Source organism: Alteromonas sp. CH_MED4-4, from assembly GCF_037029575.1.
GTDB lineage: Bacteria > Pseudomonadota > Gammaproteobacteria > Enterobacterales > Alteromonadaceae > Alteromonas > Alteromonas macleodii.
In genome coordinates, this window is sequence record NZ_JAYMEU010000016.1 from 57,672 (window position 1) to 111,725 (window position 54,054).

43 protein-coding genes and 2 rRNA genes (1 of these 45 cut by a window edge) are annotated in these 54,054 nt (G+C 44.8%); 13 read left to right on the forward strand and 32 right to left on the reverse strand.

Annotated features, from left to right (window positions below):
* From WA381_RS12520 to WA381_RS12535, 4 genes are all read right to left on the reverse strand, one after another.
* Positions 1-737, reverse strand: the beginning of a protein-coding gene (locus WA381_RS12520; protein ID WP_156086132.1) for a putative bifunctional diguanylate cyclase/phosphodiesterase. Its footprint begins 1,336 nt before the window's first position; 737 of the gene's 2,073 nt are visible here — the first part of the coding sequence; its start codon is at positions 735-737; its stop codon lies beyond the left edge, outside the window.
* Between the two features lie 181 nt (positions 738-918).
* Entirely contained in the window at positions 919-1,359 is a 441-nt protein-coding gene (locus WA381_RS12525) for a tellurite resistance TerB family protein (protein ID WP_156086131.1), read from the reverse strand.
* Positions 1,360-1,610: 251 nt separating this feature from the next.
* Positions 1,611-3,287, reverse strand: coding sequence for a fused response regulator/phosphatase (locus WA381_RS12530; RefSeq protein ID WP_156086130.1), 1,677 nt, complete (start codon positions 3,285-3,287; stop codon positions 1,611-1,613).
* A gap of 43 nt (positions 3,288-3,330) precedes the next feature.
* Positions 3,331-3,636, reverse strand: coding sequence for an STAS domain-containing protein (locus WA381_RS12535; protein WP_014948848.1), 306 nt, complete (start codon positions 3,634-3,636; stop codon positions 3,331-3,333).
* A gap of 171 nt (positions 3,637-3,807) precedes the next feature.
* Here WA381_RS12535 and yciH point away from each other — a divergent pair, with 171 nt between their 5' ends.
* The 3 genes from yciH to pheA all read left to right on the forward strand — a co-directional run bounded on the left by yciH (position 3,808) and on the right by pheA (position 6,540).
* The gene (gene yciH / locus WA381_RS12540) at positions 3,808-4,140 is read left to right on the forward strand and encodes a stress response translation initiation inhibitor YciH (protein ID WP_014948847.1); all 333 of its coding nucleotides are present in this window, start codon (positions 3,808-3,810) and stop codon (positions 4,138-4,140) included.
* A gap of 63 nt (positions 4,141-4,203) precedes the next feature.
* Complete coding sequence (locus WA381_RS12545) at positions 4,204-5,004, forward strand: response regulator (protein ID WP_014948846.1); 801 nt, start codon at positions 4,204-4,206, stop codon at positions 5,002-5,004.
* Positions 5,005-5,286: 282 nt separating this feature from the next.
* Complete coding sequence (gene pheA, locus WA381_RS12550; RefSeq protein ID WP_197044398.1) at positions 5,287-6,540, forward strand: prephenate dehydratase; 1,254 nt, start codon at positions 5,287-5,289, stop codon at positions 6,538-6,540.
* A 42-nt stretch (positions 6,541-6,582) separates the two neighbouring features.
* On the opposite strand, the gene WA381_RS12555 is transcribed toward pheA, so the two are convergent.
* The 7 genes from WA381_RS12555 to WA381_RS12585 form a co-directional block, all read right to left on the reverse strand.
* Positions 6,583-8,346, reverse strand: a complete 1,764-nt coding sequence (locus tag WA381_RS12555; protein WP_231506439.1) for a GGDEF domain-containing protein — start codon at positions 8,344-8,346, stop codon at positions 6,583-6,585.
* A gap of 15 nt (positions 8,347-8,361) precedes the next feature.
* A complete protein-coding gene (locus WA381_RS12560; protein ID WP_061485230.1) occupies positions 8,362-8,574 on the reverse strand; it encodes a hypothetical protein in 213 nt (70 codons plus the stop codon).
* 165 nt (positions 8,575-8,739) lie between these two features.
* Positions 8,740-9,252 carry a GNAT family N-acetyltransferase gene (locus WA381_RS12565; RefSeq protein WP_061485228.1) on the reverse strand — a complete coding sequence of 171 codons (513 nt, stop codon included), beginning with the start codon at positions 9,250-9,252 and terminating at the stop codon, positions 8,740-8,742.
* Positions 9,240-10,022 carry an SAM-dependent methyltransferase gene (locus tag WA381_RS12570; protein ID WP_156086129.1) on the reverse strand — a complete coding sequence of 261 codons (783 nt, stop codon included), beginning with the start codon at positions 10,020-10,022 and terminating at the stop codon, positions 9,240-9,242. Before WA381_RS12570 ends, WA381_RS12565 begins: the two co-directional genes overlap by 13 nt.
* Before the next feature lie 29 nt (positions 10,023-10,051).
* Positions 10,052-11,341, reverse strand: a complete 1,290-nt coding sequence (locus WA381_RS12575; RefSeq protein WP_061485224.1) for a pepsin-like aspartic protease — start codon at positions 11,339-11,341, stop codon at positions 10,052-10,054.
* Positions 11,342-11,386: 45 nt separating this feature from the next.
* Entirely contained in the window at positions 11,387-12,541 is a 1,155-nt protein-coding gene (tyrA, locus tag WA381_RS12580; RefSeq protein ID WP_061094610.1) for a bifunctional chorismate mutase/prephenate dehydrogenase, read from the reverse strand.
* A gap of 75 nt (positions 12,542-12,616) precedes the next feature.
* Positions 12,617-13,705, reverse strand: a complete 1,089-nt coding sequence (locus WA381_RS12585; RefSeq protein WP_061485222.1) for a 3-deoxy-7-phosphoheptulonate synthase — start codon at positions 13,703-13,705, stop codon at positions 12,617-12,619.
* Between the two features lie 429 nt (positions 13,706-14,134).
* Here WA381_RS12585 and WA381_RS12590 point away from each other — a divergent pair, with 429 nt between their 5' ends.
* Complete coding sequence (locus WA381_RS12590; protein WP_061485220.1) at positions 14,135-14,851, forward strand: enoyl-CoA hydratase/isomerase family protein; 717 nt, start codon at positions 14,135-14,137, stop codon at positions 14,849-14,851.
* Between the two features lie 97 nt (positions 14,852-14,948).
* On the opposite strand, the gene WA381_RS12595 is transcribed toward WA381_RS12590, so the two are convergent.
* The 7 genes from WA381_RS12595 to rpsP all read right to left on the reverse strand — a co-directional run bounded on the left by WA381_RS12595 (position 14,949) and on the right by rpsP (position 19,737).
* On the reverse strand, positions 14,949-15,578 hold the full coding sequence (locus WA381_RS12595; protein WP_156086128.1) for a trimeric intracellular cation channel family protein: 630 nt from the start codon (positions 15,576-15,578) through the stop codon (positions 14,949-14,951).
* Positions 15,579-15,728: 150 nt separating this feature from the next.
* The gene (gene ltrA, locus WA381_RS12600; RefSeq protein WP_061485059.1) at positions 15,729-17,000 is read right to left on the reverse strand and encodes a group II intron reverse transcriptase/maturase; all 1,272 of its coding nucleotides are present in this window, start codon (positions 16,998-17,000) and stop codon (positions 15,729-15,731) included.
* 240 nt (positions 17,001-17,240) lie between these two features.
* Complete coding sequence (locus WA381_RS12605; protein WP_168463716.1) at positions 17,241-17,393, reverse strand: hypothetical protein; 153 nt, start codon at positions 17,391-17,393, stop codon at positions 17,241-17,243.
* A 407-nt stretch (positions 17,394-17,800) separates the two neighbouring features.
* Positions 17,801-18,160 (reverse strand): 50S ribosomal protein L19, encoded by a 360-nt coding sequence (gene rplS / locus WA381_RS12610; RefSeq protein WP_024015986.1) that lies wholly within the window; start codon positions 18,158-18,160, stop codon positions 17,801-17,803.
* 18 nt (positions 18,161-18,178) lie between these two features.
* Complete coding sequence (trmD, locus tag WA381_RS12615) at positions 18,179-18,940, reverse strand: tRNA (guanosine(37)-N1)-methyltransferase TrmD (protein WP_014948834.1); 762 nt, start codon at positions 18,938-18,940, stop codon at positions 18,179-18,181.
* Complete coding sequence (gene rimM, locus WA381_RS12620) at positions 18,941-19,462, reverse strand: ribosome maturation factor RimM (RefSeq protein WP_156086127.1); 522 nt, start codon at positions 19,460-19,462, stop codon at positions 18,941-18,943.
* Between the two features lie 23 nt (positions 19,463-19,485).
* Positions 19,486-19,737 carry a 30S ribosomal protein S16 gene (gene rpsP, locus WA381_RS12625; protein ID WP_014948832.1) on the reverse strand — a complete coding sequence of 84 codons (252 nt, stop codon included), beginning with the start codon at positions 19,735-19,737 and terminating at the stop codon, positions 19,486-19,488.
* A 388-nt stretch (positions 19,738-20,125) separates the two neighbouring features.
* Here rpsP and WA381_RS12630 point away from each other — a divergent pair, with 388 nt between their 5' ends.
* Positions 20,126-20,620 carry a hypothetical protein gene (locus tag WA381_RS12630; RefSeq protein WP_156086126.1) on the forward strand — a complete coding sequence of 165 codons (495 nt, stop codon included), beginning with the start codon at positions 20,126-20,128 and terminating at the stop codon, positions 20,618-20,620.
* Between the two features lie 25 nt (positions 20,621-20,645).
* On the opposite strand, the gene WA381_RS12635 is transcribed toward WA381_RS12630, so the two are convergent.
* Positions 20,646-21,320: a DsbA family protein gene (locus WA381_RS12635; RefSeq protein ID WP_156086125.1), complete on the reverse strand. Its 675-nt coding sequence runs from the start codon at positions 21,318-21,320 to the stop codon at positions 20,646-20,648.
* Between the two features lie 191 nt (positions 21,321-21,511).
* Here WA381_RS12635 and WA381_RS12640 point away from each other — a divergent pair, with 191 nt between their 5' ends.
* From WA381_RS12640 to WA381_RS12650, 3 genes are all read left to right on the forward strand, one after another.
* Entirely contained in the window at positions 21,512-23,326 is a 1,815-nt protein-coding gene (locus WA381_RS12640) for an ABC transporter transmembrane domain-containing protein (RefSeq protein ID WP_156086124.1), read from the forward strand.
* A 132-nt stretch (positions 23,327-23,458) separates the two neighbouring features.
* On the forward strand, positions 23,459-24,517 hold the full coding sequence (locus WA381_RS12645; RefSeq protein WP_156086123.1) for an efflux RND transporter periplasmic adaptor subunit: 1,059 nt from the start codon (positions 23,459-23,461) through the stop codon (positions 24,515-24,517).
* Positions 24,510-27,626, forward strand: coding sequence for an efflux RND transporter permease subunit (locus WA381_RS12650; protein WP_156086122.1), 3,117 nt, complete (start codon positions 24,510-24,512; stop codon positions 27,624-27,626). Before WA381_RS12645 ends, WA381_RS12650 begins: the two co-directional genes overlap by 8 nt.
* A 206-nt stretch (positions 27,627-27,832) precedes the next feature.
* Here the strand turns inward: WA381_RS12650 and WA381_RS12655 are convergent, their stop codons facing one another.
* The 7 genes from WA381_RS12655 to ffh all read right to left on the reverse strand — a co-directional run bounded on the left by WA381_RS12655 (position 27,833) and on the right by ffh (position 39,598).
* Positions 27,833-29,089 (reverse strand): alpha/beta hydrolase, encoded by a 1,257-nt coding sequence (locus WA381_RS12655; RefSeq protein WP_061485207.1) that lies wholly within the window; start codon positions 29,087-29,089, stop codon positions 27,833-27,835.
* A gap of 34 nt (positions 29,090-29,123) precedes the next feature.
* Positions 29,124-29,516 (reverse strand): TerB family tellurite resistance protein, encoded by a 393-nt coding sequence (locus tag WA381_RS12660; RefSeq protein WP_156078094.1) that lies wholly within the window; start codon positions 29,514-29,516, stop codon positions 29,124-29,126.
* Between the two features lie 469 nt (positions 29,517-29,985).
* Positions 29,986-31,203 (reverse strand): phosphoenolpyruvate carboxylase, encoded by a 1,218-nt coding sequence (locus WA381_RS12665; RefSeq protein ID WP_156086121.1) that lies wholly within the window; start codon positions 31,201-31,203, stop codon positions 29,986-29,988.
* Complete coding sequence (locus tag WA381_RS12670) at positions 31,200-31,835, reverse strand: condensin complex protein MksE (RefSeq protein ID WP_014978725.1); 636 nt, start codon at positions 31,833-31,835, stop codon at positions 31,200-31,202. Before WA381_RS12670 ends, WA381_RS12665 begins: the two co-directional genes overlap by 4 nt.
* Positions 31,832-35,554 carry an ATP-binding protein gene (locus tag WA381_RS12675; protein WP_156086120.1) on the reverse strand — a complete coding sequence of 1,241 codons (3,723 nt, stop codon included), beginning with the start codon at positions 35,552-35,554 and terminating at the stop codon, positions 31,832-31,834. The genes WA381_RS12670 and WA381_RS12675 overlap by 4 nt, the downstream gene beginning before the upstream one ends.
* 351 nt (positions 35,555-35,905) lie before the next feature.
* On the reverse strand, positions 35,906-37,972 hold the full coding sequence (locus tag WA381_RS12680) for a YncE family protein (protein ID WP_156086119.1): 2,067 nt from the start codon (positions 37,970-37,972) through the stop codon (positions 35,906-35,908).
* 186 nt (positions 37,973-38,158) lie between these two features.
* Complete coding sequence (gene ffh / locus WA381_RS12685) at positions 38,159-39,598, reverse strand: signal recognition particle protein (protein WP_014948819.1); 1,440 nt, start codon at positions 39,596-39,598, stop codon at positions 38,159-38,161.
* A 298-nt stretch (positions 39,599-39,896) separates the two neighbouring features.
* Here ffh and WA381_RS12690 point away from each other — a divergent pair, with 298 nt between their 5' ends.
* Entirely contained in the window at positions 39,897-40,688 is a 792-nt protein-coding gene (locus WA381_RS12690; RefSeq protein WP_014948818.1) for a cytochrome C assembly family protein, read from the forward strand.
* Between the two features lie 175 nt (positions 40,689-40,863).
* Positions 40,864-42,159, forward strand: coding sequence for an HlyC/CorC family transporter (locus WA381_RS12695; protein WP_014948817.1), 1,296 nt, complete (start codon positions 40,864-40,866; stop codon positions 42,157-42,159).
* A 37-nt stretch (positions 42,160-42,196) separates the two neighbouring features.
* Here WA381_RS12695 and WA381_RS12700 read toward each other — a convergent pair whose 3' ends face one another.
* The gene (locus WA381_RS12700) at positions 42,197-42,391 is read right to left on the reverse strand and encodes a hypothetical protein (protein ID WP_014978722.1); all 195 of its coding nucleotides are present in this window, start codon (positions 42,389-42,391) and stop codon (positions 42,197-42,199) included.
* 121 nt (positions 42,392-42,512) lie between these two features.
* Positions 42,513-43,028, reverse strand: coding sequence for a phosphohistidine phosphatase SixA (gene sixA, locus WA381_RS12705; RefSeq protein WP_014976012.1), 516 nt, complete (start codon positions 43,026-43,028; stop codon positions 42,513-42,515).
* A 171-nt stretch (positions 43,029-43,199) separates the two neighbouring features.
* On the opposite strand from sixA, the gene WA381_RS12710 reads away from it, so the two are divergent.
* From WA381_RS12710 to WA381_RS12720, 3 genes are all read left to right on the forward strand, one after another.
* A complete protein-coding gene (locus tag WA381_RS12710; RefSeq protein WP_156086118.1) occupies positions 43,200-45,947 on the forward strand; it encodes an insulinase family protein in 2,748 nt (915 codons plus the stop codon).
* Positions 45,948-46,172: 225 nt separating this feature from the next.
* The gene (locus tag WA381_RS12715) at positions 46,173-50,726 is read left to right on the forward strand and encodes an EAL domain-containing protein (protein ID WP_156086117.1); all 4,554 of its coding nucleotides are present in this window, start codon (positions 46,173-46,175) and stop codon (positions 50,724-50,726) included.
* A 300-nt stretch (positions 50,727-51,026) separates the two neighbouring features.
* On the forward strand, positions 51,027-51,194 hold the full coding sequence (locus WA381_RS12720) for a hypothetical protein (RefSeq protein ID WP_168532690.1): 168 nt from the start codon (positions 51,027-51,029) through the stop codon (positions 51,192-51,194).
* A 100-nt stretch (positions 51,195-51,294) separates the two neighbouring features.
* Here WA381_RS12720 and WA381_RS12725 read toward each other — a convergent pair whose 3' ends face one another.
* The 4 genes from WA381_RS12725 to WA381_RS12740 all read right to left on the reverse strand — a co-directional run.
* Positions 51,295-51,492: a hypothetical protein gene (locus WA381_RS12725; protein ID WP_136780893.1), complete on the reverse strand. Its 198-nt coding sequence runs from the start codon at positions 51,490-51,492 to the stop codon at positions 51,295-51,297.
* A gap of 238 nt (positions 51,493-51,730) precedes the next feature.
* Positions 51,731-53,119 carry a group II intron reverse transcriptase/maturase gene (ltrA, locus tag WA381_RS12730; RefSeq protein WP_156085810.1) on the reverse strand — a complete coding sequence of 463 codons (1,389 nt, stop codon included), beginning with the start codon at positions 53,117-53,119 and terminating at the stop codon, positions 51,731-51,733.
* Positions 53,120-53,627: 508 nt separating this feature from the next.
* Positions 53,628-53,743: ribosomal RNA gene (gene rrf / locus WA381_RS12735) — 5S ribosomal RNA — on the reverse strand.
* 124 nt (positions 53,744-53,867) lie between these two features.
* Positions 53,868-54,054, reverse strand: a 23S ribosomal RNA gene (locus WA381_RS12740); the annotation flags it as partial.

Below are 54,054 nucleotides of genomic sequence, written 5' to 3' on the forward strand. Positions count from 1 at the left end.
TGCTTTTGCTCAAAGTTGATAAGTAACTCAACTTCAATGGTATCCAATAAACTATTAATGTTATTCGATAACTGTCCAATTTCATTAGATGTATTAAGTGAACTGCGCAGCGCATAGTCTTTTGACTCAAATACTTCCTGAGTAAACTGCCTCAGCGACCCAATAGGAGAAATCAAACGGTATAAAATAAAGACACAAGTGCCAGTGCAAAGCAGCAAAACCGCGATAACGATAGGCACTTGCTTAATGATCTGGCGGGCTGAACTTGCCGCCATGGTGTCTTCAATGTCCACATAAAGCACAACATGTCCAAGTGGGTATAGGCTACTGCCTACAATTTGATGGGCAGTGATAACATTGTCGTATTGCGTAACACCGAATGGAATTTCTGCAGGATCAAGAGGAACAGATTGATTGGAAAGCTGGTTTAAGGAATCAGGTTGAATAGTGGATATGACTTGATAGTCGTTGTCATATAGCGTGGCGGAAATAAGATTATCGTGTTCTTTTATCGGTTGAAAAAGAGAGGAAAATAATGCGTTATCACCGGGACTTCGCTCCATGACAACCGATAACTGCAGCGACAAAGCGTTACTTAACGTCGCGGTATTGCCTTTAACCACATCCACCACAGAAGCGTTGTGTTCTAATTTATTAACAATTACCACAGAGAGCGCCAGCACCGACATCGTCAATGCAATGACAAGCCCAATTGGGATTTTCAACGTTCTAAACACTCAACTACCCTTACTTCAGTACTGCAAGCTGTTGTAAGCAAGTGATGCCATAGGCTCTGAAACAGCACTGTCACCGCTAAGCTTTTATTATTATTTGTTCACAATAGTAAGGTACAGGTCGCTAAATTTGAATCCATTTTTTTAGCTAATACAAAAAAGACTAACTGAGTGATGATGAACACTATGTTCTTTCAACTACTTCAAGTTTAGTTTTAATGTATTGGCTATGGGGAACGTACAATAAATCAGCTATTTGACGAATAGTACTCTCTTCAAGAGGCGCTAAAGATTCATCCGCGTATGCAATAGCCCAGAGGCTCTTTATCACATCTCTTTTCTCATCAGCGCTGCAGTGTTTATTTAGTACTTGAGTAAAACGCACTAAGTCAATTGAATCGTCAGCCGTCTCTTGCCCCCTTTCAAGCAACAACGACATCGCTTCCTCATCTATATTTACATGCTTTCTGAGCTGTTTCTCGTATTCACTTCTCTCGCTATCCGTTACCTCATTATCAGCATTAACAATTTCACTAAGTAATGCAGCAGTCGCCAATTCAACGGTATACGTTGGCTCTGTACGCTTATGCGTGTCTTCGAAAAATTTGAGAAATGATTTCAGCATGGGGCCCTACTTCTTGTGTCACCGCAGAAACGCCCGCGGTTAATGAAATTTGAGTATCGATAAAACTTTTACTCGGTAAAAGCTAAATTCGATTAATTGCTGGATTAGATGGACAGATTTACAGCGATGACCAAGTGAGCAAGTCTATGTAAACTGTACTCAGCGACTAAAGCTGTAAAGTGAGAGTTTAAAAGCCCTCAGAGAAACACGAATATGAACATTTTGCTCGTAAAGATATTTTCTAAAGGCGCCTAAATTTTAGTATCAAGTAAGCAAATCACTTTACTCCCGCCATTTTCGAACCACACTCGTTCGCACAGCGCGTGAAGCAAAGGAAGCCCACGCCCAAAGCTTTCGTCATGAACAGAATGACGCCGGCCTACCGTACTTGCCTTATTCCACTCGAAGCCTTCACCACTATCTTCAACCGCTATCAGCACCTTACCTTTAAGGGGTAAAGACTCTATCCGAATGTTAATTCGCCCGTGACTAAGCGCCTTTAGTGAAGCCTCGCGATTTTCGTAATATTGATGAAACCCTGTACTATCAGCTTTGAGTTTTGAGTCGAGTTTCAAGATCCCATGCTCTAGCGCATTATTAAACAGTTCCGACAACACAGTATAAATTATCGAACGCACCGCTTGAATGCCCTCGCATTGCCCCGCAAGCTGTAGCACGCGTTGAAGAATGTCAGGCTGTTTCAAATGTTGTGCGTCAAGCGCAACTTCATGCACCGATGGCAATCCAAAATCCATCTTTGGTGATACGGGCGTTTTAATGGGTTGAGAAGTAAACACGACTAGTGTGACATCATCGTGAAATGAAGAGGCTGCGCAATGCTCTTTCGCCTTAAGAAAAAGTGAATTGGATTCTATTTTCCCATGCGTCTGCATTTGCTCTTTTACTATTCTTACTAAGCCTTCCTCAAGAAGCATTTCTCCCTCTTGATTAGTACTCTCAATTAGCCCGTCGCTACAAATTACAAGCTGTTCATTGCATCCTAATTGAATGGTATCGCAATCGGTGTTGAGTTCATGCTCATCTAGGATCCCTAATGCCATGTGACGTGAGGGAATGCAGCGCAGTGCTAAATCAGTTTTCGCAGGAACAATGACAGCCGGCATTCCACCTTGCCATAAGTTTATTCTATTGCCCCCCGCGTTAATTTCGCCCACCACTGCGGCCATAAACATGTCACTTGGTAGAAACTTAATTAAAATTCGATTTAATTCTGAAATAATCTCAGAAATAGATACCCCTTGCTGGCTGAGTTCCTGAAAGGCTCGGGTTACAGGCAACGCACCAATTGCTGACGCCAAACCATGGCCTGTAAAATCTCCCACCACAAAATAAATACCACCACTAGGGCTTGATTCACATAGAAAGAGATCGCCATTAAAGGTTTCAGCTGGCTTTAGGAAGCAGTCGAAATGCGCCATTACCTCGGGCCGATTGACAATAGCGTGGCTAAAAATATGTTCAACGATGGCGTGCTCTCTCGCCACTCTTTGATTGAATAAACGAAGTGCTTTATTTTGCTGTTCTATGTGTTCACTCAAAGCACGTATTTTTAAGTGGGCTCGAATTTTGGCAATTAGAATGTGTCGGTCGAAGGGCTTTGTGGCAAAGTCGTTCCCGCCAACTTCCAGGCACCTCACTAAGCTTTCTTTATCTTCTAAAGCGGTGATAAAAAGAATAGGTAGATACGGCCCTTTCGCAAGCTTGCGTATTTTGGGTGCAACGTCAAAACCACTGAGCCCAGGCATCACAACATCCAACAAAACCAAGTCGGGTTTTTCGTGCGTAAATTTTTTGATAGCTTCAACACCATCCACCGCTTCGATACAGTCTTTATAGCCTGCGTTATAAAGCATGTTAGTAAGCAATGTACGGTTGATAGCCTCGTCGTCAACAATGAGGATCTTCACGTATGTCTCTTCGATAAAATGTTAATTTAGCGACTTGCTTTTCTTACTTAATGTCGAACTTTTTATCGAATCGAGATATTTTCAGGATTTTAGCAACCTGAGGACGGGCATTTTCGATACTGTAGGTTAATTCTCTTTCAGCGAGTGTCTTTTGCATGTTTAACAACATACCTAAGGCAGAGCTATCCATGTATTCAGTACGCGATAAATCTACGGTGATGTGAGAGACATCGGCGCCCAGTTCGCCATAGGCGTTTCTGAAGTCTTCTACCTTACTAAAGTCAAACTTAGTGCCTACATCTACCACTAGTACTTTCCCTTGATTTTGATAGCTCGACGTTATTTCCATATTCGCTCCTTAAAAATGTAAGCAGAAATGCTTCATCACATGCTTTTAACTTTGCTATTCTTATACTAGTTGAACTTTTACACATCGCCACGAAAGTCATCTTAAACTTTCGTATGGTAATGCTTTTTTTATCGCCATTTAGATGGAAAGACGCAATTTATTGAGGTATGTATGCAAGACTGGCAAGACGCCCTTTTGGTCTATAGTACTGAAAGCGGCAAAATAAAGCCTGAGCCAAAAGAGCAAGCGCGTTCGGTGTCTTCTGACGGCGTTGTTCGTATTCACAGGGAAACTAAAGGTCGCAAAGGAAAAGGGGTGTCTCTGATTAAGGGATTAGACCTCGCGTCTGATGAGCTGAAAAAACTAGGCTCTGAGCTAAAGAAAAAATGTGGTTGCGGCGGCGCAGTGAAAGACGGTGTCATTGAAGTACAAACTGATGACAGGGAAAAGCTCCGCACACTACTGACCGATAAAGGGTATAAAGTTAAGCTTGCTGGGGGCTAATGTAACGCTAGCCAGCTAGCGAGCTCTCACTTTTTCATAAACATATAACAAAAAGAGTCTGAAATGGAAAAGCTGTCAATTTCTGATCTACACATTATTTTAGTTGAGCCTTCTGACACACAAAGAAAGATCATCACCACTTTGTTGTTAAAAGAGCACGTAAAGGAAATTGACCCCGTCAGTACCCTTTCCGAAGCTCGTTCAGCGGTAAAAGCGCACGGTGCTGACCTAATCGTAAGCGCGATGTACTACGAAGATGGAACCGCACTAGAACTACTTAAATTCATCAAAGAAGACGACGCATTTAAAACAATCCCCTTCATGTTGGTTTCCAGTGAAAATCGTTTAAGCAAACTAGAAGAGTTTAAGCAGGCGGGTGTTGCGGCAATTCTTCCTAAACCATTTGAACCACTTCACTTGTCTCGTGCGTTAAACGCAAGCTTAGACCTAATTAACCACGATGAACTAGAATTAGAACTATTTGACGTACACGACGTTCGCGTACTACTTGTTGATGACAGTAAATTAGCGCGTAATCATATTCGACGCGTACTAGAAGGCATGGGACTTCAACGCATAAAAGAAGCTGAGAATGGCGCAATGGCGCTAACTTATATAAAAGATGAACCTTTTGACCTCGTGGTTACCGACTACAATATGCCCGAAATGGATGGCAGGGAACTATCGGAATTTATCCGCTTTAATCCAGAAACCACACATATACCGATTATCATGGTAACGTCAGAGTCAGCTGACAGTGCACATATGGCTAATATTCAGCAAACAGGTGTGAACGCGCTATGCGATAAGCCTTTTGAGCCCAACGAAGTAAGACAAATGCTTTCAGCACTATTAGGTAACTAAGCGTTAAAATATAAACGACGTTCTCAAATTACCCAGCGGCCGGTGCTTATTTTCGGCACCTGCCAACGCTTCATGCCCTAACCGTTTGGCTTTTTATAAAGCCAAAAGCGCATTTTAATCACTTTTTCAAGCCCTCCACATTAAAAACAACTATTCAATTTGTAAAAATGGGTTGACACACATAGGCGTTCAACATACATTCAAACCTATGAAACAGAATACTATGCACGTAGCACTTTTCTTTTTTGCGTTTACATCCTTTAACTAGGGAGGCGCGGCTACATGCATGAAAACCTCCCAACCGGGAGGTTTTTTTTTAGCAGAATTTTCTTATACGATACGCACGGGAATGATATGTCAGACAATGCATTAGATACTGTTAGAGAGCGGATTACCGCTTTAGACAGTGAATTACTTACTTTACTCTCAGAACGCAGAAAGTTAACCAACGAAGTGGCTGAGACGAAAATAAAGCATCACATTCCTGTGAGAGATCAAAAGCGAGAAGAACAGCTATTGGTGCGCCTAATAAAAGAAGGCCAAAACATCGGCTTAGACCCTCATTATGTGACACAAATTTTCCACGTTATTATTGAAGACTCTGTTTTAAACCAGCAGGCTATGCTTGCTGAACGCGCTAACCCTGGCAGTACATTGCCCTTAAACCGAGTGGCATTCTTGGGCGACAAGGGCTCTTACTCTTATCTAGCAACTCAAAAGTACTTCTCTCGTCGCCCAGGCGAATTGCTGGAAATTGGCTGTCAGAGCTTTGCAGAAATTATTCACAAAGTTGAAAGTACAGAAGCCGATTACGCGGTATTGCCTATTGAGAACACGACGTCTGGCAGTATCAATGAAGTGTATGACCAACTACAGCATACCCAACTTAGTATTATTGGTGAACTCACCCACCCTATCCGCCATACATTGTTAGTGGGAGCCAACACCAGTATCGATAAAATCAAAACGCTTTACGCTCACCCTCAAGTGTTCACTCAGTGTAGCCATTTCTTAGCAGAACTAGGGAACGTAGAAGTGAAAACCATGGACAGCACCTCGTCTGCCATGTTGACAGTTAGTGAGCTTAAACGCGATGACGTAGCCGCAATAGGCAGCGAAGCGGGTGGTAACTTGTACGGCCTAATGGCAATAAAGAGTAACTTAGCAAACCAAAAAGAAAACCATAGCCGTTTTATCGTTGTTGCGCGCAACCCAGTAGTGGTTCCACTTCAAGTTCCTGCTAAAACAACACTTGTTATGTCTACCATCCAAAAGCCAGGTGCACTTGTAGAGGCCTTGTTGGTGCTACGAGAGAACAGCATCAATATGACGAAGCTTGAATCGCGTCCTATTCCAGGTAATCCATGGGAAGAGATGTTCTACATTGATGTAGAAGGCAACGTAGAAGATGGCCCTGTACAAAATGCCCTTGATGCATTGCGTGGTATTACCCGCTACATCAAAGTATTGGGCTGCTATCCAAGCGAAGAAATTAGCCCGACCAAAGTGGCCGCGGCGAGTGCACTGGCTGATTAAGCCAGCACACGCCCCATTGTTTACTTTCTTTCGTTGTAATGTTTAGGCAGGCTGAAAGGCTTGCCCAACATTACCAACGTCACTTTCACCATTAACCTGGAAGACAGAAACTCTGTTGCGGCCATGCTTTTTACTGCCATACAAAGCTTCATCGGCATTGGCATACAGCGCCTCGAATTGATACTTTGATGACGCAGTGCTGGAGATACCAAAGCTTGCTGAAATATCGAAGGTAAAACCGCTTTCAGCTGTATCAATTTGACGGATACTATTGCGCATACTTTCCGCTATTTCTTTTGCTTTTTTCTCATTACACCCTGGTAATAGTAGGCCGAACTCCTCACCACCTAAGCGCCCGAAAACATCTTCTTTTCTGCAGTGTTTCCTCACCGCGTTAACTACTGCTTTTAATACCCAATCGCCTGTTGGATGGCCGTAGCTATCGTTAACTGACTTAAAGTGATCAAGGTCGAAAATTACAAAAGATAATACGTCCTGCTGCTCTGACATTCGATCAAGCGCTTTCGATGCCAACTCAGTAAAATAGTGACGGTTCGCCACTTTTGTTAACGAGTCAGTTTGCGCCTTTTCCCTAAGTGCTGCATGTAACTTACGATTTATTATTGCCCACATAAGGACAAGTATCGTGGTGGAAGCAAGCAATGTTATCAACAGCCTGTGATTTTGCTTTTCTTCTCGGGAAAGTGCTGCTTGTGCTTTCAGTAGGCTATTCTCTTTGTCCAGTAGCTGAATTTCGATATTCTTCTCGAGGTTATCGAACTTAGCCTGTTGAATCGCCATTTGCTTAACGTTGTACTCATCAAGGTACGCTTTATCAGCCTCAGCGTATTGAATGAATGCATCTAATGCTTGTGCATTATCCCCTTTCTCTATTGCCGACTGGTACAGTATATAATATGCCGTTTTTCTGGGTTTTGAATATCCCATGCCTTTTGCAAGCTCCGCGCCTTTAAGCGCACTCTCCTGTGCGTTATGAAAGAGCTTATTGGCAAAATAGGCTTGTGCTAGCGCTGTATAGTACTCTGACGTTAATCGTGGATAGTTAGTACTTTCAACATCTGCTTGGATAGCAAGTAAGGCGTCTAACGCCCCTGCGATACTGTCTGGCGATGCTAACATCAGTTGAGCAAGCCATAATTTTGCTAGATTCAGAGCGATTGGCTCTTTACTCGCATTACATACCTCAATGGTTGTATTTAGCGTTTCTCGGTCAAGTCGTCCTAAATTATGCAGCGACTCACTACGCAGATTGTGAGCCAGACACGCATTGCGGGAAGAAAGCTCTTGTCCAATTACGCGAGCACTGTACTGCAAACTCTGCTCAAACTCCTCCAACTGATTATAAAAAAGCGCAATCGTCAAAATTGAAAGGTGCTTATCTTTATCTTTCGCTAACGAAAGTAGAGGAACAATATCAGGAATTTGCTGAAGTGCTTTGGGAAAATCCCGAACTAACGCGTAGTTGTTGAGAATTGAATTTTTGGCTCGTAGTTGTAACGATTTATCTGAAGCACTTTGAAAAACACTTTCATAAAGCGGAACTGCCTCTATGAGTTTTCCTGAATACGATAAACTATAAGCATTGAGATAGTTAAAGTATTGGACTTGGGCCGGTGAGAAGGAGGCTGATTTATTACTGAGAGCAGACAATGACGTACGAAACGCCTCCACGTCTTGACTGCGAAGTGCATCAGCGCGCACTAACTGCTGATCAATTTCGTCAGCAGAAAGCGGAAATATGAAAAAGGGGCAAAGTAACGCCCCTATTAATAGTCTAGCCAGCATTTTCAACTATCACGGTTAGTGGATTGAAGCTTGGTTCTTTTCGCCACTGTCTGGTGCATCTCCTGGCGCTTCTTGCTCTTCGTCTTCTGGCATCAAAAGACACCACATTTTTTCTTTGTCTTTTGAAAGTTCATCAGCGTGATCAGCTTTGAACTGAGCAATAATGTCTGAGTTGCGTTGTTTAGATGCATCTTGTGCAATTGCTAGTAATTCTTTTAGCGCCTTCATGAGTGTGTATTCAGCTTATAATTTTTAGTTAATACTAGATTATCAACAAATTGATGGGATGTTAATCAATTACGTATAGTCTTTTTGACATATAATACCAGTGCGAGTGGACACACGCGTCGCGTTTAAGGGCAACTTATGGTTAATCGTTCGGTTGACGATAACTCAGTTACAAAGGCGTTCAAAAGTATAGGTTGTTAGTTCGCTTTTGCTTCCCATTGATAAACTGTCGTTTTTCTTAACAAAGCCCAATTGAGTAACTAATCGCCGTGTTGCCAAATGGCGTATTTGGAACTGAGCAACGATGCGGTCGAGATTTACATGTGAAATACCGTAGTCAACCAAGGCTCCCATCGCTTCCCGAGCAGCCCCTTTGCCATTCATCTTTCGAGCTAACATTATGCCAATCTCTGCGCTATTCTTGTGAGTATGTTTACGTAACATCTGAATACCGCAAAATGCTTTTGTGTAATTGCAAGTTATTACCCAGACTTTCTGCGTTGGCCAAGGCTGACGGTTTGCTTCAATGAATCCACTAGTCACTCGCTCACTTTCGGCTTTAGTCAGGGGCGTGCCAATTAACCGCATTACTTTCTCATCTTGATACAGCGCTGCCGCCTCTGCAGCCCACTTATCATCAAGCAGTTCGCAAGTAAAACGATGCGTTACGAATTGCATAAATTACTATTTGTGGAGTAGTCAGTATCATCAAGCTTTAGTGTTTTTACCGGTGGAATAACCAGCGTTGTATGTTGATTAATTTCGTGTTCATGCAAGTCGGCAATAGCAATACTTTCTGCTCTGAAATCTTCAATAGGTAACGTTGCTGCTTCGTACAAAATAGCAGTGTCCTCGGCGTTATAAATTGACAGTAATTTATCTGTGAGCTTTTTTCGCTGAAGCGGCGTTGAAGTATATACAGCGCTTGAAAAGTCGCCGACAACACCCACTTGCCATAAAATTAAGTATGCAGCGGTATCTATTTCCCGTTTGAATTTAAGGAATTGGTTGGCTTCATAATGCTGGCAACCAACTGCCCCAGGGTCGACGCCCAAATCAGCATACAGGCACGATTCCGCGGAAATACCAGGTAGCATGTATGCTTCGAAGCCTTTTTGTTTGGCTCTGTTTACTGCGTCTAGCGGCGCTTTTGCAAATACACTGGGGTGACCGTAAAACGCCCCAACAACTTTTTGACCTTGTTCCACCTTATTTAGCATCGCATTAGTCATCTGAGCATACGTTTCGTGACGGTCTTTTCCATCTTCATAGAATGATTGAAGATTGACGGTATTATTGTTTAAAGACGTGATCCACGCTTCCATATAGTGTTCGGCTACGCATACAAATACGACGTCGGCCTGTTCTATATGACTTTGACATATTGGCGACATGTGCGCGCCAACCATCATGCCAGTTCCCACGCAAACCAAACTACCCCGCTGCATTAAAATTCCCTTATTGTTCTTATTTGATGTCAGTTATTATTTTTAAAAATCTGCTTTAGTGTTTCAACTATTTGGCCAGCAGTGACTTTGTGTGCGAAGGACACCACGCCATATTCACCTCTTGCTCTGTCAAAAATTGTATAGTATTGAGAAATCAGCGGAAGCCCCAGAATAGTTTGATTTGGCCAGTGTTTTAAGGGAAAGATTTTAAAGGACGCAAAGTTATATGACGGTGCGTGTATCTGCCAATATGCTTCAGGAGGAAGCTTTAGTGCTATGTCTTCCCCGTCTTCCCCCTCAAGTATAAACGTTAGCGTTGGCCATTTTGTAAGATCTAATTCCGTTAATGGAATACCTTGCTCTTGTAACGAAAAAGCCGTGAATGGCGCGAGCAACACATCGGCATTTCCAACGCACGCGTGAATCTGACCCATCACATCATCATACAGCGACTCTGGTAAGCCTATGACAGTAGCACCTGTATCGACAATAGCATTTGAACACCAGCGAGCTTGATCGGAAGCTTTCAACACAGGCGCATTAGTGGCCACACCCTCGCACTCTATAGCTTTCAACGTGACGTTATAAAACTTGTCGTGAAGCACTTTCGCATTCAACAAAGGAGGCGAATATAAGTCTTTGTGAAATAGGGGTTCACCAACCACAAATAGCCCATGATTTGTTCGATGAGCTAGCGCAGCGGTAAGGCAGTTGCCGTCGACGTTATAAATGCTTGAACGATGCAACCAGAACGCAAACTTATTCGCTGTTATATGTTGTTGCTCAAGATATGAAAAATAGCTGGGCAACGTTGTGGCAATCGGCTTATCTACGTTTAGTTCAGCTTGTTCAGTTTCTACAGAATCCGAGAGTAAAGCACTATAAAAGTCATGCTCACTTAGTTTTTCTTTGGTTTCATCACAGTAGCGATAAGCGTGATTTAGTGGTTGATACGCCAACCCCATAATTCCGTCAGCTTTCTTGAAGCAAGGTTGTTCGGGCGAATTTGGCTCTTTTGCAATCGCGACGAAAGTTTGAGGTAGCGTCACACTATGACCAAAAATGCCAAGGTGCACTGTCGTTTTGACCACAGGGCCGTGCCAACTGCCTTCTGCATATTTTATGGATTGAGAGTAGTAGGTAAACTCAACATAATTATCTTTTTCTACATGATAGTGCGCGTGGCCCAAAGCAAGCGTAGCGCTTCCCGTATCTAGAATCAGATGAACTGCTTGCTGATGCGCGCCTACATGTGCTCTCACACTATAGCCGCCATCAGCGAAAATATTGGTAATTGGCAAACGAAGAGAGCGAGTCACGTTGGCTACCTTAAATTAGCTTTGGCTCTTAACAGTCTGTTAGAACTACTTATCTCTTAAAAGCTGACCATCGTCCGCTTTTAACAGCATCTGTTTGCTGTCTACCAAGCACTTCTTCGCATAGTCTCCGAACCACGCGCCGACTTTCATAAACTGTTCGACAAACCCTTTTTTATCGCCATTCTCAAGTAATGACAATGCAATCCCAAAACGTTCATAAAAGCGGCGTAGAAGCGCGAAATTGTCGGGGTTATTAAAGATAATATCTGCGTATAGCTGTGGTGACTGAGCGAACAGTCGACCTACCATCGCGAGTTCTAAGCGATAAATAGGTGAGCTAAACATGGTGAGTGATTCAAGATTGGGATCTTCACCTTTTAGGTGCTGCCCGTACACAAACGTGTTGAAGTGACGCATTACCTGAATGTAAGCCATGGCTTGGTCATGTTCTTGTGCGCTGGAGTCGTGAATGGTAGCACCCCAAATTCGCATTTGCTCAATGAGCCAACTGTATTTCTCACTGCCACGTCCGTCGCACACTACCACTACCTGTTTAATCATGCCAGGCGCGTCAGGACCAAACATGGGGTGCAGTCCAACAACCGGACCATTGTGTGCGGCAAGCATCGCCTCAAGTGGCTTAGCTTTAATACTGGTTATATCTGCAAGCACGCAATCCTCTGGCAGCATAGTAAGCTTGCTAATCACGGCTTCGGTTAGATTAATAGGCACTGCAACAACAACCAGTGAAGCACAGCTTAATAACGATGTTGCTATACCACTTTCCCAGTCGTCTTTTTCCACAACTGAAACGTTGTAATTACTTCGTTCGAACAAGCTCACAAACACACGGCCAAGTGCCCCTGCTCCACCAATTACAACAACGTTGTCGACATCAGGTTTCACACAGCGATATTTGTTGTTTTGCGTGTGATAAGACTCTCGCATTACTCGACGTAATAAGTCTTCGGTGAGATCGGGCGAAACCCCAAGTGCTTCTGCCTGAGCACGGCGGGAGGCGATCAACGCTTTTTCACGCTCTGGTACATAAACGGGCATACCAGCTTCAGCCTTAATCTGACCGACCTGGGTTGTAATTTGATTGCGTTTTGCGAGTAATTCGACAAGCTGGGTATCCAGCTCGTCGATACCTTCACGCAGCGTATCTAACTTTTTTAAGTGCTGCGATAAATCGGCCATTCTGTCTTATCCTTGAATCAAATGGCACGGGGCTTAGTGGCAAATTTTTCTTGCCACTTTAGGCGTTGCTTGGATTTATGCCACCGTGCGCTTATTTTGGCGTAAGGGTAACACAGTTATTAATTTATCTCTGGTTTGAGATATTAAGTTCTCTGTTGTTTCCCAATCAATACATCCGTCTGTAATTGAAACACCATACTCAAGTTCTTCTGGCTTTTTACCTTCAGCTTTTTGATTACCCGATTTCAAGTGACTTTCCAACATAACGCCAATGATAGACTGATTGCCTTCTAGAATTTGATTGACCACGTTCTGTGCAACCAATGGCTGACGGCGATAATCTTTTGAAGAGTTTGCATGGCTGCAATCTACTACTAAGCCCGCTGTTAAACCAGCATCCTGCAACTCAATCTCGCACTCTGATACGCAAACCGAGTCGTAGTTAGGCTGCTTTCCACCGCGCAAAATAATGTGGCCATCTGGATTACCGCTGGTCCCGATAATACTTACCTGGCCTTGCTTATTGATTCCCATAAAGCGGTGACCCGATGCGGCCGATTTAAGGGCGTTTATGGCAATATCTAGGCTTCCATCTGTACCATTTTTGAATCCTACAGGCATAGACAGGCCGCTGGCCATTTCACGGTGGGTTTGCGATTCAGAGGTACGCGCACCGATAGCAGCCCAGCTAAATAGCTCTGCAAGATATTGCGGACTAATTGGATCTAGTGCTTCTGTTGCAACAGGCAGCTCTAATTCTGCAAGCCAAATTAACAACTCTCTTGCCTTACGAAGACCGGTTTCAATATCAAATGTACCGTCGATATGCGGGTCGTTAATTAAACCTTTCCAACCTGTTGTGGTACGCGGCTTTTCGAAGTACACACGCATAACGATAAATAGCGTGTCTTTGCATGATTCATGAAGCTCTTTAAGCTTAAGTGCGTACTCTTTCGCGGCTTCAACGTCGTGTATAGAACATGGTCCACACACTACAAGCAATCTATGGTCGCGACGATGAATGATATCTGAAACAATCTTTCTAGACTCAGAGATAGCCGCTAACGCTTTGTCTGACACAGGCAATTCAGCACTAAGCGCTTCAGGGGTTATAAGTACATCTTCGGTACTTACGTGAACATTATTTACGGTGTCCTTGATCATGGGAGCTCTCTTACTCTCTTAACTACAAATAAAAAACGGAACATTAAACGCCAAAAGAGTGTGCAATCTGCGTGTAAACTTTATTGTACAACTAGCTTTTTCTATATTTCTTTAACGTCATTGACTTTTTAGCAACTCAAGCGTAATCGCGCAAGTAATAACGAATAATACTTTAATCTAGGGTAGATTCGAAGCGAATGAGCATGACTGAATGGCAATAGTGCATAGAGATAGCACAATTTTTAACCGACAGTGAGGCTTGTTCCGAATTACCTCATTAGTCAAACGCTTTGTAGTGACATCCCGTCCTTACGTTTTCAAATGATCCACGAATTTAATGACGTAATTGACCAACATAAATAAGCTAAATTTCTCATTTATTGTCAGGATTTTGTATCATTGCGACAATGGAATAATAATGAGAATACAATGCAAAATTTAGCCCTAACCTACACTGGCGACGTCGCCATGCTAACCATGCAAAATGGAGAGAACCGCCACAATCCTCTCTTCGCAAAGGAGATGCTTTCAGCGTTAAATACCATTAAAAGTAATGAAAGCTGTAAAGCACTAGTGATCACATCAAATGATGAGAAATGCTTTAGTCTAGGTATAGACACAGACTGGCTAATGCCAGCAATGAAAGCAGCTCGCACTGAGGAAATAAAGCAATTTATGTACGGTATGGATGACGTGTTTAAAGCGCTGCTTCTGTTCCCTCTTCCCGTTATTGCTGCAATCAACGGACACGCCTTCGGAAACGGAGCAATTTTGGCGTGCGCTTGTGACTTCAGATTTATGCGCGCAGACAAAGGCTTCTTCTGTTTCCCTGAAGTAGATTTATCAATCCCCTTTCTGCCCGGTATGATTGAGTTTGTTAAAAAAGCGATGCCGTATTACAGATTTAATGAAATGAAGCTTTCCGGAAGGCGAGTGTCTGGTAAAGAATTAGAGCAAGATCACGTGGTAGAGAAGGCGTACGATACACAAGAAAGCTTGATGGAAGGTGCGCTGAACTACGCTAAGACCTTTGATAAAAAGCGTGGTATTTTTGGCGAACACAAAAAGCGTCTACATAAACATATCATCCACACTATCGATAACGAGAATAAACCGTTAATAGAATCGCTTTCACTCATGGCATAACAATAATAGGTGCTATGGTGGAGCGTCACTTAAGACGCTTCACCGACATCTGCTAATAAGACTCTTCACGGGCATATCGATGTTGGACTCTACACTGTTAGTTAGGCCTTGGTGTTCTCTTCCTAAAAAGATCGACTTTAACCCCCCAATGCAACGATGCAATTCTTAGTAAAACTGTTACAGAGATAGAACCTAAAATGCACCAAATGTAAGGGATATCTAGGGCAAACAAGGCGGCGTAAGTGAGACCACCTGCAAAACATGCACTCGCATAAACATCTCCGCGCATAACGTAAGGTACTTCTCTGCAAACCACATCGCGCATCAAGCCCCCAAAGATACCGGTTGTCATGCCCATCGTTAAGGCGACAATCATTCCGGTTCCACTAATAAGTGCTTTCTCGATGCCTATGACATTAAAAATAGCAAGCCCTATGGTGTCGATAAGTATAAAGTAAAAATTGGAAGGTGAAGGCATGTAGCGAATGAATAAGACTGTCGCGAATATAGCTGAATAGGTTGCTAGTAGATACTCTGAGGTTTCTACCCAGAAAATAGGTTTTCCTAATAGGAGGTCTCTTAAAGTACCTCCGCCAAGGGCTGTCATCACGCCGACAACGACGATGCCAAACCCATTGATACTTTTGTCATGCCCCAGTAATGCGCCCGATACAGCAAAAAATGCGACGCCAACAACGCCTAACACGATAAAGTATTCTGTACTCATCCATCTCTCTATTAAGAAACCTTAATGTTTGTATTAAAAAACAGGTTGAATGGATCGAATTTCAGGCACATCGAGTAGGGTGAGGCGTCACCGCCTCATCCCTCTCACAGAACCGTACATACGGGCCTCGTATACGGCTCATGTACATAGTTATTTAGCGTAATTGCTAAACACATATCCCGTTGCAACATTCTCCAAGTTCATTAGCCCAAGTTCATCGAACCAACTGTTTGGCATCGCGTAGCTTGCTAAAGGACTGCGTGCACTGCTCCAGCTCGTCATGTTGATGTGAGCGAACTTGCCTTTATAACCATGCTGTCGTAGCCAGCGATGAAGGCGGCTCGCCTTCTTCCATAACTTAAGTTGGATGCTGCGCAAGCGCCGTCTTAGCCAGCTCGCGAGTTGCTTAAATACCCTGCTCGCATTGGCTATCTTGAAGTAATAACTGAACCCTCTTAGCAGTGGGTTTAGTGCATTGATAACTGATTGCAGTGGCATTCCGCCATTGCGTTTCGTCATCTGCTTGAGCTTCGCCTTAAACGCGGTGAGTTTCTTGGGCTGGATGCGGGTATGTTTCGTCCCGATTTCAACGCCGAGGAACTTCACACCAACATCACTGTGGGTGATGTGTGTTTTCTCCGTGTTTACGCTTAGCTTTAGCTTTTCTTCTAAGATGTGTGTGGCTTGCGCTTTGGCATTTTCTGCCGCTGCACGACTGCTACACAGGATAAGGATGTCATCAGCATAGCGCACTATGCGGTGCCCACGTTGTTTCATTTCCTCATCGAACGCATCCAGATAGATGTTCGCTATGAGCGGGCTTATTACCCCGCCTTGCGGACTGCCTGTTTCTGTCTGCTGCCAATGTCCATCTACCATCACCCCACTTTGTAAGAACTGAGCAATGAGACTCAGCACGCTACCATCACGAACCCGTCTTTTAATACTCTTAATGATAAGCGTATGGTCCAGCTTATCGAAGCACTTCGACAGGTCCATGTCCACCACGTGTCGCCGTCCGTATCGACGGATGAACATCGTGGCTTTATTGATGGCATCGTGACAGCTCCGCTTCGGTCTATAACCAAAGCTTGATGGATGGAACTGCTCTTCGAAGATGGGGGTAAGGAGGTCATTCAAGCATTGTTGAACCACTCTATCCCTGACTGTTGGGATACCCAATAGACGCTCACCGCCCCCGTCTTTCGGGATAATGACCCGCCTTACCGGTTGCGGTTGGTAGCGTTTGGTTTTGAGTTCAAGAAGAAGCTGCGATAGTTCATTATCCAGATTTGAGGCAAACGCGCTCAGGCTCTGCCCATCTATTCCGGCCGCACCTTTCGCTTTGAATACCTTTTTAAACCCTTTGAACAGCCTCGCTTTATTAAGCAGGTGACCGTACAAACTATAATAAACCCGCATACTTCCTCTCGAAGATAGTGTGCTGTGTGGGGGCCGATACTTTCTCTTCGCGTTGGTCTATTTCACATGGTGGTAGAGCGTGCTAGCCCAATGGCAATCTACTCAACGTTCCCACATTACTCCCATGTACCGTTTCGTAGCCAGTCCGTCGCTTCCGCGACAAACCAAGTACGAAGACGTCGATTGCGAGTCGATTCGTGTACCACTGAAAAAAAAAAACATCTGCTCATCACAGACTGACTATGTACTTCCGCCCTTCGCCATCCCTATCAGCTTTTGGCTAATAGTGACGCCATCAAACACAATGCTGATGGTCAGCTCGGTTTTACCCTCCACACCATTACTGGCTTTCACAGGCCGAACTTTACTCACTACTACGGCTTCATCTGCCACCTCACACCGATTAACATCTTGAGTCCCCCCTTGAACGTTAACCACTTACTCTAAGTAAGTTTAGGTGCCAGGCTTCCCCAGTTACTGCACTGACGCCCTGTTAGAAATCCCACCCTCAAGCACAAAACAGGACTGACCGAGTATCGGGCTTCACGCTATTTTGCACGCTTACCCCCCTGTCTTGCCGAATCAGGTTCACTTGCGTTGTGTACCTCTAACTTCCTATGGCTTCCTTCGGACCCTGCCGTTGGCCAACCACGCCCTTGCCATTCGGATTATCTTCCCCTCAGTCAGGGTGATTCAGGTTTCTTTCAACCTGACGGGTTTGCCAGCTTCGCTGGGCAAACAAAAAAGCCCGCTTAAAGCGGGCTTTTTCGAAGTTAACAATAACGCAAGGATTAGTAATCTTAGTTAAGCTTCTCTTTGATACGTGCAGATTTACCTGAACGCTCACGTAGATAGTAAAGCTTAGCACGACGAACCGCACCGCGACGTTTCACTTCAATTGAAGAAACTGCCGGGCTGTGTGTTTGGAACACACGCTCAACGCCTTCGCCGCTAGAAATTTTACGCACGGTAAAAGACGAGTGCAGACCACGGTTACGTTTAGCGATAACAACACCTTCATAAGCCTGAAGACGCTCTTTGTCACCTTCGGTAACGCGAACTTTAACAACTACTGTGTCACCTGGACCAAACGCAGGAACATCAGTCTTTAGCTGTGCTTCTTCGATTTTTTTGATGATATCTTGACTGACTTTGCTCATCATATCCTCTCGTCCTAGTTAACTGTCATCTTGCTGCAGTTGCGCTTGGAATAATTCAAGCAAACGCTGCTGCTCCTCAGTCAGAGCTAGGTGATTTAACAATTCAGGGCGACGCTGCCAGGTTCTACCTAATGATTGCATCAATCGCCACTGCCTAATTTTTTCATGGTCCCCACTTAACAACACATCAGGTACCTTTTGACCATCGAGTATTTCGGGCCGCGTATAGTGCGGACAATCCAAAAGACCGTCAGTGAAAGAATCTTCAACTGCTGAGGCTTTATGCCCCAACACGCCAGGAACTAATCGAGCAACCGCGTCCATAAGAACCATTGCTGGCAGTTCACCGCCGCTTAGCACGTAATCACCAATAGAGACTTCTTCATCTACATGGCTTTCGATTACTCGCTCGTCGATGCCTTCATATCGACCGCAAATTAAAATTGTGCGGTCAATGTTTGCAAGTCGCTGTACGCCTGCTTGGTCAAGGGGTTTCCCTTGTGGTGATAAGTAGATCACCTTACTTTTTTCGCCACCAACTTTTTTGGCAGCTTGTATTGCGTCGGTTAGCGGTTTTACCATCATCAGCATACCGGGTCCGCCTCCGTAGGGGCGATCGTCTACTGTACGATGGCGATCATGTGTAAAGTCACGGGGGTTGAAGGTGTCAACCGATAACGTTCCAGACTTAACTGCTCGACCTATAACACCCTGTTGGGTAAAAGGGGCAAACATATCTGGAAACAGGCTAACAACGCCGAACCACTTTTCCGGTGTCACTTAAAACTCCGGGTCCCAGTCAACTTTAATGACCTTCGCTTCCTTATCCACCTCTTGTACGACTTCGTCGAACACAAAAGGTAATAGTCTTTCTTTTTGACCAAAAGCATCGCCTACATTCGCTTTAACGTGAATCACGTCGTTAGCACCTGTATTAAACACTTCTTTCACCACACCCAAGTCGTAACCTTGCGTTGTTACTACTTTCATGCCGGTGAGCTCACGCCAATAAACCCCTTCGTCGCCTAAATCAGGCAGCTGTGAAGCATTTATGTTGATATCCAAGTTTTTGATGCGCTCAGCATCATCTCGACTATCAACGCCCACAATTTTTGCAACGAGGCTTTTACCGTGCGGTCGCCACTGGTCAATTTGGTATTCTTTTTCATCGCCAAGAAACCATGGCGCGTAATCAAAAATACCTTCTGGCGTTTCTGTATAGCTGTTGATTTTGACCCAACCTTTAACACCGTACGGTGCGCCAATTTTGCCAACAATCACTTTGTCAGACGCTAGACTCATCTATACCACCAGTTAATAACAGCTTACGCTGCAGATTTTTTCGCTTCTTTTACCAAGCTAGAAACGCGATCTGATAAGCTCGCGCCTACACCAACCCAGTATTCAACACGCTCTAGATCTACGCGAAGACGTTCCGCTTGACCTTGTGCAGTTGGGTTGAAGAAACCGATGTTTTCAATGAAACGACCGTTTCTTGCACGACGGCTATCAGCCACCACTAGTTGATAAAATGGACGCTTTTTCGCGCCACCACGCTGTAAACGAATAGTAACCATAAATGCCTCAAACTCGTTGTAGCGTTACCGTTAACTTAAGCCTTCAACCAACGTCTAAAAATTAGACACCAATTAGAAGGCCGCCGAATTATACGGATATCACCACTCAATGCAAGTAAAAACCTGATTTATCCTTTGTTTAGTTCAATATCGCTCCCGTAAGTAGGTGATGGCCTAAGAACGCAAATACACATGCATGATCTTTCGTAAGTTTCTTTAAAATAACATCTGGTGGTGTATTGTTAACGTAGCACTAGAATTTAGTGTGGATAAAAAACTTAAGCCATATGCAGTTTAAAGGATGGCAGTTAACTGGATTTTAGTTTTTCTCTGGCGCATTTGTTAATCAAAGGCTTCAGTAAATGGATCACGAAGAAGGATTATTCGAATGAAATTATCATCACTCATACTCGCTACATCAATTGCTCCACTTTTCACGTGTTCATCCGCTACAGATATGGTCACACAACAAGCAGAAGTCCAACCCAATGAAGCTCGTATAGACTTTTTCGCTAACCGCGGAGAAGCCTTTGACAATAAGCGAGAGTACGTAAAGTTGATGTGTTTTAACCAACGCCCTAACGGTGCGTTAGTTCTTCGGGATGTTGAGCCGGGAGAGCATGTTCTATTTGTTCAAGCCAGTGTCGTAAACACTGACCTGCCTGATGGTACCACTCGCGAGGCGATAGTTAGGCTAGATGTAAACTTAGAAGGCGGCAAGCGTTACTCGCTCAACCAATCTCGTGACCATCACGATATGAAAGTATGGCTCCAAGAAACGGATTCTGGCGTCCCTGTTTCAGACATCGTTACAACCCGTGTTGAATACCCAAAATCGGTGGGAGATTTACGCCTTGAACAATGCAAGGAAGGTACAGTTTAAAAGTACTTGCTTCTTTCAATAACGATTATAGATGACGCAGGGTTACTCTTGCGTCGTTATAGTCGTAGGGAACGTTTTGCCACTGTGGCTTTTTAAGCGCTTGTGATTTTGTCTCTTCTGCCTCGGCAAATTTGTTTGATTTGAGTATTAAGCTGGGAAAGCCTTGGGCGCCTATACTACGCGCCATTTGCATTTCTTCGTTTAATTTCTCAATTGTACTTTCACTATTGAGTGCTATTTCAAAGCGCTCGACATCAAGCCCTATTTCTTCAGCAAATGCTATCAAGGTATCAAAATCCGACGGGTTTTTCGCATTCAGGTAATACCCTTCTTGAATTGCCTTGATCATTGCCTTCTCTAATGCTTTTGCTTCATCGCTATCTCTAGCCTGCGCTTTTGCTGCAAGAACTGCTCGACACGAAGGATAGGTCGAACGACGAGGCTGACACTTTGTCCAAAAATCATAGTTGAATTGTGTTCCAGGCACACGATCTTGAATAGTTTGCCAATAGCCTGCAATAGTAAGTTTCATTTGTTCCGGCATAGGTAAATCACTATCCGGTGCGAGCCCGCCAAGCAAGTAGACAACCTCAATGTCGTTGGGTAACTCACGCTGTATTTGCTCCCAAGTAGGAACGAATGCCCAACACCAACTGCACATTGGATCATGAACATAATACAAAGTACGTGTTTCACTCATCGTTATTTTCCCGTTTTAACTATTTTGCTTTGCTTCTGCGACGTTAACTTTCATCCCAGCGTAAATACTGCCGCTGTAATCGCATTGCCTACGTCCAATGTACATGCTTTGCCGTATAATCCAAATAATGAATTTTAATAAGCGTAGCGAAATCAACGCTATGAATTAGTTATGCGCATGAAGAGGTAATTTTGACAACACCACTCGCTAGTGTATCAACCAAACAAGTCTTACAGTGGATTGGCTCACATTTACTTCGCTACAAAGCGCGCGTTGTAGGTGCAGTTATAGCACTTTTCACGGCCGCAGTTGCATGGCTTTTACTTGGGCAAGGCATTAAGTACGCTATCGACAGCGGCTTCATAGAAAACGCAGCGGATACGTTAAACAAAGCCACAGTATTAGTGCTAGCCATTACTATCGTGGCCTGTTTAGCAACATATGCGCGCTTTTACTTAATGACTTGGCTTGGCGAGCGGGTTAGTGCTGATATCAGAAACCAGGTATATGCGCACTTGCTGTCTCTTCCGCCTTCATTTTTTGCAGAACTTAGAACTGGCGAGGTCATTTCTCGATTTACCAGCGACACTACAATTATCCAGACTGTAGTGGGAATGAGTTTGTCGATGACCCTTCGCTCGGTCGTGACTTTCGTTGGTGCACTGGCACTTATGACGTTTTCTAGTCCCCTTCTTACCTTCTGTGTAATTGTTGCAGTACCCGCTGTGCTGGTTCCTATCAAAGTACTGGCGCCTCAAGTGCGCCGTTATGCCAAAGAAAGCCAGGACAAAGTGGCAGACTTGGGTGCACGCATTGATGAAAGTCTCCATGAAATTATGACCGTACAGGCCTATACCGCTGAAAATGCCGAACGACTGCATTTCTCTAAAAAGGTAGAGCTTGCCATGGACGTAGCTAAAAAGCGTATTCACTATCGCTCACTACTTATTGGCTGCATCATGTGTATCAGTATGACGGCCATCATCTTTATTGCTTGGGTAGGGGCAAGGCAAGTATTAGACGGCACTATGACCGTAGGTGAACTCTCCGCTTTCCTTTTCTATGCCGTAATGGCTGGCGGCAGTGTCGCCACGATTAGTGAAGTCATTGGAGAAGTACAGCGCGGTGTGGGGGCAAGCGAACGTTTATACGAACTATTTACCACTGAGTCAGCTATCAAACCTTTATCAGATGAGGCGAAGAAAATTACCGAGCCTGAGCACGCAGAAGAATCTAACCTTAAAGAGGCTGAAAATAAGGTTTCAATTTCAAAGGCTGTCCCTAGAATTCAGTTGGACAAGGTCAGCTTTGCATATCCAGATAGTAAACCTTTGTTTGATAAATTGAATATTGATATACAAGCAGGTGAACGTCTTGCTTTAGTTGGTGCAAGTGGTGCAGGTAAAACCACCCTCTTTCAATTGCTAATGCGTTTTTACGACCCAAGTAGCGGGCAAATTCTGTTTAACGGGATGCCTATTAATAAAATGCCCGTTGATGTTTTGAGGAGACATATTGCGATAGTCACTCAAGAGCCTGTGGTTTTTGCTGATACCGTGTTGGAGAACATTCGCTACGGCAGCCCTAACGCAAGTGATGACGATGTAATAAATGCGGCGAAACAGGCGTTCGCTCACGAATTTATCGATAACCTTGATGAGCGCTATAACACACAGTTAGGCGAACGAGGCGTGAAGCTTTCAGGCGGTCAGAAACAGCGGATTGCCATTGCTCGCGCTATTTTGGCCGACCGCCCAATCTTACTTCTCGATGAAGCGACGAGTGCGCTTGATGCGATGAGTGAGCGTATGGTTCAGCAAGCGATAGATAGGTTAATGGTGGGCAAAACCAGCATTGTGATTGCTCACCGGCTTGCAACGGTTCAACACGCCGACCGAATTTTGGTCATGGATAAAGGTCAAGTCGTAGGAAGCGGCGACCATGCATCGTTAATGAAAAGCGACACCCTGTACAGGGAATACGCTGAACTGCAATTGCTTAGCTGAACCGCCTGTGGTGCTATACGGTACAAATAACGAAGTCGACTAATCGACTGCAAAACATACGTTTTGATAATACAAAAATAAAAGGACCAGCAGCTTTTTCTGCACAGGTTCCAATAACGCTACGGGTTTATAATGAAAAATTCATTCTATGTTGCAATGAAGACATGGACGTGTCTTTGCGCTCTTCTTTTAATGATGATGTCAACTGCTAACGCGCAGTTTATGGGAGACAGACAAGCAAAGCTCGTCGTAACCAAGCCCATCAATTTTATGAGCGAAACGCGAAAGGTAGAAGCCGTTGGCAGTGCCGAAGCCGTTCGTTCTATTGTGCTTTATCCTGCCGTCTCTGATGAAGTCATGGAAATTAACTTTGTCCCAGGTCAGTCAGTGGAAAAAGGCAAGGTGCTTGTTCGCCTTGATGATAGACGTCAGCAAACGGCATTAAAACGCGCCAAGCTTACCTTGGAAGATGCCCAGCGTACTGTAGAACGATTAGCATCAAGCTATAAACAAGGCGCTGTACCTGTGAGCGAGTTAGATTTGGCTCGCACCCAACGCGACCTTGCGGAAGTTGCCTTAGAAGAGGCTCAAGCAGATTTAGAAGACAGACACATTGTTGCTCCTTTTGATGGCATTGTAGGCATTACTGATGTTGAGGTAGGCGACCGTATTAACGAGCAGACTGTGATCACTACACTGGATAACAGAAGCAAACTCTTTATTAACTTCAGAGCGCCTGAAGCAGCATTGCCCGTTTTACTGAATGCGCCAAACGTAACGCTTGAGCCATGGAGTGACAGAGAGAAACTAGTAAGAGCCGAGATAGCTCAGGTTGATTCTCGTATCAATGAGGCTGATAGAACGCTTCGCGCTAGAGCATTACTCGACAACTCTTCTGATCAATTTCGCCCTGGCATGAGCTTTCGGGTTAATTTAAGCATTGAAGGCGATCGCTTTGCTGCCATTCCAGAAGCCGCACTTTTGTGGGGAGCTACTGGCGCTTACATATGGCTTGCCGAAGACGGTAAGGCTAAACGTGTTGACGTGAGTGTTCATCAGCGTCTTAGAGGAACTATCCTTGTTTCGGGCGACATTGAAGAAGGTGACACACTAATTTCTGAAGGTGTACAACGCTTACGTACCGGACAAGAGATTACTACCGAACTGGCCGGAGGGCCTCAAGGTGAGTGATCCAAACCTATCTTCGTCAGTTAGCGACTTACCATCGCTATCTATTCGACGCCCGGTTCTTATTGTTGTACTAAATCTACTTATTGCTATCGCTGGGTTTGCTGCATTGAGCGGTCTTGAAGTGCGCGAACTGCCCGATGTAGATACACCTCAGGTAACCGTTACAGCAGAATTTCCCGGCGCATCTCCTGAAACAGTAGATGCCGAAGTAACTGGTCGCCTTGAAGGTGCGGTTGCGCGTGTGAGTGGCGTCAAAGACATCTATGCGCAAAGTGAAGAAAACTCGGCCCGTGTTCGGGTTGAGTTTCGCCCCGGCGTTAACTTGGAAGACGCGGCTAACGAAGTACGTGAGTCGGTCAGTCGAATTCAGCGACAGCTTCCGGAAGATGTCGAACAAGTATCGATCATTCGGGCCGACAGCGACGCTCAGGCGGTCGTAAGCCTTGCTATTTCAAGTAATACCTTGGACATGGAGACGCTCACCGAACGTGTCGACACCGATGTAGCACCATTGTTTTTAAGCATTCCTGGCGTTGCCGACGTTATGTTAGATGGAGAAAGAGAGCGTGTGCTGCGCGTTTCTGTGGATCCTCTACGATTAACCAGTTTTGGCCTATCGATGAGTGACATTGCTAATGCACTATCGCTTGCGCCTTTTGATGTACCCGCTGGCAGTATTCAATCTGCCGAACAAGCGTTAATCGTGCGAGCTGATGCAACTTCGGTATCGGCAGAAGATGTGGGTAACATTGTTGTAAGCGGTGACATTCGCATTAATGATGTTGCCAGTGTGTACTTCGGCCCTGCCGACACCACCAGCGTAGTTCGTTTGGATGGAACGCCAGTCATAGGCGTTGGCGTAATACGTCAAGCAAGCTCTAATACGATCGAGATTTCAGATGAAGTGCTGGCCATGGTCGCAGACCTCGACAAGCGTTTTACTGATATGCATATCGTAGTAACGTCCGATGATGCAGAGTTTATCCGCGACTCGGTTAAAGAAGTGGTCGTCTCACTCAGCTTGACCGTGGCGTTAGTCGTGGTCACACTCTTAGTGTTTATTGGTTCATGGCGTGCCACCATCGTCCCTGCCCTGTCGATACCCGTTTCGCTAGCGGGTGCACTGGCTATTATTTGGGGCATGGGCTTTTCCATTAATATTCTTACCCTCCTCGCTCTTGTATTGGCCACGGGTATGATAGTAGACGACGCTATTGTGGTTTCTGAAAATATACAGCGTCGCAGAAGTATGGGTCTAGGTGCCCGTGCGGCAGCCGTGGTGGGCACACGAGAAGTATTCTTCGCAGTAGTAGCAACAACCGCAGTACTCGCCTCAGTATTTATTCCCATCGCATTCCTTCCTTCTACTGCAGGGCTTTTATTCAGGGAGTTTGGAGGCGTATTAGCTGGCGCTGTTATAATCTCATCTTTCGTTGCCCTTTCCTTGGTTCCTGCACTTACCGCCCGACTTAAGGTGAAAGAAGCGAAAGAAAGCGATTTGTTTAGCAAGACCTTTGGCCGTTTTGGCAACGCTTGTTTGCGCCTGTATCAGGCGTCATTATTAAAAGCGCTCAAATATGGCTGGGTAGTTGGTGTGTTGAGCTTAGCAGCAGGCGGTGGCGCTTATATTTTATCGCAAAATATCGATAATGAATTACTGCCAAGCGAAGACAGAGGCACAATTCGTATTTTTGCACGAGGTCCAGACGGTGCTGGCCTAAACTTTATGGACAGACAAGCTGAAAAGATGGAAGAACTGCTGCTTCCCTATGTGGATAACGGCACCATAGATTCCATTTACACGGTAGTCGGTTCGTGGGATCCCAACATCGTCTTTATCACAGCGCCTTTGAAGCATTGGGATGACCGAGACAAATCTCTGCAAGAAGTAGTAAATGAAATACGCCCTAAGCTTCAGCAAATTCCTGGTGCACCAGGTAGTGCCTTCGGCGGCAATAGTTTGAACCTTCGCGGTCAAAGCGGCGGGCTTGAAATAGCTTTAACTGGCGACACTTATGAAAACATTTTCGAAGCTTCACAAGCGTTCTCTCGTCAGATTGAAGATGCACTACCTGAACTAGGTAGACCGAGAATAAGCTACGACCCTACCCAACCTCAGATGAGAGTAAATATTGACAGACGCCGTGCTGAAGAACTGGGCGTGCCGCTTACCGATATAGCAAGTACCCTGCGCGCCGCTGTGAACGGCGATGATATCGCAGATTTGAATGTGGGCGACCAATCTATCCCTATCATGCTGCAAACTAATAATCGCAGTACATTAGATCCATCTGAGCTTACTAGCTTGTATGTGAAAAGTACCGACGGAAACTTGGTGCCTCTTTCTAGCGTAGCTTTCATCAGTGAAGAAGGTGTTGCCGCTGAATTAGAGCGTCAGGCACAGCGCCGCGCAATTAAGCTGGAAATGGAATTGCCCGAAGACGTAGCGCTTAGTAATGTAGTGGAAAATATTCGCAATCTAGCGGCAGAATCATTACCGAACGGTATCGGACTTGTGTTTCTTGGCGAAGCACAAACTTACGAAGAAACGTCTAAGCAAGTAGCGCTTACCTATGTGTTGGCTTTTGTTATTGTACTGCTTGTATTGGCTGCACAATTTGAAAGTGTGAACAGTGCGGTTGTGGTTATGCTTACCGTTCCTTTTGGTATTGCAGCCGCGGTCTATGCCCTGTTTTTAACCGGCACCAGCATTAATATTTACTCGCAAATTGGCTTGGTAATGTTGATAGGTCTTCTCGCCAAAAACGCGATTCTTTTGATTGAATTTGCCGACCAGCTTCGCGATAAAGGCTATGATATTTACGATGCTATTGTCGAGGCTGGTAGAGTGCGATTACGCCCTATTATGATGACGCTGGTTTCAACAATACTAGGTGGCCTGCCGCTCATTCTGTCCACAGGCGCTGGCGCAGAAGCTCGTAATGCTATTGGCTGGGTCGTATTTGGTGGATTGGGTATTGCCGTAGTATTTACCCTTTACCTGACACCGGTTTTGTATCTTGCACTTGCCCGATTTACCAAGCCACGTGCAGACGAAAGCGCTAAGCTTGAGAAGGAAATGGAAGAAGCCAACGCACAGCATTCCTAGGATTTACCCGCTTAAGTAGGCGCTATGCCTATTTAAGCGGCACCTAAACGGCGACTGTGCGCTAGGTTTGCTTTGAGAATTAAGAGAGACGCCCAAGCTACGTGTGTTGTAACAACAAGTGTTACTACCCGCGTTAAGGCTTGGGCGTTTTTTTATTAAAAAACGGCTGATGCTAGAGCTTTCAAATGGATTAAGAACCTACTGCCCTAGTAGGTTCTACAGAACGCTTTGACTTTGGCTTTACCAGTAAAGGCGAGTAGTTGATCGACCATTCTATCAAAGTAAGGGTTGTAGGTTAGCCTTGCATACACTTTATCTTTCTTATTAGTTGCTAACTCTTCATCAGCGTTATCGGGCTCAAATCCCCACGGCCCATACCACACTTCTTCGCCCGCTTTGCAGCGCGCTTCAGCGTCACTACCTTGACCGTTATCACATATGCGAAAGTCACTCGAAGTACCATATAGCGGGTTCTTATCTGAAAAAAGTGTACTCATATGGGAGGCTGCGCTAATTCGCTGCTCCGGAACCTTCATGGTTTGCATGACGAGTGTATTTTCAGGTACATCGGGTTCACCCTCACCCTGCCACAATAAACACTTGTGTGGATGAGTAAAATTATCTCTAAACTGTTCAGATACTTTTTTTGTGTCAACCACACTGTCTTTTTCTGCCACCACCATAAGCACAGGTAAATTCAACGCACGCTTTTCTTTTTCCGATTTAGAGAATAAATCTTGAAGCACATTTACGCTTTCTTGATAGGCAGCGAACCCTGGCATTGCAGTGGAGTTATAGCGGCTTGGGTTATCTTCTTCTTCAACATTAGGCCAGGGAAATAATGAGTCAATATAAGGCGCTAAACGGGACACAAAGAAGCGTGATTTAAAGGCTGGTGAAAAATGCATTAGCCCTTTTATATCAAGCTCTTCAGCCATCGAAAAACTTGCTATTGTGGTCAAATTAGCGCCCGTCGAAAAGCCACCAATGTAGAGGTTGTCTACTTCTTCGGAAAATAGTCGTATGTGATGATTAGTTTCTGTCTGCCACTGCTGATAGCTAACATTTAGCATGTCTCCGGGTTTTGAGCCGTGTCCCGGCAACAAGATGGTTCTAACGTGAATGCCCTCACTGCACATGGCGTTGGCAACATCACGAAAAAAGTAAGGTGAATCGCCCAATCCATGAACTAACAAGACGCCAATATTGCGGTATTGTGTGCCGCATTCAAATGGCATATTCATGGACATTTCTTGTGCTTTGTCGTCAGAAATAAATGCCCTATGTTCAAGCAAGTAACGTTCAACTTCATTTAGGTAATTATCGAAAGGCTGCACACCAACCGGGAAGGCCTGTGCACTGGCGCTGAACTGAGAACTGTGCGACGAATGGCAGCCGCTCAATAAGAACAGCGAGAGAGAAGCAGCACATGCGTGTGCTGCTTTAACGGTAAAATTTGGCATTGTTAACGTTTAGGTCTGTGGCAATAAAAAGCGATTATTGCAGTGTATCTTTACCCGAAACTAAAGCTTTGGCGAGTAATTTATGGGTAAGTAATGATAGAAGTTCGGTTTCTTCCTCGCTTCGCTCGCCATCAACGCCCGTGATCGCCATTGCAACCTCTAACGTTTTCTCGGCATCAAACGATAGGTCGTGCTTCAAACTGCGTAAAAACGTTATGGCATCACCGGTGTCAATGGCCTTTCGCGTTTGGTATATCGTGTCGTTTAGAAATGCTTCGCGACAGATTGGGCTTTGCCAGTCTAAAGACTCAACCATTGCATTCAGGTAGTCTTGTTCCGACAGTGTGACCATTCCGTCGACTTGATAAAGTAATACTGAAAGCTTGATAAGGGCTTGGTTAAAACTTTGTTCTTCTGATAATTGCATAACACTCTTCCTCTTCGTACTGTACGCGGCAGTACCACAACATGCTCTGCGTCCTAGCAGTAGCGATAATTTTTTTGTGTCTACACCGAGCTATTTAACACCCAAAGCATCAATAACGCGTCGTTGTTGAACTACGATAGGACCTATAAACCTTTAACTTGGTTCCAAGGTTTAACAGGGCTAACAATGTAGACCGCTGAATTGACGATAGTGTTACGCCGCGATGAAGCTTTTAGTTCACAATGTTAAATAAGTGTAAACACCTATTGCATTATAGGTGTTTTTTGACAGGTTCCAAGTGTCACACATCGCAAAAATTGGCGTGAAAAAGAAAAGAACGAAGTTAATCAACATTGTTAACTTACGTTTAAATTTGCACCGTTGACGTTGTATGAAAGCCTGGCACACCCTTGATAAACGTGGGCCAGACTTTACCTTGAAAGTCGATGGGTAAAATTAAGAGATGACGTTAACGCAAGCCCAACGTGATGTCGTTGATGTAGAAATTGCCCGTATAGACTTTATCGTTATTACCGTGGGATTCTAATGCAAAAAACTGCTTATCTTCATCGTTTAGGGCTTGATACCCCCCGATCACCTGATAAATCCACACTTCAGGGTCAAAGTCTAACGCCTGTTCTTCAAAGTAATCCAGCGCCGTTTTAGGCTGACCAGAATCGATGACTTCACAGAAATACGCTTCTACCGCTTGCTGCAATGGATCTTTTTCAAGCGACAAAGTTGATTGCTCAGTCACATCAATATCGACTGGCTTCGTGTCTTCGTGCTTAGTCTGACGTTTGTGTACGTGGGTTAACGACGCCACAATATTTTGATAATCGGCTTCATGCTCAACGTTGTTCACGTCTGGTGCTGCGTTAGCAATAATCGTGTCCGATTGATTAAACAACACAGGTACGTTAGTCAGTTTGGCGTAGTTGCCAGGCGCAAAATCAGGCTGCTGCTCCATGTGTAGCAAGAAGCCTTTAAGCAAGCGTGTACGGCCTTGGAACTCTCTAAACCGGCCTAACAAGTCTAATAAGCGTGCTTGTACTACTGATAACTCCTGTGCGGCCTTGGCAAAGCGCTGCTGTAGCGACACCACCAGCAAGTGACGAAGTTCACGGTTAGAACCCGCCAGTTCACTTAACTCATCGAAGCGGAAACACTCAAGCTGGGCAAGTAAATCGGTTACCTGTCCTTGCGCTAGCTCATTTTCGCGAATTTTAGCTTCAACCGAAGACACGTAGCCAAACTCATTGTTAATACGGCCAAACATGACACGTACGCTATTACTCAATGATTCTGAAAGTTGATAGACATGCTCGGTTAAATCGCCCATGTGGGCTGCCGCTTCATTGTACTTGTTGTAATGAAGGGCTTCTTTATAGTGCTCGGTTAGGGTTTTAAGGCTTGCCAGCGACGCACCAATATTAGCGTTGATAGTTCGGTTGCGTTCGTCTTGTAAGCTCCCCTCTAAAAGGGTTCTCACCGCGCTTTTCAAACGCAGTTCGCTTTGCGCTTCCGGACGCCACAATACGCCTAGTTGAACAAGCTGGTCTAATACCTTAGGGCTGTGATCGCGCTCTTTTACCGAACCATTAATGTACGCCTGCATGATAAGGTCGCTGTGACGACCCAATGCGTTTAATAGTTTAGTCCCTGCCTGAATTAACACCTGGCTCATATCAAGCTACCTTGCGAAATAGCGGCCTCCGCCTGCTCAGATAAACTCAGCGCTTCAGTTTCATCAATGAAACGTAGCATTTCGTAAAGGTGTTCAATTTTGCCAGTGCCCAGATAAATCTGTTTATCTGGGTTTGGCTTAATCAGATAACCCATTTCGGTTAAGCGTTTAAACACCTGCTTTAGCTGACCATCCAAATTCACACTGGTAGAACCAAACATGCGATAGCGCGATATTTTCTCTAACTGCTCAGCATAGGCGGGGGTGTCTTCAATGGTAGTTTGCAGCTCGTTTAATCGAATCGCGCTACCCATGGTAATGGGCATATCAGATTCATTGGCTTGCTGAACTAGCAGCAACCACTCTACCAGAGGCACTAGGTTAGATGCTGTATCTTGGAACTGCTGTGTAAGCACTTTGCGCTCGTTCTCACCAATAGTGAGGAAGCTGGCAAAGAATACGTCACCCTCAGCGGTGGTCGATAATGTACGATTTAATAACGCTAAATGAGGTTCTAACTGCGCAGCGTTGTCTCTTGATTTAAGAAAACGCCATGCCTCTTCATCGGTCACCTGACAAATAAACGCGCCTTGTAGAAGTGCACTTAGTACACGGCCTTGTTCTGTCATCATGCTGATGCCTCCTCACCTGCTACTTCACCGTTCTTTTCTGCTTCTTTTTTCTGTTTAATGCGCGCCCCTATAGAACTTGCTTTTGGCTGAACCACCTGCAGTTGGCGGGTTACCTTATCTATCAAGTAGCGGTTTTCAAACAACGTCAATACTTCTGACTCTGGGTTAGGGAATGCGCCGACTACACTAATGTTATTGTTTTGACACGCTTCAAAGATTTTCTTCACGTTGTTTTGGTGAAGTGTACCTAGTTCATCGATAGGCCAATGCACTGTGGCGTCGGCATCGCCCCGCAGCAGACGGGTGAAAGCAAGTAAGAATTTACACAGAATTAGGTAGGCCATACCGTGGCTTGATGACTCGTTAAGCTGGCGGTCGGTACGAATAACAAGATCACTTTTACCTTCACGTAGGTGTAGCTCGATATCAAGTAGCTTGCTAATGCCGCCCGTAAGCGCTGCACGGCCAAGAATATCAAGGACCCTGCGCATACTTTGCCCGTATTCTTCCTCTGGTAATTCGTTTGCCCCCTCTTCCATCCAGTGCTCGTAAAGCTTTCTAAATTGCTCAAGTTCAGGCCAGAATTCAAGCTCACTAATACGTGAGCGAATTTTAACAGCCGAGTCTGATACACCATCAAGAGAAAGGTCGCCGTCGACCTCTTGGGTAATACGGCGGCTTTGCGACACAATGCGTTTGTCGATATCGGCAAGTACAAAGTAGTATTGCGAAAGATCGGCACCAAAGATACGGCCTTGCTCACGCAGGCCTTGTAGCTTCTGCGGAACAATCACGTTTAAAAGCTGTGCTAAATGCGACACCATACGGCGGTGATCAAAGCTCTTCACGCCGTGGGCATTCAGCGTTGCACACTCTTCACGGGCGCGCTCCCACGTATCAGATAGCCCTGTACCCGCTTGCGCGGCAATAAGCTGGTCGAATCTTTCTACATAGGCGCGAATATCGCTTAATAAATTTTCGCGCTCTTGAAGCTGGCTCTGTACTTCTGAAATACGCTGACCAATGCTTACATCGTCGTGCTTAACCTCAGCCGTTTCATCACCTGCCTGAAGGGTAAGCTTGGCAAGAGATTTACTTAAGGTTTTAACCTGTTCCAAGTGCTCACTGGCAGTTTTAAGCGTAGTTTCGAGCTGCCCGTGCTGCTCTTGAAGCTGTTCGCGGTTAGCTTTATAGGTTGCTTGTTTGCTGGCTAAATTACGCTCAGATTCGCCCAATAACTTACGCGACTTAGACAAGCCTTCCTGCCATACCACTTTTTGCTTGGTAAACACGTTAGTGTACCAACGCTCGTAGTCGGCTACTTTATGACGGTGGGTTTCAGTGCGCGTAATGTCTTCTTTAAGCTTATTGATTTGCTTTTTAAGCTGACCTATTTCATCAACATCCACACCGCGATTGCTCAATTCGCTTTCTAGCCAATCCTGCATATCTTTGCGGTCTTGGGCAGCATTGTCTTTCGCCTTACGCATGTCGCTATCAAGCTGAGATATACGTGCCTCACTGTCAGCAATAAGCTGCTGCCAATGGAATTTGTGTTCGGTTTCCGCTTCGCGCTGCTGATCTTTGATTTCGTCACGACTAAGCTCAAACTGCGCCTTCGCTTGCTTTTGCGACTGTTGATTCGCTTCAAGCTTAGTTTTGGCTTTTTGCTTACGTGCAGAAAGCGCCTGCTGATATTCGCTAAGTACCGTATCGCGGTCTTGCTGTGCACGTTTACGGCTTGCTTCGGCACTTTTAACGGCGTTGTCTTTTTGGGTAACCACAAGCTCGGCGTTGCGCACATCTTCGTTCGCTTTCGCCAAGCGCTGTTCGCATTCGTTTTGCGCAGCAAGGGCAGCGGCTTGACGAATTTCAGCTTCTTGCAGTTGCTGCTTAAGGGCTTGTTCGGTAAAGGCATAGTCTGGGGTATCAAGTTCAGTAAGTGCTAACTTAACGCCCATAAAGGTATGGCCGTCGCCTTGTGCATCCTTTGCCATAGCAGGCGCTAAATCAGTGCGCTCTAGTAGCTCAGGGCGAATAACTTTACCTAAGGATAACTCCCAGTCATCGACATTGGCGCGCAAGAACTCAAGTAGCGAGCCTTCGCCTGGGTAAAGAAGCGCATTTATTTTGTTAACCGCTTTTTCTTCTTGTTGAAAGGCGTTGCGTGCTTTATCTAACGCATTTGAACATTCTTTGCGAAACTCAACTGATTTACTGTGCGCCTGCTGCGCTTGTCGCAGCTCACCGCGCGCTGCATCTTCATTGATAGATGCTTCTTTGATGGCCGCATCAAGAATATCTAGCTGAGATTGTTCAAACTCGTTGTAGCCTGCGTTACTTAATGAAGCTTTTAGTTCAGCTTCAGCAACTTTTAGCACATTCAAACTATTTTGGTAGTCGTTCTGAAGCGCGCTTAGCTGGCTATTGTAGTCGCTCTGAATGCGACTTAATGCTTCACGTTCGCTCTGCTGCTGCTCAGCTTTATTTTCTGCGGCTTCTTGGCGTGCGGCTGACATTTCTTCCAGGGTAATTGACAGCTTTTCACCTAGCTCAGCCAAGCGCTTATTGTAGGCCGACTCAATATCTTGGTGTTTTTCAGTAAGCAGTACATAGCGACTATCGGCCATGGCCTTTTCATTTTGCCACTGCGCTAGATTTGCCACGTCTTCTTTAAGCTGCTCAATATTTTCGTCTTGCCACTTATCGAATTCACGCTCTACCGTATCAAGTTCACTGGTGAACTTCTCAACATCAGCGCGAGCAGATGAAATTACCTGGTTTAGGTGATCACGGGTATCACCCCACTCGCTGTCCGTTTGTTTGCGCTGGAAGCTATTCTCATCCAGTTCATTCTTTGTTGTTTCAACGCGCGCAGCCAAGTAGGTCTTATCAAGCTCGAAGCTATGCTTGAGGTTAGCAAGCACTTGCTCTGTTGTGGTTAGCGCCATGTCAGCTTGTTCGAGTTTAGAAAATTCAGGGCGAATTTTGTCGAATTGTTTAATTAAGTGACATTCTTTAATCCAGTCATCGACGCGGTGGCGGCTTAGGCCTGAAGTAGGTGGCGTAACACCATCCTCTTCTAAAATGGCGGCAATCATGGCCTTGATAGTTTCCATCTTGCCTTCTTTAGAGTGAACCGCTTTAGCCAACTTCTCAATGTGGCGCATGTGTTTCGACGGTTCGCAAAGGCTAAAGATTTTGGCGTAGCCTAATAGCTCACGGGCATTGTTACTCTGGTTAAGCACCCCGTTGTCGTTTTGAATGATGGCACGGAAGTCTTTCGTATTAAGTAAGCTCGTAACCAATATGTTGTTACGCTTCATGGCGCGTGCAAGCTCGGCGCCGCTTACACTAGCGTGTTTGCCGTTCTTTTGCTCTATCAAATAATCACTGATTTCAAATGGCTTGCCGATTAAACGATAATTGACGCCGGTTCCGTTTGAGCTTAACACTGCTTGGCACAGGTCACCTTCAGCACGCGTGTATTCATAAATAATAAAGCTAGATAAACGAGGCAAATACCAGCGTTCAAAGCTGTCACGGGTTGCCGGTACCACGCGACTTGGGTACTCGCCGTAAAAAACGGGAATAAGTCGTTGAAGCGTGGTTTTACCCGACGCATTGGTACCACAAATATTGGTGTGTCCATCAAGCTTTAGCTCGACCACGCCTGGTAAATGCGTGTCGATAAGAATAATACGTTTTAAGCCTGCCATAGTGTTCCTGTATCAATAACTCTGCCGCGTGAACGCTCACACAGCACAAAACTGTACCTGCTTTGATAGGGTAAAAGTTGCATACCTGAAAGAAAGCGAGCACATGCGCACGATGTAGCCCGTCAGTGTATTATGAATTCACGAATTTGCACAGATGCGCGGTGATTTGTTGGTTATAAAGCATGCTATTGTTTAAAAGTTAGTTGGCAAAGCTTTTGAATATCCCAATAACGCCAAATAAATATAAAGCGGCACGTACTGATTAGGTACGTGCCGCTTTAGCGAAAGCATTGAGCTTTCATAGAACAGCGATGAAATGAACGGTTTCTACAAGGCTGTTCATCAGTTGTTTTACTTCACTGACAATACATTTACCGACTCTGGTGCGGGATACATCATGCTAAAGCTGGGCGTAATATCACCCGAGGCTGCATTTAGAATATTGTCAAAACGCAGGATCATGCCATTTGATTTTTCAGCAACATATACATGACCATTGCTGAGCATCAAGTCTACCGGATTACCCAACATTGAGTTCGGTCCTGCAATATTGACGGATACATCCGTTATGCCATCGGCACTGCCTGCGCCAGGAATCACGTACAATTTACCGTCAGCAGCATCCGCTGCGCTGCCTACATCAGAAATGACCAAACTATCGCTTTGGCTATCATAGTCTATGCCATGGATGTTGGTTGGCGCGGCAAATGCTGTCCCACCACTTGCAGGGACAATCAGCCTGTCTTCACCCGTAATTACGGTTTCACCGCTTTCCATTTTGCGCATCACTTCTTCAAACACGGCAACCGAACCGTTAGTTAACGCCAGATACGCGCTATCAGTTGATGGGTCGTAATCCACATCCCAAGGGCGCGCCCCGTTGGCAGCTTCAAGTGTTAATAGAGGCGCAACATTGCCTGATGCACAAGGCGAAAATACGCGAACGGCAGGAGTAGCTTCGTTAACATCTGCCACAAATACCACACCTGCTTCTGAGGCAATGTCTAACCCTTTAGGTGCAATCAAGCCTGTATCGCTACCCGCAATCATGTGGTCGAAACTATCGCTATACATCATACCGTCTCGCATGGCTTTGAGGCGATTAATCACGAGTAAACCACCCGTTGAGGTTTCAACATCATCGAAGGTAATGACGCCATCACCGCTAGCCGTGAAAGCGGCACTCTCAATGCTCATACCAGCGTCAAAAGTGCTTAGCTCACTGGAAAGTACAGCGCTGTATTGCGCTACTTGCCCCGTGGTTGCACCTTCGCTTGCAGGGTTACTTGATACCGAAAGGCCCATAATAGGCATGGTAGTTATGCCATCGTCCGATGCGTCTTTCATCTCGTTCAGCTGAGTTAACTCGGCCAACGACTCTGGTTTTACTGAAGGCGTTGATAGTGTTGGTGCAACGTCGCCACTAGCACCGTTGAATATGTTTGAGAACACCAAAATGGCGTCATTGAATTTTTCCGCCACGCGAAGATCAGAACCGGTTAAAACAATGTCTACTGGATTACCAAGCTGGGTCGATGCGCCGCCAATCACTCTACTTGGTACAACAGCCCCGTCAGCCGTAGAGACATTTTCTAAAACAAAAATTTGACCATCATCAGCAATTGCAGCATCGCCAACGTCTGACAATACCATACGATTAGACATAGGCTCGTAAGCGATACCGTGCAGATTAATCGATATTTGATTTCCGTCTGCATCTGAAGGCACCACTGAACGCATAACTGTGGGCGCAAAATCAGAACCAGCGACATTATCGTAAACCGCGAGTGTCCCATCGGTCAGTGCAACAAACAATCTATCGCTTTGTTCGTCATAGGCCACATCCCATGGTTTTGCTGAGGTCATTATTTCTGCAATCGGTGCAACATTGCCTGCTGCTTGGCCACCGAATACGCTAACCTTTTGACCGTTAAAGTCAGCCACCATAACTAAACCTGCATTTTCAGCAAAGGCAATACCTTTCGGATTAACAAGGCCCGTAGTTGCGCCCGTTATCTCATGCCCAGTACTCATCATGTAGTCGGCTTGAGCTTCAAAATTACAAAGCGTTCTTAATAACGGTAAATCACTGTCGCCAGCTTGTACCAAGCTTCCGCTTTGCGTGAATACAATCCCCTCATTGGCTCCTGTGGTTACCGTGGATAAGACGTTCGCGTTTTGGTCAATCGAGGTAACCGTATTGCGGTTGTCATCGCCATTGTTTGCGACCAAGAAAGTCGCTGACGCAAAGCCTGGGGTTCCATCCTGACCGGGTGCACCATCTTGGCCAGGCGCGCCATCAGTCCCATCGACACCATTTGTTCCGTCGTCACCGTCGCAGGCACTTAGCGCGAGAACCATTGCCGTCGCCAACAGTGACAGTTTTAATTTTTGCTGTGATGTTTTATTGAATTCCATCTTCATCTCCGTACTTGTTGATTCGTGAAGAGACGTCACTTAAACGCGATGCGATAAGTACTGCTCACGTCCTGTTCAACAAGCCAAACGATTGATGAGTGAAACTGGATGCAAAAAAAATAAAAAAACCTCAATGCATTGCTGCGATTGAGGTTTTTAAGCATTGTTAAGTAATGCGATAGTCTTTTAACGTGGTGGGAAGCCACCGCCTCCGCCAAACCCGCCAGGACCGCCGAATCCACCCGGGCCGCCTGGACCACCAGGGCCTCCAAAACCGCCACCCGGAGGCATCATGCCTTTCATCTGGCGCATCATCTTCTTCATGCCGCCGCCAGACATCTTTTTCATCATTTTCTGCATTTGCGTAAACTGTTTAAGCAAACGGTTTACGTCTTGAATTTGCGTACCTGAGCCTGCCGCAATACGGCGCTTACGCGACCCTTTAATCATATCTGGACGTGCGCGTTCAGCCGGAGTCATTGAATTAATGATGGCTTCCATTTGGTTGAACTGCTTGTCGTTTGCCTGATCTTTAATTTTGTCAGACATACCGCCCATGCCAGGAAGCTTATCAAGCATTCCCATCATGCCGCCCATGTTCTTCATTTGCTCAAGCTGATCTTTAAAGTCTTGCAGGTCGAAGCCTTTTCCTTTCTGTACCTTCTTGGCCAGCTTTTCCGCTTTCGACTTATCGACTTTACGCTCAACCTCTTCGATAAGGCTAAGTACGTCGCCCATGCCCAAGATACGAGACGCAATACGCTCAGGGTGGAAAGGCTCAAGTGCATCAACCTTTTCGCCCATACCGATAAACTTGATAGGTTTACCCGTGATGTGACGAACCGACAGTGCAGCACCACCTCGTGCATCACCATCTGCTTTGGTCAGTATTACACCGGTTAGCGGTAGCGCGTCGTTAAACGCCTTTGCCGTATTGGCAGCATCCTGACCGGTCATGGCATCAACCACGAACAGAGTTTCAATTGGCTTAACGGCAGCGTGAAGCTCTTTAATTTCGTCCATCATGTCGTTGTCGACATGCAAACGACCTGCTGTATCCACTAGTAGTACATCGAAGAAATTCTTCTTCGCTTCAACAATGGCATCGTTAACGATATCAATGGGCTTTTGTAAAATCGTTGACGGGTGAAAAGCTACATTCACTTCACCGGCAAGGGTTTCAAGCTGCTTGATAGCGGCCGGACGATAAACGTCGGCACTCACTACCATCACTTTCTTTTTCTCGCGCTCAGTTAGGTATTTCGCAAGTTTACCTACAGACGTAGTTTTACCCGCACCTTGTAAGCCCGCCATAAGCACAACAGCCGGAGGTTGAGTTGCGAGGTTAAGCTTTTCGTTCGCCTCCCCCATCACCGACTCTAGTTCAGACTGAACGATTTTAATAAATACTTGGCCAGGCTTGAGGCTTTTGGTTACTTCGGTACCAACTGCACGCTCTTTTACCTGTGCAACAAACGCTTTTACTACGGGTAGCGCAACGTCGGCTTCAAGTAGCGCCATACGCACTTCGCGTAGCGTTTCTTTAATATTGTCTTCAGTAAGACGCCCTTTACCACTGACATTTCGTAATGTCTGGCCTAAGCGTTCTGATAAATTCTCAAACATAGTATGAAACTTCTTTTTATTTCAGACGTAATGCCCGCATTGTAACGTAAAAGCGAACGGTAACGTACCCACAATTGCGGTTAAATTTTTAAACTTTTGCGTCAAGGGTTGTCGAAATTTGATGTACGAATTTCGAAGTCGATATGGAGTAAAAATTGTCCTTCCATGATCCTATACCCACACTAAAAGTGGGTGTGAAACAAACAAAATCAAGGAGATGGTTGAATTTACTTGCAAGTTGCAGTATCAATACCGACTCAGTCGGTGAAGACGTCACCTACCTATTACAGGACGCATCATGAACACCCTTTTCGCCATTTCTGCTGCTTTACTCTACGCATTAGCTGCGGCAGTACTTATTGGCAAATTCGTACACCAAGACGGCCCGAATAAGCGATTGGGGCTATCCATCGCTAGTGTTGGGGCAATTGCACATATCGCTTTTCTCACCAACGTTATTATTGTCGCGCCTGGGCAAGACATGAGTGTAACCAACGTACTTTCATTAGTGTCGTGGATAATCACAGTATCCATGCTTATATTTGCCCGCGCCATTCCTAATCTTATTTTACTTCCTGTTGTTTTCGGCTTTGCAAGTCTTACGGTACTCGCCTCACAGTTTATTCCCGTGTCGTACATCATGCACATAGAGCTGCAGCCGGGCTTAGTTATCCATATTAGTTTGTCATTGTTTGCTTACTGCACTTTGGTCATTGCATTCTTATACGCACTGCAAATGTCCTACATTACCTACCGGTTAAAGCAAAAAGGTGCTGCGCTACTACATTCATCACTACCGCCTTTAATGCTTGTAGAAAACATTTTGTTCAAGCTGTTGCTTGCGGGAACTTGTTTACTAACCGTCTCACTAATTAGCGGGTTTGTTTTCTTAGAAGATATGTTTAACAAAACTTACGCGCATAAAACGGTGCTATCAGCGGCCGCTCTCGTTGTTTTTCTCATTCTTTTAATAGGCCAGAAACTTCGAGGTTGGCGCGGGCGACAAGTTATTGTGATGACAGTCTTGGGTGTGACGCTACTGTCCCTTGCCTATTTTGGTAGCAAATTAGTTCGCGAATTTCTTCTTTAAAACTCCCTGTATTTATTGCTGAGCTCGCTGCCGAGCTTGCTTTTTAGGCGGCTCGGCGGCGCTTGTCACTTTTTGGTGTTATCTAGTTAATTAGGGGCATATCAACAATTTTCCCTTGAAACTCGCACCTCAAATCAATACATTTGAAGCCTAAGTTAAGACAGGAACCCATTAATTGGACGACATATCAACGAGTACGCTGTTTATCGCGCTCGGCGTACTCATATTACTATCTGCGTATTTCTCTAGTTCAGAAACTGGCATGATGTCGATTAATCGTTATCGACTCAAGCATTTGCAAGGAGAAGGCAACCGCTCAGCTATACGTGTTGCTAAACTTCTAGAACGACCTGATCGCCTTATCGGCCTTATTCTCATCGGAAACAACTTAGTTAATATTGCAGCATCCTCGCTTGCAACCATACTTTGTATTCGTTTATTCGGTGACTATTGGGGGCTGTTTGCTGCTACCTTTGGCTTAACGCTGGTCCTACTTATTTTTGCAGAAGTAACGCCGAAAACACTAGCTGCGCTGTATCCAGAAAAAGTGGCATTTCCGAGCTCCATTATTCTGCTTCCACTGCTTACCTTGCTGTACCCTTTTGTGGCAGCAATTAACGGTATCACAAACGGCATTCTAGCTTTGCTAAGAATTAGTCCTGCAAGTGGAAGTGACGACTCGTTAAGTCGAGAAGAGTTAAGAACCGTGGTTTTTGAAGCTGGTGCCATGATCCCTAAGCGACACCAAGATATGTTGGTGAGTATTTTGGACTTAGAAAGCGTAACGGCCGAAGATATCATGGTGCCACGTGCTGAAATTTTTGCTATCGACATTAACGACGATTGGAAGAAAATTCAAAAAGCGTTAACCCATGCTCAACATACCCGTGTTTTATTATACCGAGACAGTGTCGACGATGCGGTCGGCTTTGTGCATGTGCGTGACGCCCTGCGCCTTCTATCTAAAGACCAGTTCACTAAATCAAGCTTGCTTCGCGCAGTTCGTGAGATTTACTACACGCCTGAATCTACCCCGCTGCACACGCTGATGTATAAGTTTCAAGCCGAAAAAGAGCGCATTGCTCTGGTTGTTGATGAGTATGGCGACATTATGGGTCTAGTCACTCTTGAAGATATTCTTGAAGAGATTATCGGTGACTTTACCACCAGTATGGTTCCAGACCACAGTAAGGAAGCACACGTACAACAGGATGGTTCAGTATTGGTTGATGGTAGTGCCAACGTCCGGGAATTGAACAGAGAAATGGATTGGAACCTGCCTACGGAAGGCCCTAAAACCCTTAATGGTTTATTACTTGAGTATCTTGAAGATATTCCTGAGAACAAAGTAAGCGTGCGTTTGGCGGGTTATCCGTTAGAAATTGTAGACATTTCAGAAAGCATGATAAAAACCGTCAGAATCATGCCGGAATACTATGTTGCACCTAAAGAGTCGAATAACGACCACTAAACGTTTTGGTGGTTAACCTGCCTTTCGGCCTTATCAGCTAACCTTTTGATTCGTCAGCTAGACGCTGTGCTCTATTTGCCAGCGCTCTAGCTTTCGCAGCAGCGACCTTATCTGACAATTCAGATAATTTGGCAATAATATCCTGCGTCTCCTTATCTTCACGTAAATCAGCCTCCGCCATATGCGATTGCAATGAACGTTTAAGGAGCTCAGGAATAGATTTGCTGTCCATTTCCCAACCCTTCAATAGAATAAACTTTGACACTCTCAAAGAGTCTATCGACCATGTGGGAATATACTTAACGATTAATTGTTCAATTTCCGAAATTAATCGCTAAGAAGGAGCAAGGCGTTTACAGTCCTTGATAATGCGTTACCAGCGTGCCTTTGTGCTCTTTTAAAGAATACTTGATAACAGCAATTGAGGCCGTAGAAAACAAACTTGTGGTGTAAGACTGGCACAGTTCATCAACGAGATAGCTAACTAGCGGCATGTGACTAACAACAAGAAGTTTTTTGATTGGTTTTTTGGAATTGACCGCGGCGTGAAGAAGTCCATCAATATAATCACTCACCAGTCTTGGCGAGCCTTCCGGAACAATATCTTCATTATTTTCAACTTTGTTCGCAATGATATCAAGCGATACCATATCATGGGTCTGTTTGGCTCGACGATAAGGGCTCACAAGCGCTAAGTCCACAATGCCTTTCTGGCAATACTGGTCTTTTAACCATAAAGCTGCTGTTTTGGCTTGCTCTCTACCTAATGGTGTAAGTTGCCTGCTTTTATCATCGAGTCTGGGCGCTTCTGCTTCACCGTGACGCATAATGAAAAGATAAATGTCGTCGTTGCTACTTTGACCTGACATAACATTGCGCATAGTATTAATGAAAGTATGCTAACGATATCAGAGAGCTGATACTACGCCTAGCGCTAAACGGCGAATAGTGAGAATTTTCGTACATTATTTAACGTTTTGTGAAGTTTCTCTTTATAGACGCTCCAGCAGTAAGGTGCTCTTGACCAAAAACGAGACAATGTGAACAACACCATAAATTTAGAAAACGCACATCACGTTACTTTACCTAATGGGTTGCGTGCCATGTTATGTCACACGCCAGAAGCGAGTGAATCTTTTGTTTCAATGGCGGTAAGAGCCGGACACTTTTATGACCCAAACGATTGCCAAGGGTTAGCCCATCTTCTTGAACACATGCTTTTTATGGGTAGCCGTCATTTGCCCAAACCCAATGCTATAAATGGATTCATTGAGCAACACGGCGGCACAATCAACGCGTGGACAGGTACCGAGTACACAAATTACCATTTTAATTGCAGCGGTGACGCTATTGCGCAAACATTGCCTGCATTTGCAGATATGCTTAGGCAACCCTTATTTGAAGAAGACGCGCTAACCAACGAAATAAAGAACATTCATGCTGAATTTGAGTTTAAGAAAAAAGACGACCTTCGCCGCCTTTATCAAATTCATAAAGAGACATGTAATCCAGAACATCCTTTTGCAAAATTTTCTGTAGGCAATTGCGATACCTTTTCTCAACACGAATGTACAGAGCTTAAACGGCGCCTAAAGGCACTGCACCAATCGTATTACTGTGCGCTTAATATGCGCTTGTGCATAGCCAGTCCTATGCCAATACGTCAACTCGAGGCGTTAGTGAATCAGTGTTTTGGGACATTGCCAAGTGGACAGTTAGCCTCTGACGACTGGCCTTCGCTTTACACAGAAAATGAACTGGGCATTCAAATCAACATTCATCCGCTGCAATCTGCTAGACGTATGATAGTGACATTTGCCCTCCCCGCTTTACAGAACGACTACAAAACCAAACCGCTGAACTACATCAGCCATTTGATTGGTGACGAAGGTGAAGGAAGCCTACTTGCCTATTTAAAAGAAAAAGATTGGGCGTTAAACCTGATAGCGGGCTCTGGCATAGAAGGCGATAAATTTAAAGATTTTAATGTGAGCTTTCAGCTTACCCAGGAAGGCCTTAAACACAAAGCGCAGGTGTTAGAGGCACTATTTAGCTACATCGAATTAATTAGAGAAGCATCGACTGAAGAATGGCGCTTTCACGAAAAGTCGCAGCTAAATGCGCTGGCCTTAGAGTACGAAGAAAATGTGAAGCCGCTTGGGATCATAACTGAGTATGCACAGCATCAATTTATATTCGAACCTGACGAATTAAATAGACTTCGCTCTACTATTGGTAGTTATGACAGAAGCATAATTGAGCATGCACTATCTTTTTTCACGCCCAAGAACCTTCGTTTAAAGGTCATATCAAAAGATGTTAAAACCACTCAGATTTGCGCATTTTATGAGGCTGAATATAGCGTTGAAGTCATCGACGATGCGCTAATACATTCACTTGAAAGCGCAAAGAAAATTCCAGAATTGTGTCTTCCCCCACCCAACCCTTATTTGGCGAGCGAATACACGCTTATCCTCCCTGAAACGGGGTTTAATGTTCCAAATAGGTTGGTAGATAATGGTGGCTATCGATTTTGGTTCGCTCAGGACCAACAATTCCATAGCCCCAAAGGCGATATTTATATCTCTTTCGACGCCGCTCAGTTTTCAGACTCTTTGACCTCTGTTGCGGCCAAGCGAATTTGGCTCGGCGCACTTAACGATCATCTCCAAGCTAAATACTACCGAGCTGAAATAGCAGGACTTCACTATCGGATTTATGGGCATCAAGCTGGATTTACCCTACACACCCGTGGTTTTACGAATCAGCAGACATTGTTAGCAAGTCAACTTCTTGACGCCGTTCTCGGTTTTATTCCTGACGAAAGAGCCTTTGAACATCACAAAGCACTTCAAATTCAAAACCTTCATAATTCACTGTTAAATAAGCCGACTAACCGTTTATTCTCTCGTTTAAGTGTTCTTATTCAACGCAACACGCAAGCGCCAGTTGAATTATTAGACGTGATAGAAAACATCTCTTATAACGAGATGCTAGGCTGTCGCAGTGCAGCTTTTGAGCATTATTTTGTAGAGGCATTTATGCATGGCAACTGGACAAGCGATGAAGCAAAGGCGTTTTCGACATCGCTTCATAGCCATTGTAAAAATGCAGGAGGAGGTCCCCTTTCTCGTGCCGTATCTAAGCTGCCTGTGGGCGGAACTCTTTATCACGAAGTGTTGTGTAATCACGATGACTCAGCGGTCGTACTTTATTTACAAGCGCCTTCTCCGAGCCTCACCGACACCGCATTGTGTATGGTTCTTGAACAGATGCTGGCAGCACCGTTCTTCAATTCGTTAAGAACAGAACAGCAATTGGGATACATAGTCGGTACAGGCTATGTACCACATAATCAACACCCCGGAATGGCATTTTACATACAAAGCCCGCAATGCAGTCCAAAGCAGTTGCTAGATGCAATGACCGCCTTTTTATTCCAGCAACTCAATGAAATAGAGTTCTATCGTTTTTATTGGCCGACTATCCAACAAAACCTTATTAAGCAGTTAGAAGAGAGAGACCTTACACTTTCGATGAAGTCACAGCGTTTATGGGTAAGTTTGGGTACGCAAGATTTAGAGTTTAATAGAAATGCAAAGCTTGCTGAAAGAATCAAAGGCTTGAGTTTCGAAGAGATTCAAGACTTCGCGCATCAACTCGCTAAACGAGAGCGCTGCGGGGAATTGGTGCTTTTCTCTCGAGGAAAATTTGAGAGTATTCCCACGCAAGAAAAACGAACGATTAACAGTATTTCTGAATTCAAAAAAGAAATTCCTTACTACTAAAGCTGCATTGTAGGCACGTGCCACGGTCGTTAAGATTTTAACCAATCTGCCGATACCCAGTGGTATTCGCAGACAAGGTTGGTTAATAAGTAAACCATCATTCTTGTTATTACTAAAAAGTCCTTGTAGAGGCTTAGTTAATTCGGCATATTTATTATTCTGGCTGTTAGGGATGCCGCCAGTAAAATAAAAAAATAATAAATGGCGTATGCCAAAGGTGTGTAGGTGCGCTCAACCCTAATTTATTCAATTTCTCTTCTTTTGTTGGCTTTGTCAGGAATTCTTTTTTCTTCTGCAAAGGCGATAGAGGTTTCTGATCTTCATTTTACAGAGCTAAATAAGCAGCAAGGACTCTCTGACACTGCGGTATTGGACATTGTAGAAGATAACAATGGTTACATTTGGCTCGCGACCTCCAATGGTTTAAATCGCTACTCTGGTTATGAGGTGAAGCAATACCACCCTTCAGATGTTGACCACAATTCACTTCCGTCCGGTTATACTCAAAATCTATTCTTAGATTCTCATGGCGAGTTATGGGTAGGAACACAAGCAGGTCTTGCCAAGTATCAACCTGAAAGCGACAACTTCAAAGTTTTCAATAGAGAAAATAGTGTAATTAAAGTTGATTTTATTACTGGCATCGGTGAATCGTACGATGGTGACATTCTATTCGCTGATCTGAAGTTTCTTTACAAGTTATCGAAAGAGAGTCATCAAATTGAGGTTGTAAAACAGATACACAAAGACCAGAGTTTTATAAAGGTCATTTATGATGAAGCGAACCGCACCTGGTTAGGTTCAAATGAGTTTGGGCTTTCGCTTATAGACAAGGCTGACGAGTCACTTTATTCCGCAACAAAAGTAAATCCATGGGGAATCAACTTGGATGTTCGTTCTCTTCACGACATCAAAGTAATCAACGGTAACTATTGGCTTGCAACCAATGAGGGCATCTATGTCATAGCTGCTTCGGGTAAAATACTTCAACATTTTAAAGACGCATTCACTTCTAAGTCTGATGAAGCGCTTAATACCCTAACAATCTATGAGAAAGATGACGACATCTGGATTGGCACTCAAGCAGGCCTATTCATATTTAGTGATGCAGCAACGTCAGAGATAAATAGCAGCTTTCAACCGAGGGTCATCTACCTTGATCACGACAATCAAGAGCTGACAGGCTTGCCTACAGCAACAATCATGAACCTAGTAACAGATAGAGTCGGTGGTATCTGGGTTACGACAATAAAGAGCGGGGCATTTAGGTATCACCCAGACTACGCTACAACTAGGTATAAATCTGTTTTTAATTCTTCGAACTTATCCGAGGATGACTACTCCTCAATATGGGGCTTTGCAGAAGACTCCGCCAACGACATATATGTTGTTTCTCAACAAAGAGGACTTGGCGTTATTAATAGCTCTAGCGGAGAAGTAAAGTTCTCAGAAACCTTCTCTGATTTTGCGAACTCAATAACTTACTGGGATGTTGAAATAGATACCAAAGGTACATTCTGGGTTGCATCCTCTAATGGCATCTATGTTTTGAGGCAGGTGGAAGGAAAGCTTCAATTAATAGATCATGTGTTCGAAGGGTTATTTATCGATTTTCTCTATACCAAAGGGGACGAAGTTTGGATCTGGGAGGATACACAGGGACCGGTAAAACTATCTCTTGGTTATGATTCGTCTAAAGCATCTGTTGAGCCAATAAAAATAGAGATAGACTCATCTCGTTTAGTTCCGATTTATAAAGATAATGATAATCGACTTTGGCTGAGAAGCGAGTCAGGTGTAAGTATATACTCGCTGAAGAACAGGGAGTTGATCAAAAACTTAGATCAGAGCAATGGTTTCGATTCACTCGTTTACGGCGTTTACGAAACACCAGACTCATACTGGTTAACTACTCGCTCGAAAGGAATTTTGCAGGTCGACAAGCATTCTCTTGAATTTGTCAAAAGGCAAGTTCGTACAGAAAACTCTGGGCTAATAATATCATCCGTAGGTATCGATAACAGTATTTGGTATGCAGATACTACGGGAGTTCACCAAATCAAACTTCCCGAACTTGAAGAAGTAAGTTCGGTTCCAAATTCAGAGCTTAACTACAATTCTTTAGGCGAGAGCTCAGCTTTCGCATCCTCAGAAAAAACTATCTATTTTGGTGGGATGACTGGTTACAACATAATAACGAGTAAGAAAACTAGCTCAAAAGATGATTTGACGAAAACACTTATCCCAGAGCTTTCTGAATTAAAAGTTTTTGGGGTATCTAACAATAGGTCAAATGTAATTCAGAGGGAAAGCAGTGGCGAAACAAGTTATTTCTCATCGGCACAAAATATAGGAACTAAAAAGTCGATTGCGCTAGATTACAATGAGTCTAGATTCAGCATATCTTTCAATTTACTCAACGCTGTTTATCCGCAGCACGTGGTTTACCGATATCGGTTGCTTGGTTTTGACGACAACTGGATTGATAATGGAGACGACAGAGTTGCTCAATTTAATAATATAAGCTTTGGAAACTACGTTTTCGAGGTACAAGCAAAAGCGCCAGGAAGGTTGTGGTCTGACAGCAGAAATCTTTCAGTTCAAATCGCAAGACCACCTTGGCTTCATACTGTTGCTATTGTTTTTTATTGTATTGTCGCATTCGCTATTTTTGCATTCATCGTTCGCCAATATCAGATAAGGAAGGCAAACCAGCTTGCCATTAAAGAGTCCGAAGAACGCCTTAAACTGACGCTATGGAGTTCTGGAGATGAGCTGTGGGACTGGGACGTATACAGAGGCCAAGTTTACCGTGCAAATACGTGGGGCACACTTGATTTTCCACAAGATGATATACGCACTACAGGCGCTTACGATGCAAACATTCATCCTAACGACGTAAACCGTGTTAAAACTGCCCTAAGAGACCATCTTGAAGGTAATAGCGACTTCTACGAGCTTGCATACCGCGCAAAGACATTTAAGAATCAGTGGATTTGGATACTTGACCGCGGAAAAGTGGTTGAAAGAGACCACAATGCTCAGCCGGTACGAATGACTGGTACGCTTAAGAATATTCATCACTTAAAAGAAGCTGAAGAGCAGCTGAATCTATTTAAGCGTTCAATTGAGAATATTTCTGAAGGTGTATTCATAACTAATACCCAATTTAAATTCATAAGTGTAAACAATGCATATTGCGGTTACACCGGCGAGACCCGCGATCAAGCGTTAGCAAGCTATATGCACTTCCATCTATATCCAGACGCGTTTACCGAAGAAATTAAGAAAACGCTAAAAGCAAAAGGTAACTGGTCAGGTGAAGTAGAAAGTGTGCGAGTGAACGGCGAGCGCTATGAAATGGAATTAAATATAGACGCCGTCCATGACGATGACGGAAAAATAAGCCATTTTGTAGGCGTATTTAGTGATATCACGTCAAGAAAAAGTACTGAAAAAGAACTATTGAAACTAGCTAATACTGACCCGCTCACAGAGCTTCCGAATCGTTCGTTCTTCCAAGCTAGCCACCAGAACTTGGTGCGGAAAGGAGCACAACATACTCTGCTCTGTTTAGATATGGATAACTTTAAGAAAATAAACGATTCTTTAGGCCACCAAACGGGCGATATATTAATTAAACAAATAGCAAAGCGCTTACAGAGAATTACGGGTAAGAGTGCGACCTGCTATCGTTTAGGTGGTGATGAATTTAGTGTGTTAATGGAAGACAATGCCGATATCCACACGGTAACGCATTACGCACAGAACCTATTAGACACATTATCTCGCCCCTTTATCATTAATAAGCAAGAGTTTGTATTGGGTGCCAGTATTGGAATCGCATTCTTCCCTGACGACGGCACTTCTCCCCAAGAAATGCTGAAAAACGCCGACACAGCCATGTATTTCGCTAAAAACAATGGCGGTAACAGCTATCAGTTCTTTAGCGGAGAGATGAATCAAAACGCCGTTAGGCAACTGCAAATTGAAAACCTTATAAGACAAGGTATTAAAGATGACTTGTTTACGGTTTACTACCAGCCGAAAGTAGATATAGCCTCAGGTAAGCTAGTTAGCATGGAAGCTTTGGTGCGCTTTGAGCACCCCCAAAAGGGCATAGTAAGCCCTGGGCAATTTATCCCTCTGGCAGAGCAAACAGGCCAGATTATAGAAATTGGTGAACAAGTGCTAAGAAAGGCTTGTGCAGATACCAAACGCTGGGTAAACCAAGGTTTGTTTAGTGGTCGTGTAGCTGTGAATATATCTGCGAAGCAGTTCGAATTACCTGACTTAGACGACAGAATAAACAAGATTTTAAGCGATATCGGTTTGTCACCACTACATTTAGAGTGCGAAATAACTGAAGGTACGCTAATGGAAAGTCCTGAAAACGGCCTTCAAATGATGACTCGCCTTCGCGAAAGAGGTATTCACCTAGCGCTAGACGATTTCGGTACAGGTTACTCGTCCCTAGCCTACTTAAAGCGATTCCCGCTAAACACGCTAAAAATTGACAAAGCATTTATTGACGATATTGCAAAAAGTAATGTAGATCGTCATATGGCGGCTGCCATTATAAATATCGCCCACAATTTAGGCTTAAAAGTTGTAGCTGAGGGCGTTGAAGAAGAAGCTCAGCTAGATATTTTACGTCGCTACGATTGTGAGATGTTGCAAGGCTTCTTATACAGCCGACCATTAAATGCAGAGCGCTTCGAGAAGCTTCTCACCGAGAATCAAAAGCTTCATACGCTGCTTGGCCACTCTAACTTTTAATAGCCCTTACCTTTTACTTGCGTATAGGGCGCGTGCTTTCCCCTGCCTAATGCCGCTCATTGCAGCTTTAGGCAAAGTCATGCCTATTCAACCTTAGTTTATTAGACTTTAGTGCCATTAAAATGGCGCTTATGAACGTCGATAAATCCCTGCACCAAAAACAAACTATAAATCCTTGAATATAAAGAAAATTTTAAAAAATATTATTTCTGGCACGCATTTAGCTAAGTATTAAGTACCGATGACAAATATAAAAAATCGGTTTTGTTTGTTCGTTCAAAATAATCAGAGGAAATTAACATGTTAAAAGAGTACGCAGTTGCACTAGTACTTTCTACCGCTACCCCAGTTGCTGCCGACAAGCAAGAAGGCGCTAAACAAGCTCCTGAGTCGCAAAAAGAGACAGTAACTCAACCACAAACAGTTCGCCCTAAGACGGGTGGTGGCGGTTACGGTATTGGTCTTTAAGAGATACCTTAGAATTTCCAAAAAAAGAGAGCAACGCTCTCTTTTTTTATACCTGTATTTTACGCCACACTTACTTATTTCAGCAGACCGCTAGGAAAGACTACGCAGCAATGTAAAGGTTATTAAACCCCACCGCATTGCGCCAATGTATATGGCGAGAGATTGAGAACATGGGCAGTAAGATTGGACCTAACACAAAACCCGCTATCGCCCACTTTTTCGCGCTCATTCCCCATTTAAACGCTTCTACATAAAAATACAGAGAAAAGATAACGCTTAATACTACGAGTGAAATCACACTGCCTCCGCCTGTTTGACCTAGTTACGTGGGGTTACTTGTCCCCATCAATTATTCAATTTAACTTACTGATAATTGACGCCAACAATTTGACACGTTCATTTTTTAACCGCAGGAATTCTACCCAAAATAGAACAATAAACCAGCAAAAATACCCATTAATCGAGTAGGAGGGAGTTTTACAACTCCCGTCCTCTCACACCACCGGGCATACGGTTCCGTACCACGGCGGTTCATATTAACACTGGAACTGTCGTTGACAATCCAGCAGCGATACCAACCCCATCTTGTCGAACCACCCTTTTCTAAAGGCTTGATTCATGTGGCTGGCCCCCGCATTCCACCATGCGCCTCGTTGGTTGGTCGCTGAGCACCATGCCCGATTCTCGTCAAGCCCTGCTTTCATTAAGTTTCTGGCGCGGGTGTATACGCGTTTCCACTGCCGCCATAACAGGCAGCGGAGTTTTCGTCGTATCCAACCGTCCAGTTCCTCCAGCACGCCTTTGACTTTTGTCAGGCGGAAGTAGCTTATCCAGCCGCGAAGCACGGGTGTCATTACGTGTATTGTCTCACTGATAGAGCGAGAGTAGTGCCCTGTCGTCATTTCGCGGATTTTATCCTTGAAGCGATTTACACTTTGCACGGCGATTTTCACCCGGCTCTCTTTGTGCCGGGTAAAGCTATAGCCTAGGAACTTGCGTTCCCACGGCCGGGCTACCGCGCTTTTATCGGCATTGACTTGCTGCTTCAGTTCGTTAGACAGGAAGTCGGTGATATCGGCCAGTAAGCTCTCGCCTGCCTTCTGACTGCTCACGTAAATATTGCAGTCATCAGCATAGCGGCAGAAGCTATGGCCTCGTTGCTCTAATTCCTTGTCTAAGCTATCCAGCAGGATGTTTGATAGCAATGGTGATAGTGGGCCGCCTTGCGGCATGCCTCTGTCCCGCGTTACCCGCTGGCCATTGGCCATCATTTCCACTTCAAGGAAGCGGCGGATGAGTTTCAACAGCCGTTTATCTTCTATCAGGTACGCCAGTTTCGACATTAAGATGTCATGGTCTACCCGGTCGAAGAACTTCTCCAAATCCATGTCTACAACCCATCGCTTTCCGCTACGTATGTATTGCTGTGCTTGTTGCACGGCTTGCCATGCATTGCGGTTTGGTCTGAATCCGTAGCTGGACTGAGAGAAGTGCGGTTCCACCAACGGACTTAGCCGTTGTGCTATCGCTTGCTGGATGAGTCTGTCTACCACCGTTGGCACGCCTAACGTCCTGACGTCGCCATTCGGTTTCGGGATGTCCACTTTACGGATGGCCCGCGGTAGATAGCTGCCCGCTGTCAGTGAGACCTTCACACCTTGCCAATGCTGTTTCAACCAGGGTTTTAAATCCAGCGTGCTCAGGTTATCAACACCCGCTGCGCCTTTATTCTCCACCACCCGCTGATAGGCCAACATCATATTGGCTCGGTCTGTCACTGCTTCCATCGTCACCGATGGTTCCGCTTTCGTTCGCCCACTGACCGCCGTGTCAATTTCAGCACCCGTGGCGTATCCCGACAGGTTCCGCCCGTCTTCGCACTCACTGGCCGCGGTATTCTGCGCTTGTGCATCATTAATCGACATCGAGTAACAGTGTCCTAATCACGGTTAATTATGTTCAGCCCTTCATGCTATCGGTTTAATATCACTACTACGGCCTCGGCTGACTTCTGATATCCCATCCCAACATCTCTCGATGTCAGTAGCACACTAAAAAAAAAATCAGAGGCAGAACATCAGACCTCCCGGGGTAATTCGCGCGACCTTCCTGCTTATGCCTGTCGGCTTTACGTTGCTGCATTCCGTGCAAGTATTGGGCTTTAGTGATAATCGCCACCTCACCCTGCAACAACGCCTAAACCGCTTCCTGTTCGTCAGGCCAGCATTTTGCCTTCGGCTTCCTTCAGATTTCACCTCGCGATGAACACCCTTGCCGTTCGGCTAGCACTTCCCCTTGCCGGGTGTGCAGAGGACTTTCACCTCCAAGTCATCGACTCACCACCACAATGAGTCGGACAGTGCTTTCGCACTACGCGCCATGCCCGGCGCACAACGCAAAAAACCCGCCGTTAGGCGGGTTTCTTTAATTGGGACCTGGCAGTGTCCTACTCTCACATGGGGAAACCCCACACTACCATCGGCGCTAATACGTTTCACTTCTGAGTTCGGAATGGAGTCAGGTGGTACCGTATCGCTATGGCTGCCAGGAAAAACTGGTAACAATCTAGAAAACTGGATATCAATTCAACCAGTGAGTAACTACTTTTTACTCTTACTTGCTTACTTTAGCTTGTCTACAACGCTCAAAAGCCTAAAGCTTCTTGGGCGTTGTATGGTTAAGCCTCTCGGGCAATTAGTACAGGTTAGCTTAACGCCTTACAACGCTTCCACACCCTGCCTATCAACGTCATCGTCTATAACAACCCTTCCAGACCTTAAAGGTCAGGGATGACTCATCTTTGGGCCGGCTTCCCGCTTAGATGCTTTCAGCGGTTATCCGTTCCGAACATAGCTACCGG

Excerpts from the sequence above, each read along its gene's own strand:
- WA381_RS12525 (WP_156086131.1), bottom strand. The coding sequence starts at position 1,359 with ATGCTGAAATCATTTCTCAAATTTTTCGAAGACACGCATAAGCGTACA.
- WA381_RS12535 (WP_014948848.1), bottom strand. The coding sequence starts at position 3,636 with ATGGAAATAACGTCGAGCTATCAAAATCAAGGGAAAGTACTAGTGGTA.
- yciH (WP_014948847.1), top strand. The coding sequence starts at position 3,808 with ATGCAAGACTGGCAAGACGCCCTTTTGGTCTATAGTACTGAAAGCGGC.
- WA381_RS12545 (WP_014948846.1), top strand. The coding sequence starts at position 4,204 with ATGGAAAAGCTGTCAATTTCTGATCTACACATTATTTTAGTTGAGCCT.
- pheA (WP_197044398.1), top strand. The coding sequence starts at position 5,287 with ATGCATGAAAACCTCCCAACCGGGAGGTTTTTTTTTAGCAGAATTTTC.
- WA381_RS12555 (WP_231506439.1), bottom strand. The coding sequence starts at position 8,346 with ATGCTGGCTAGACTATTAATAGGGGCGTTACTTTGCCCCTTTTTCATA.
- WA381_RS12560 (WP_061485230.1), bottom strand. The coding sequence starts at position 8,574 with ATGAAGGCGCTAAAAGAATTACTAGCAATTGCACAAGATGCATCTAAA.
- WA381_RS12565 (WP_061485228.1), bottom strand. The coding sequence starts at position 9,252 with ATGCAATTCGTAACGCATCGTTTTACTTGCGAACTGCTTGATGATAAG.
- WA381_RS12570 (WP_156086129.1), bottom strand. The coding sequence starts at position 10,022 with ATGCAGCGGGGTAGTTTGGTTTGCGTGGGAACTGGCATGATGGTTGGC.
- tyrA (WP_061094610.1), bottom strand. The coding sequence starts at position 12,541 with ATGGCCGATTTATCGCAGCACTTAAAAAAGTTAGATACGCTGCGTGAA.
- WA381_RS12585 (WP_061485222.1), bottom strand. The coding sequence starts at position 13,705 with ATGATCAAGGACACCGTAAATAATGTTCACGTAAGTACCGAAGATGTA.
- WA381_RS12590 (WP_061485220.1), top strand. The coding sequence starts at position 14,135 with ATGCAAAATTTAGCCCTAACCTACACTGGCGACGTCGCCATGCTAACC.
- WA381_RS12595 (WP_156086128.1), bottom strand. The coding sequence starts at position 15,578 with ATGAGTACAGAATACTTTATCGTGTTAGGCGTTGTTGGCGTCGCATTT.
- ltrA (WP_061485059.1), bottom strand. The coding sequence starts at position 17,000 with ATGCGGGTTTATTATAGTTTGTACGGTCACCTGCTTAATAAAGCGAGG.
- rplS (WP_024015986.1), bottom strand. The coding sequence starts at position 18,160 with ATGAGCAAAGTCAGTCAAGATATCATCAAAAAAATCGAAGAAGCACAG.
- rimM (WP_156086127.1), bottom strand. The coding sequence starts at position 19,462 with ATGAGTCTAGCGTCTGACAAAGTGATTGTTGGCAAAATTGGCGCACCG.
- rpsP (WP_014948832.1), bottom strand. The coding sequence starts at position 19,737 with ATGGTTACTATTCGTTTACAGCGTGGTGGCGCGAAAAAGCGTCCATTT.
- WA381_RS12630 (WP_156086126.1), top strand. The coding sequence starts at position 20,126 with ATGAAATTATCATCACTCATACTCGCTACATCAATTGCTCCACTTTTC.
- WA381_RS12635 (WP_156086125.1), bottom strand. The coding sequence starts at position 21,320 with ATGAGTGAAACACGTACTTTGTATTATGTTCATGATCCAATGTGCAGT.
- WA381_RS12645 (WP_156086123.1), top strand. The coding sequence starts at position 23,459 with ATGAAAAATTCATTCTATGTTGCAATGAAGACATGGACGTGTCTTTGC.
- WA381_RS12655 (WP_061485207.1), bottom strand. The coding sequence starts at position 29,089 with ATGCCAAATTTTACCGTTAAAGCAGCACACGCATGTGCTGCTTCTCTC.
- WA381_RS12660 (WP_156078094.1), bottom strand. The coding sequence starts at position 29,516 with ATGCAATTATCAGAAGAACAAAGTTTTAACCAAGCCCTTATCAAGCTT.
- WA381_RS12665 (WP_156086121.1), bottom strand. The coding sequence starts at position 31,203 with ATGAGCCAGGTGTTAATTCAGGCAGGGACTAAACTATTAAACGCATTG.
- WA381_RS12670 (WP_014978725.1), bottom strand. The coding sequence starts at position 31,835 with ATGATGACAGAACAAGGCCGTGTACTAAGTGCACTTCTACAAGGCGCG.
- WA381_RS12675 (WP_156086120.1), bottom strand. The coding sequence starts at position 35,554 with ATGGCAGGCTTAAAACGTATTATTCTTATCGACACGCATTTACCAGGC.
- WA381_RS12680 (WP_156086119.1), bottom strand. The coding sequence starts at position 37,972 with ATGGAATTCAATAAAACATCACAGCAAAAATTAAAACTGTCACTGTTG.
- ffh (WP_014948819.1), bottom strand. The coding sequence starts at position 39,598 with ATGTTTGAGAATTTATCAGAACGCTTAGGCCAGACATTACGAAATGTC.
- WA381_RS12690 (WP_014948818.1), top strand. The coding sequence starts at position 39,897 with ATGAACACCCTTTTCGCCATTTCTGCTGCTTTACTCTACGCATTAGCT.
- WA381_RS12700 (WP_014978722.1), bottom strand. The coding sequence starts at position 42,391 with ATGGACAGCAAATCTATTCCTGAGCTCCTTAAACGTTCATTGCAATCG.
- sixA (WP_014976012.1), bottom strand. The coding sequence starts at position 43,028 with ATGTCAGGTCAAAGTAGCAACGACGACATTTATCTTTTCATTATGCGT.
- WA381_RS12720 (WP_168532690.1), top strand. The coding sequence starts at position 51,027 with ATGTTAAAAGAGTACGCAGTTGCACTAGTACTTTCTACCGCTACCCCA.
- ltrA (WP_156085810.1), bottom strand. The coding sequence starts at position 53,119 with ATGTCGATTAATGATGCACAAGCGCAGAATACCGCGGCCAGTGAGTGC.